General features: G+C 60.9%; 52 protein-coding genes and 1 pseudogene (1 of these 53 running past the window's edge). 25 read left to right on the forward strand and 28 right to left on the reverse strand.

What is annotated here, in order from left to right:
• The 3 genes from AC1DWA_RS05190 to AC1DWA_RS05200 form a co-directional block, all read right to left on the reverse strand.
• Positions 1-165 (reverse strand): thiolase family protein (locus AC1DWA_RS05190; protein WP_477916530.1); only part of this gene is annotated, 165 nt, incomplete at its 3' end.
• Positions 162-824, reverse strand: a complete 663-nt coding sequence (locus tag AC1DWA_RS05195; protein ID WP_020906493.1) for a 3-oxoacid CoA-transferase subunit B — start codon at positions 822-824, stop codon at positions 162-164. The genes AC1DWA_RS05190 and AC1DWA_RS05195, both read right to left, overlap by 4 nt.
• Positions 821-1,588, reverse strand: coding sequence for a CoA transferase subunit A (locus AC1DWA_RS05200; protein ID WP_153211317.1), 768 nt, complete (start codon positions 1,586-1,588; stop codon positions 821-823). The genes AC1DWA_RS05195 and AC1DWA_RS05200 overlap by 4 nt, the downstream gene beginning before the upstream one ends.
• A gap of 167 nt (positions 1,589-1,755) precedes the next feature.
• Between AC1DWA_RS05200 and AC1DWA_RS05205 the strand changes: the two genes are divergently transcribed.
• Positions 1,756-2,535 (forward strand): IclR family transcriptional regulator, encoded by a 780-nt coding sequence (locus tag AC1DWA_RS05205; RefSeq protein WP_030535888.1) that lies wholly within the window; start codon positions 1,756-1,758, stop codon positions 2,533-2,535.
• Here AC1DWA_RS05205 and AC1DWA_RS05210 read toward each other — a convergent pair.
• Entirely contained in the window at positions 2,532-3,134 is a 603-nt protein-coding gene (locus AC1DWA_RS05210) for a helix-turn-helix domain-containing protein (RefSeq protein WP_030535889.1), read from the reverse strand. The genes AC1DWA_RS05205 and AC1DWA_RS05210 overlap by 4 nt on opposite strands.
• Before the next feature lie 110 nt (positions 3,135-3,244).
• On the opposite strand from AC1DWA_RS05210, the gene AC1DWA_RS05215 reads away from it, so the two are divergent.
• From AC1DWA_RS05215 to AC1DWA_RS05260, 10 genes are all read left to right on the forward strand, one after another.
• Complete coding sequence (locus tag AC1DWA_RS05215) at positions 3,245-4,651, forward strand: MFS transporter (RefSeq protein WP_069146271.1); 1,407 nt, start codon at positions 3,245-3,247, stop codon at positions 4,649-4,651.
• Positions 4,652-4,747: 96 nt separating this feature from the next.
• Positions 4,748-6,655: an alkyl/aryl-sulfatase gene (locus AC1DWA_RS05220; RefSeq protein WP_046378066.1), complete on the forward strand. Its 1,908-nt coding sequence runs from the start codon at positions 4,748-4,750 to the stop codon at positions 6,653-6,655.
• 17 nt (positions 6,656-6,672) lie between these two features.
• Positions 6,673-7,653, forward strand: coding sequence for a linear amide C-N hydrolase (locus tag AC1DWA_RS05225; RefSeq protein WP_019747534.1), 981 nt, complete (start codon positions 6,673-6,675; stop codon positions 7,651-7,653).
• A gap of 104 nt (positions 7,654-7,757) precedes the next feature.
• Complete coding sequence (locus tag AC1DWA_RS05230) at positions 7,758-9,089, forward strand: MFS transporter (protein ID WP_029254645.1); 1,332 nt, start codon at positions 7,758-7,760, stop codon at positions 9,087-9,089.
• 46 nt (positions 9,090-9,135) lie between these two features.
• The gene (locus AC1DWA_RS05235; protein WP_477845714.1) at positions 9,136-10,329 is read left to right on the forward strand and encodes an anhydro-N-acetylmuramic acid kinase; all 1,194 of its coding nucleotides are present in this window, start codon (positions 9,136-9,138) and stop codon (positions 10,327-10,329) included.
• Positions 10,326-11,201 (forward strand): MurR/RpiR family transcriptional regulator, encoded by an 876-nt coding sequence (locus AC1DWA_RS05240; RefSeq protein WP_042950990.1) that lies wholly within the window; start codon positions 10,326-10,328, stop codon positions 11,199-11,201. The genes AC1DWA_RS05235 and AC1DWA_RS05240 overlap by 4 nt, the downstream gene beginning before the upstream one ends.
• Positions 11,202-11,272: 71 nt before the next feature.
• On the forward strand, positions 11,273-12,190 hold the full coding sequence (gene murQ, locus AC1DWA_RS05245; RefSeq protein ID WP_070797291.1) for an N-acetylmuramic acid 6-phosphate etherase: 918 nt from the start codon (positions 11,273-11,275) through the stop codon (positions 12,188-12,190).
• Positions 12,191-12,970, forward strand: a complete 780-nt coding sequence (nagB, locus tag AC1DWA_RS05250; RefSeq protein ID WP_172933202.1) for a glucosamine-6-phosphate deaminase — start codon at positions 12,191-12,193, stop codon at positions 12,968-12,970.
• A 76-nt stretch (positions 12,971-13,046) separates the two neighbouring features.
• Positions 13,047-14,462 carry an FAD-dependent oxidoreductase gene (locus tag AC1DWA_RS05255; RefSeq protein WP_477845715.1) on the forward strand — a complete coding sequence of 472 codons (1,416 nt, stop codon included), beginning with the start codon at positions 13,047-13,049 and terminating at the stop codon, positions 14,460-14,462.
• A gap of 86 nt (positions 14,463-14,548) precedes the next feature.
• Entirely contained in the window at positions 14,549-16,846 is a 2,298-nt protein-coding gene (locus AC1DWA_RS05260) for a serine/threonine-protein kinase (RefSeq protein ID WP_477845716.1), read from the forward strand.
• A gap of 27 nt (positions 16,847-16,873) precedes the next feature.
• Here the strand turns inward: AC1DWA_RS05260 and AC1DWA_RS05265 are convergent, their stop codons facing one another.
• The 3 genes from AC1DWA_RS05265 to AC1DWA_RS05275 form a co-directional block, all read right to left on the reverse strand.
• Positions 16,874-17,182 carry an amphi-Trp domain-containing protein gene (locus AC1DWA_RS05265; RefSeq protein WP_095971946.1) on the reverse strand — a complete coding sequence of 103 codons (309 nt, stop codon included), beginning with the start codon at positions 17,180-17,182 and terminating at the stop codon, positions 16,874-16,876.
• A 119-nt stretch (positions 17,183-17,301) separates the two neighbouring features.
• A complete protein-coding gene (locus AC1DWA_RS05270; RefSeq protein ID WP_477845717.1) occupies positions 17,302-18,057 on the reverse strand; it encodes an alpha/beta fold hydrolase in 756 nt (251 codons plus the stop codon).
• A 266-nt stretch (positions 18,058-18,323) separates the two neighbouring features.
• Positions 18,324-18,971 (reverse strand): TetR/AcrR family transcriptional regulator, encoded by a 648-nt coding sequence (locus AC1DWA_RS05275; RefSeq protein ID WP_232253148.1) that lies wholly within the window; start codon positions 18,969-18,971, stop codon positions 18,324-18,326.
• A gap of 111 nt (positions 18,972-19,082) precedes the next feature.
• Between AC1DWA_RS05275 and AC1DWA_RS05280 the strand changes: the two genes are divergently transcribed.
• From AC1DWA_RS05280 to AC1DWA_RS05315, 8 genes are all read left to right on the forward strand, one after another.
• Complete coding sequence (locus tag AC1DWA_RS05280) at positions 19,083-20,459, forward strand: flavin-containing monooxygenase (protein ID WP_477845718.1); 1,377 nt, start codon at positions 19,083-19,085, stop codon at positions 20,457-20,459.
• A 34-nt stretch (positions 20,460-20,493) separates the two neighbouring features.
• Complete coding sequence (locus AC1DWA_RS05285; RefSeq protein WP_197941422.1) at positions 20,494-21,732, forward strand: NADH:flavin oxidoreductase/NADH oxidase family protein; 1,239 nt, start codon at positions 20,494-20,496, stop codon at positions 21,730-21,732.
• 17 nt (positions 21,733-21,749) lie between these two features.
• Complete coding sequence (locus AC1DWA_RS05290) at positions 21,750-22,550, forward strand: SDR family NAD(P)-dependent oxidoreductase (RefSeq protein ID WP_197941423.1); 801 nt, start codon at positions 21,750-21,752, stop codon at positions 22,548-22,550.
• Between the two features lie 28 nt (positions 22,551-22,578).
• Positions 22,579-23,331, forward strand: coding sequence for an acetoacetate decarboxylase family protein (locus AC1DWA_RS05295; RefSeq protein ID WP_477916500.1), 753 nt, complete (start codon positions 22,579-22,581; stop codon positions 23,329-23,331).
• An 89-nt stretch (positions 23,332-23,420) separates the two neighbouring features.
• Complete coding sequence (locus AC1DWA_RS05300) at positions 23,421-23,855, forward strand: nitroreductase/quinone reductase family protein (RefSeq protein ID WP_166812289.1); 435 nt, start codon at positions 23,421-23,423, stop codon at positions 23,853-23,855.
• A 237-nt stretch (positions 23,856-24,092) separates the two neighbouring features.
• The gene (locus AC1DWA_RS05305) at positions 24,093-24,536 is read left to right on the forward strand and encodes a Fur family transcriptional regulator (protein ID WP_197941424.1); all 444 of its coding nucleotides are present in this window, start codon (positions 24,093-24,095) and stop codon (positions 24,534-24,536) included.
• 36 nt (positions 24,537-24,572) lie between these two features.
• Positions 24,573-26,795: a catalase/peroxidase HPI gene (gene katG / locus AC1DWA_RS05310; protein ID WP_477845719.1), complete on the forward strand. Its 2,223-nt coding sequence runs from the start codon at positions 24,573-24,575 to the stop codon at positions 26,793-26,795.
• Between the two features lie 54 nt (positions 26,796-26,849).
• Positions 26,850-27,284, forward strand: a complete 435-nt coding sequence (locus AC1DWA_RS05315; RefSeq protein WP_202023098.1) for an NUDIX domain-containing protein — start codon at positions 26,850-26,852, stop codon at positions 27,282-27,284.
• A 17-nt stretch (positions 27,285-27,301) separates the two neighbouring features.
• Here the strand turns inward: AC1DWA_RS05315 and AC1DWA_RS05320 are convergent, their stop codons facing one another.
• Together AC1DWA_RS05320 and ctaD are read right to left on the reverse strand one after the other, a co-directional pair.
• Entirely contained in the window at positions 27,302-28,153 is an 852-nt protein-coding gene (locus AC1DWA_RS05320) for a universal stress protein (protein ID WP_021343144.1), read from the reverse strand.
• Positions 28,154-28,395: 242 nt separating this feature from the next.
• Positions 28,396-30,129 carry an aa3-type cytochrome oxidase subunit I gene (gene ctaD, locus AC1DWA_RS05325; protein WP_477845720.1) on the reverse strand — a complete coding sequence of 578 codons (1,734 nt, stop codon included), beginning with the start codon at positions 30,127-30,129 and terminating at the stop codon, positions 28,396-28,398.
• A 198-nt stretch (positions 30,130-30,327) separates the two neighbouring features.
• Here ctaD and AC1DWA_RS05330 point away from each other — a divergent pair, with 198 nt between their 5' ends.
• Positions 30,328-30,708, forward strand: a complete 381-nt coding sequence (locus AC1DWA_RS05330) for a VOC family protein (protein WP_020906510.1) — start codon at positions 30,328-30,330, stop codon at positions 30,706-30,708.
• 3 nt (positions 30,709-30,711) lie between these two features.
• On the opposite strand, the gene AC1DWA_RS05335 is transcribed toward AC1DWA_RS05330, so the two are convergent.
• The 3 genes from AC1DWA_RS05335 to AC1DWA_RS05345 form a co-directional block, all read right to left on the reverse strand.
• Entirely contained in the window at positions 30,712-32,412 is a 1,701-nt protein-coding gene (locus AC1DWA_RS05335; protein WP_021343146.1) for a sensor histidine kinase, read from the reverse strand.
• Positions 32,402-33,133: a response regulator transcription factor gene (locus AC1DWA_RS05340; protein ID WP_477916502.1), complete on the reverse strand. Its 732-nt coding sequence runs from the start codon at positions 33,131-33,133 to the stop codon at positions 32,402-32,404. The genes AC1DWA_RS05335 and AC1DWA_RS05340 overlap by 11 nt, the downstream gene beginning before the upstream one ends.
• A 234-nt stretch (positions 33,134-33,367) precedes the next feature.
• Positions 33,368-33,712 carry a PNPOx family protein gene (locus tag AC1DWA_RS05345; protein ID WP_070797288.1) on the reverse strand — a complete coding sequence of 115 codons (345 nt, stop codon included), beginning with the start codon at positions 33,710-33,712 and terminating at the stop codon, positions 33,368-33,370.
• 238 nt (positions 33,713-33,950) lie between these two features.
• On the opposite strand from AC1DWA_RS05345, the gene AC1DWA_RS05350 reads away from it, so the two are divergent.
• Both AC1DWA_RS05350 and AC1DWA_RS05355 read left to right on the forward strand, forming a co-directional pair.
• A complete protein-coding gene (locus tag AC1DWA_RS05350; RefSeq protein WP_019747515.1) occupies positions 33,951-34,172 on the forward strand; it encodes an RGCVC family protein in 222 nt (73 codons plus the stop codon).
• A 122-nt stretch (positions 34,173-34,294) separates the two neighbouring features.
• A complete protein-coding gene (locus AC1DWA_RS05355; protein WP_080910216.1) occupies positions 34,295-35,908 on the forward strand; it encodes an amidohydrolase in 1,614 nt (537 codons plus the stop codon).
• Positions 35,909-35,931: 23 nt separating this feature from the next.
• Here AC1DWA_RS05355 and AC1DWA_RS05360 read toward each other — a convergent pair whose 3' ends face one another.
• Entirely contained in the window at positions 35,932-36,552 is a 621-nt protein-coding gene (locus tag AC1DWA_RS05360) for a TetR/AcrR family transcriptional regulator (RefSeq protein ID WP_020968683.1), read from the reverse strand.
• Positions 36,553-36,709: 157 nt separating this feature from the next.
• On the opposite strand from AC1DWA_RS05360, the gene AC1DWA_RS05365 reads away from it, so the two are divergent.
• Positions 36,710-38,161 (forward strand): APC family permease, encoded by a 1,452-nt coding sequence (locus AC1DWA_RS05365; RefSeq protein ID WP_046378074.1) that lies wholly within the window; start codon positions 36,710-36,712, stop codon positions 38,159-38,161.
• Positions 38,162-38,191: 30 nt separating this feature from the next.
• On the opposite strand, the gene AC1DWA_RS05370 is transcribed toward AC1DWA_RS05365, so the two are convergent.
• From AC1DWA_RS05370 to AC1DWA_RS05415, 10 genes are all read right to left on the reverse strand, one after another.
• A complete protein-coding gene (locus tag AC1DWA_RS05370; protein WP_020968685.1) occupies positions 38,192-39,169 on the reverse strand; it encodes an ABC transporter substrate-binding protein in 978 nt (325 codons plus the stop codon).
• 59 nt (positions 39,170-39,228) lie between these two features.
• Positions 39,229-40,839 (reverse strand): ABC transporter substrate-binding protein, encoded by a 1,611-nt coding sequence (locus AC1DWA_RS05375; protein WP_477845721.1) that lies wholly within the window; start codon positions 40,837-40,839, stop codon positions 39,229-39,231.
• Between the two features lie 14 nt (positions 40,840-40,853).
• Entirely contained in the window at positions 40,854-42,158 is a 1,305-nt protein-coding gene (locus AC1DWA_RS05380; RefSeq protein ID WP_029254658.1) for an NtaA/DmoA family FMN-dependent monooxygenase, read from the reverse strand.
• Positions 42,155-42,985: a sulfurtransferase gene (locus AC1DWA_RS05385; RefSeq protein ID WP_477845722.1), complete on the reverse strand. Its 831-nt coding sequence runs from the start codon at positions 42,983-42,985 to the stop codon at positions 42,155-42,157. Before AC1DWA_RS05385 ends, AC1DWA_RS05380 begins: the two co-directional genes overlap by 4 nt.
• Before the next feature lie 61 nt (positions 42,986-43,046).
• Positions 43,047-45,014: an acetyl/propionyl/methylcrotonyl-CoA carboxylase subunit alpha gene (locus AC1DWA_RS05390; RefSeq protein WP_060938290.1), complete on the reverse strand. Its 1,968-nt coding sequence runs from the start codon at positions 45,012-45,014 to the stop codon at positions 43,047-43,049.
• 4 nt (positions 45,015-45,018) lie between these two features.
• Entirely contained in the window at positions 45,019-46,620 is a 1,602-nt protein-coding gene (locus AC1DWA_RS05395; protein WP_080910135.1) for a carboxyl transferase domain-containing protein, read from the reverse strand.
• A complete protein-coding gene (locus AC1DWA_RS05400) occupies positions 46,607-47,806 on the reverse strand; it encodes an MFS transporter (RefSeq protein WP_477916504.1) in 1,200 nt (399 codons plus the stop codon). Before AC1DWA_RS05400 ends, AC1DWA_RS05395 begins: the two co-directional genes overlap by 14 nt.
• Complete coding sequence (locus AC1DWA_RS05405; RefSeq protein ID WP_477916506.1) at positions 47,803-49,029, reverse strand: aminotransferase class I/II-fold pyridoxal phosphate-dependent enzyme; 1,227 nt, start codon at positions 49,027-49,029, stop codon at positions 47,803-47,805. Before AC1DWA_RS05405 ends, AC1DWA_RS05400 begins: the two co-directional genes overlap by 4 nt.
• Positions 49,030-49,530: 501 nt before the next feature.
• Positions 49,531-50,133, reverse strand: coding sequence for a hypothetical protein (locus AC1DWA_RS05410; protein ID WP_020968693.1), 603 nt, complete (start codon positions 50,131-50,133; stop codon positions 49,531-49,533).
• A 23-nt stretch (positions 50,134-50,156) separates the two neighbouring features.
• Positions 50,157-50,606, reverse strand: coding sequence for a winged helix-turn-helix transcriptional regulator (locus AC1DWA_RS05415; protein ID WP_020968694.1), 450 nt, complete (start codon positions 50,604-50,606; stop codon positions 50,157-50,159).
• A gap of 127 nt (positions 50,607-50,733) precedes the next feature.
• Between AC1DWA_RS05415 and AC1DWA_RS05420 the strand changes: the two are divergent.
• Positions 50,734-51,837 (forward strand): annotated as a pseudogene (locus tag AC1DWA_RS05420) (MFS transporter); the annotation flags it as partial.
• A gap of 60 nt (positions 51,838-51,897) precedes the next feature.
• Here AC1DWA_RS05420 and AC1DWA_RS05425 read toward each other — a convergent pair.
• The 5 genes from AC1DWA_RS05425 to AC1DWA_RS05445 form a co-directional block, all read right to left on the reverse strand.
• Positions 51,898-53,148: an amidohydrolase gene (locus AC1DWA_RS05425; protein WP_019747511.1), complete on the reverse strand. Its 1,251-nt coding sequence runs from the start codon at positions 53,146-53,148 to the stop codon at positions 51,898-51,900.
• 98 nt (positions 53,149-53,246) lie between these two features.
• Complete coding sequence (locus tag AC1DWA_RS05430; protein ID WP_029537826.1) at positions 53,247-53,669, reverse strand: hypothetical protein; 423 nt, start codon at positions 53,667-53,669, stop codon at positions 53,247-53,249.
• A gap of 164 nt (positions 53,670-53,833) precedes the next feature.
• The gene (locus AC1DWA_RS05435; RefSeq protein ID WP_279163182.1) at positions 53,834-55,228 is read right to left on the reverse strand and encodes an FAD-binding oxidoreductase; all 1,395 of its coding nucleotides are present in this window, start codon (positions 55,226-55,228) and stop codon (positions 53,834-53,836) included.
• A gap of 122 nt (positions 55,229-55,350) precedes the next feature.
• A complete protein-coding gene (locus AC1DWA_RS05440) occupies positions 55,351-55,899 on the reverse strand; it encodes a hypothetical protein (protein ID WP_069146112.1) in 549 nt (182 codons plus the stop codon).
• Positions 55,900-55,914: 15 nt separating this feature from the next.
• The gene (locus tag AC1DWA_RS05445) at positions 55,915-56,127 is read right to left on the reverse strand and encodes a hypothetical protein (protein WP_020906520.1); all 213 of its coding nucleotides are present in this window, start codon (positions 56,125-56,127) and stop codon (positions 55,915-55,917) included.
• Positions 56,128-56,360: 233 nt separating this feature from the next.
• Between AC1DWA_RS05445 and AC1DWA_RS05450 the strand changes: the two genes are divergently transcribed.
• Positions 56,361-57,671 carry the 5' portion of a 3-ketosteroid-delta-1-dehydrogenase gene (locus AC1DWA_RS05450; protein ID WP_279163183.1) on the forward strand. 387 nt of this gene lie beyond the right edge of the window, so 1,311 of the gene's 1,698 nt are visible here — the first part of the coding sequence; its start codon is at positions 56,361-56,363; its stop codon lies beyond the right edge, outside the window.

Here is a 57,671-nt window from a genome sequence, read left to right on the forward strand (position 1 = left end):
CATGATGACGTAGTCGACTTGTTCGGGGGCGACTCCGGACTTGTCGAGGGCGCCTTTGATGGCGATGCCGCCGAGGTCGGACCCGGAGAGGTCTTTCAACGATCCGAGGAGTCGACCCATCGGGGTACGAGCTCCCGCAACAATCACAGTGGTCGTGTCGGTCATGCCAGTTCAACTTTCAGTTCGGTGCCGGTCGCGGCGACAACGTCTTCGACGCTGACATCGGGGGCGAGTTCACGCAGGACGAGTGGGCCTTCGTCGCTCACATCGATGACGGCGAGGTTGGTGATGATCCGATTCACCACGCCCTGGCCGGTCAGGGGCAGGGTGCATGCGTCGACGATCTTGGGGTTGCCGTCGCGGTCGTTGTGCTCCATGACGACGATGACACGCCGGGCACCGTGGACGAGGTCCATTGCGCCGCCCATGCCCTTGACCATCTTGCCGGGGACCATCCAGTTTGCGAGGTCACCCGTCTTCGACACCTGCATGCCGCCGAGAACGGCGGTGTCGATGTGGCCGCCGCGGATCATCCCGAACGAGAGGGCCGAATCAAAATATGCCGCACCGGGATTGACGGTCACGGTCTCCTTGCCGGCGTTGATGAGGTCAGGATCGACGTTGTCCTCGGTGGGATACGGTCCGGTGCCGAGAATTCCGTTCTCCGAGTGCAGGACCACACGAACGTCCGAGCCCAGGTATCCGGGAATCAGTGTGGGAAGACCGATTCCGAGATTGACGTACTCGCCGTCGATCATCTCTGCAGCCGCCCGCGCTGCCATCTGCTGGCGCGTCCAACCCGTCACTGTCACTGGTGCGGTCATCGTGAGGTTCCTTCCGAAGCGCTGACGGTTCGCTTTTCGATTCGCTTGTTCTGAGGGCCGGTGTGCACAATTCTCTGCACGAAGACTCCGGGCAGGTGTACCGATGCCGGGTCGATTTCACCGGGCTCGACCAGACGTTCCACCTGAGCAATGGTGACCCGTCCCGCCATCGCGGCGAGCGGGTTGAAGTTCATCGCGGTCTTGTCGAACACGAGGTTGCCGTCGGTGTCGCCGAGAACAGCGTGCACGAGTGCGTAGTCGGCGTTGATCGCCTCTTCCATCACGTAACGCTTGGTTCCGAAGACGCGAGTCTCCTTCGGAGGCGACGCAATAGCGATCGAGCCGTCGGCGTCGTAGCGCCAGGGCATTCCGCCGTCGGAGATGGGGCTACCCACTCCGGCCGGTGTGAAGAATGCGGGGATTCCGGTTCCGCCGGCGCGCAGACGCTCGGCGAGCGTGCCCTGCGGCGTCAGTTCCACTTCGAGTTCGCCGGCCAGGTACTGCCGGGCGAACTCCTTGTTCTCACCGACGTACGACGCGGTCACCCGTCGGATACGTCCGGCGCTCAGCAAGATTCCGAGACCGTGATCGTCGACGCCGCAGTTGTTGGAGAACACCTCGAGGTCGGTTGCACTCGTTGCTGCGATCGCGTCGATCAATACGTCGGGGATGCCGCACAAACCGAATCCGCCGACGGCCAGCGTTGCTCCGTCGACGATGTCGGCGACCGCGTCCGCCGCGGACTCGTACACCTTTGCTGTCATGTTTTCTCCCTGCCAAGCGTTCATTGAGTAGACACTCACTCACTTCGCTATCCAGTGAACTATCTCCAGTTCACAGGTTCAAGGGATCTTGAATATCAAGACAGAACTGATCGACTGCTGACCATCTGAAGAAAATTCGTTCACTGAATGGACGCTAGGATGAACTCATGCCTACTCACGAGCAATCACCGGCCATGGTCGCGCGGGTGGCGGCACTTCTGCGAGCCCTCGGCGCCTCTGAGCCAACGGGCATTTCCACCACTGAATTGGGCAAGGTCACCGGCCTCGCTCGGCCCACCGCGCACCGACTGCTCACGTCTTTGGCTGCCGAAGGACTGGTCGACCGTGACGCACGAACCGGTCGGTGGTCTCTCGGCCCGGAGTTGTACCTCCTGGGCGCCGCGGCCGGAAATCGGTACGACATCACCGACCGCGCTCGCGACATCATCGACGACCTCGCCCGGGTCACGGGGGAGAGTGCATTCCTCTCGGCACGTCGCGGCGACGAGACCGTCTGCATCTTGAGTCAGGAAGGCAGTTTTCCGCTGCGATCTCACGTGCTGCACGAGGGGAAGCGATTCCCGTTGGGGGTCGCGTCGGCGGGGCTTGCCATCTTGAGTCACCTACCGACGCGGGACGTCGACGACTATTTCGCCCGAGTGAATCTGGAGTCGGAATGGGGTGAGATCCACAGTGAGGCATCAATCCGCGAGCGAATCGAGTCGACGCGTGTCACCGGCTATGCCGTCAATCCAGCCCTCATCGTCGAGGGAAGCTGGGGGATGGGTGCCGCGGTGTTCGACCGCAACGGGCGCCCGGACTGGGCGCTGAGCCTGACCGGAGTGGAAACTCGCTTTCGGCCCACGCGTCATGCCGAGTTGGGAACGCTACTTCTCGAGTACGCTCATACACTGTCGAACCGACTGAAAACGCATGCAGTGGTCTAACTTTCGGGAACTGCGTCATGCGCAGCAGCAGTTCTTGCCTTCGTTCGCACGTGCGCCTTTTCGCCCTGCGGGCCGAACAGATGCAAGATCTCCACGACCTGTTCATCGGCGGGCCCGAACCAATGGGGCTCGGCGGTGTCGAACTCCGCGACCTCACCGGGGTGCAGGACAACCTCGTTCGTACCCAGAATGAGACGCAGATCCCCAGCGAGGACGTAGAGCCATTCGTAGCCGGCGTGGGTGACGAGCTTCGGTGGACGTGGACCGATCACCTGTTTGAAGACCTGCACCCGGCCCGGATAGCGCGTCAACGGAACGACGGCACTGCCGTTCTTGCGTCGACTCGGGGTGAGATGGACCCGAGGATCGCCCGTGGCGGGAGCGCCGACGAGTTGGTCCAGCGCGACCCGGTGAGCACGCGCGAGCGGTAACAGCAGATCGAGGGTGGGACGACGCTTACCCGATTCGAGTCGCGACAGTGCGCTGACGGAGATGCCGGTGGCGTCGGACAGGGCCTCGAGGGTCAAATCGCGATCCCGACGAAGCGTTCGCAGTCTCGGCCCGATATCGGTAAGCAACTGCTCGAGTTCGGCGTCCATGCGCTCATCTTTGCAGTTTCTGCAAATTTCTTACCGGCTTTGCAGGCTGGGTTGCGACGATCCTTTCGACTGGCGAGCACGGCAGAACACTTCGAGAGATGGAGTCCGAGATGAAACCTTCGAGCGGGATCGACGAACCGCAAGTGATCGGACTTGACGCACGCCGCCGGTGGGGCATTCTGGCCATCTGCTGCACGAGCTTGTTCGTCGTCGGGTTGGACACGACCATCGTCAACGTCGCTCTCCCCGCGATCGGGGAGGGATTCGGCGTCGGAACCGTTGGTCTCGAATGGATCGTCAACGCGTACACACTCGTCTTGGCGAGCTTGCTGATCTCGTCCGGCGCCCTGGCCGACAGGTTCGGTAGAAGGCGGATCTTCCAGATCGGACTGGTCGTTTTCGGGGTGGCGTCGATCGTCTGCGCGCTGGCCCCGTCGGTGGGAGTTCTGATTGCGGCGAGGATCGCGCAGGGAGTCGGTGGGTCGATGCTCAGTCCGGTGGCCCTGGCGATCGTCGTCAACGTGATGACCGACCCGAAGGAGCGAGCCAAGGCGATCGGCGTGTGGGCTGCGGTCTTCGGTCTGAGCATGGCAGCAGGACCGATAGTCGGCGGAGTCCTCATCGAGAGCTTCGGTTGGAGATCCGTTTTCTGGATCAACGTGCCCGTCATCGCAGTCGTTCTTGTGCTGACCGCGGTGTTCGTACCGCAGTCCCGGGCTGAACAACCTCGACGTCTCGACTTACCGGGGCAGGTGCTTCTGATGGTCGTCGTGGGCGGATCCGTGGCGCTGCTCATCGAAGGCCCACGAATCGGGTGGCTGGCCTCCGGTGCAATCGCGGGTTACGTCGCCGTCGCTGCCGCGCTGGCAGCGTTCGTCCGCGTCGAATCGCGAAAGAGCGAGCCGCTCATGGACCCCTCGCTGTTTCGGCACCGGCCGTTCACCGCGGCAGTCCTCGGCGCGATCGTGGTGTTCGTGGCTCTCAACGCGACGCTGCTTCTGGGCACCTTCTACCTTCAACAGGCGCGTGAAATGACTCCCGCCGCCGCGGGCGCGATGACACTACCGATGGCAGTCGCGGCAACCATCTGTGCGCCGTTGTCGGGGATTCTCGTCGGGCGCTTCGGTGCACGATTGCCGTTGCTGATCGCCGGAAGCTTCACCGCGCTCGGCGGACTGTGCCTGGTCTCTCTCGACAACAGCACAGGCACTGCGACGTTGCTAATTGCGTACCTGTTCCTCGGTATCGGCTTCGGTTTCTCGAATGCTCCGATCACCAACACCGCCGTCAACGGACTACCGAGAGCGCAGGCAGGCCTTGCCGGCGGGATCACCTCCAGTGCAAGGCAGTTCGGCGCTGCTCTCGGTGTGGCGCTGGCCGGCGGCATGATCGCAGGCAGCGCACAATCAGACATCGCCGAGGCATCGAGAGCGGGTTGGATCCTTGTTGTCGCCTGTGGGCTCGTGGTTCTTGTCATCGCCCTGGCGTCGGGAGGTTCCGAGAAGACGAAGGGGTGAGGAGCGTGAGTTCACCCTGCGCGGGTGATTCCAACGCCGCTGCCGCCGGATAGAGATTATGGGGTATCTGATCGTCGTATCCGAGCGGGGAGAGCCATGTGCCAGACACCTAAGGACGCAACACCGGCCACCGTGGCGGTGAACCGCGAAGCGGTCACGCGGTACGCCATGGATGACCGGCAAGATTTTGTCGACGCGGATCGTGGCTTGATCGCACCGTTGCCTGGCAATGTTCTCGGCGACGACGGGCATGTGGTCTTCGACCCCGAGGCATTGGCGTACATCGGTGACGACGTTCCGGCGCCGGACACCGTCAATCCCAGTTTGTGGCGCCAGAGTCAGGTCATTCGCCGGGGTGGGCTCTACCAGGTGACGGATCGCCTCTACCAGGTGAGAAACAACGACATCGCAAACCTGACGGTCGTCGAGGGTGACGAAGGCCTGATCATCATCGACTGCATGGCGGGAGTCGAATCAGCGCGCCAGGGCATGAAGATGATTCGCGAGCACGTCAGCGACAAGCCGGTTGCAGCGATCATCTACACGCACACCCATATCGACCACTACGGCGGAGTCAAAGGCATTATCGACGTCGAGGACGTTGCATCGGGAAAGGTGCCGATCATCGCGCCGGGCACGATCGCATCGTTCGACAAGTTCGCAATCGGCGAGAATGTTGTCGCCGGCAATGCCATGGCGAGGCGGTCGTTCTATGCCTTCGGCGGATTGCTCGACCTCGGTCCGAAAGGGGCGGTCTCGTGCGGGATCGGCGTGCTCAGCACCAAAGGCCCTCAGATCTCGTATATTTCCCCCACCGACGGCATCACCGAAACCGGAACGAAGCGAGAAATCGCGGGTCTGGAGTTCGAATTCCTCTATGCACCCGATACCGAGGCTCCGGAGGAGATGCACATCTGGATCCCCGAACTCGCCGCACTGACGTGTGCGGAGAACGCAAATCATTCACTCCACAACATCCAGACCCTGCGCGGTGCGCGTACCCGCGATGCCCGTAATTTCGCGCGATACCTGGACGAGACTTTGGAACGGTGGGGCGACGACGCGGCGGTTCACTACGGACCGCACACCTGGCCGGTGTGGGGCAACGAGAACCTCGTTGGCTTCATCGAATCACAAAGGGATACCTACAAATACATTCACGACCAGGCGCTCCGGCTGGCGAACAAGGGATACACGCCGCTCGAAGCTGCCGAGGTGATCGAGCTACCCGAGGAACTCGGCCGCAAGTGGCACAACCGCGGTTACCACGGAACTTTGCATCATGACGTGCGTGCCGTGTACACCAAGGAATTGGGAATGTGGGACGGCGATCCGGTGACGCTTCATCCACATCCACCGGTCGAGTCGGCGAAGAGGTTCGTCGATCTCCTTGGGGCGCAGAAGATCCTGGATGAGGGTAAGCGAGCATTCGACGCCGCAGACTACCGGTGGGCGGCAGAGATCCTGCACAAGTTGGTGTTCGCTCAACCGGAGAACACCGAGGCGAAGAACCTTCAGGCTGACGTCTACGAGCAGATGGGGTATCAAGCCGAGGGACCTCAGTGGCGAGGTATCTACCTTTCGGCAGCGTTGGAATTGCGTGAGGGCTCGCAACCCCCGCCGTACATCACTGCGAGCGAAGACAGCGTCCTCGCGATGCCCATCGATATCTTGTTCGACTTCGTAGCAGTGCATCTCATCGGAGACAAGGCAACTGACGTCGACCTCCACATCGATTTCGTGTTCACCGATCACGACGACGAGACCTGGACGGCCTGGGTCAGGCGCGGCGTCCTCAATGCCCGCCGGGGAGCGGCGTCGAACACGCAACTGACGGTGTCCGGGCCGAAAGCTGCACTGATCGGCGCACTTCTGCAACCGGGCGCGGCTGCGGAACTTGCCAAAGCCGGGAAGATTTCGCTCACCGGAGACGAATCGGCGCTGGAGACATTGGGAGGGCTGCTGGATACCTTCGATCCCAGTTTCAATATCGTCACGCCGTGAGGAAGGGATAGTTTTCGATGTGTACACGCTTGGTCTACTTGGGGCCCAACGACACTGTGATCACTGCTCGATCGATGGATTGGAAGGTCGATCTCGGAACCAATCTCTGGGCATTTCCGCGGGGCATGACGCGCGAGGGTTGCGCGGGTCCGAACTCGATTCAGTGGACGTCGAAATACGGAAGTGTTGTCGCAACGGCCTACGACATGTGCACAACCGATGGGGTCAACGAGGCAGGACTGTCTGCAAATCTCTTGTGGTTGGTCGAGTCCGAGTACCCGGCATACGACGGCTCGACTCCGGGTCTGTCCATCGCAGCGTGGGCGCAGTATGTTCTGGATTGTTTTGCGACAGTTCAGGAAGCAGTCGAGGTGTTGGCAGCGGAACCGTTCACCGTCGTGACTGCTGCTGTTCCCGGTGAAGACCGTCTCGCTACCCTTCACATGTCACTCTCGGATGCTAGGGGAGACAGTGCGATCATCGAATACGTCGGTGGACGCGCGACTATTCATCACAGCCGTGAGTACCAGGTGATGACAAATTCTCCGATCTTCGATCAGCAACTCGCGGTCAACGAGTACTGGAAGCAGATCAACGGGACTGTGATGCTGCCCGGAACGAACCGTGCCGCTGACAGATTCGCCCGCGCGTCGTTCTACGTGGATGCGATACCGCAGACGGACGATCCGCGGTCCGCGTTGGCGTCGACGTTCAGTGTCATTCGCAATGTCTCGGTGCCGCTGGGTATTTCGACTCCAGACGAGCCCAACATCTCGTCGACCCGCTGGCGTACGGTGGTCGATCACAAACGCGCGCTCTATTTCTTCGAGTCCGCGATGACCCCGAATACGTTCTGGGTGGATGTGGCGTCGATGGATCTCGGGGAGGGGACGCCCGTCCGCAAGCTCGGGCTGGGCCCGAACGAGAGCACGGTCTACTCCGGAGACTCCACCGACCAGTTCGAACGGGCGGAGGCATTCACGTTCGCAGGAGCGTAGGGATTCGGGGACCCACGAAAACCCAATTGTGAAACTTCTTGACATTTCTACTCCGTTCAGATGAAACTTTGTTGCATATTCGGGTTTCGTCAACGGAGGACGGCATGGGCATCACAGTGCAGACACGGAACGATGGTGCGCAGCTCAAACGGCGCAGGGCGCTCGTCGCCGGCTCCGTCGGAAATTTCATCGAGTGGTACGAGTTCGGTGTGTACGGGTTCTTCGCGACGATCATCGCGTCGAACTTCTTCAGCGCCGACGGCTCCGGCGACCTCGAAAGCCTGATCAAGACCTACGCGTCGTTTGCGCTGGCCTTCTTCTTCCGCCCAGTGGGGGCCGCACTCTTCGGTCGACTCGGTGACCGCATCGGCCGACGCCCCACCTTGGTGATCGTTCTTCTGCTGATGTCGGGTGCGACGACCCTGATCGGTGTGCTCCCCACCTACGAGAGTGTCGGAATTCTGGCACCGCTGCTCTTGACGGTCCTTCGGATCCTCCAGGGATTGTCGGCCGGAGGCGAGTTCGGCGGCGCGGTGTCGGTGATGACCGAGTTTGCGCCCCCGGGACGACGCGGACTGTACGGGTCGTGGCAATCGTTCACGGTCGCGCTCGGATTGCTCGCCGGTGCCGGAATCGCGGCGCTCCTCGCGACAGTTCTCGACTCCGGTCAGCTCAACGACTGGGGCTGGCGCATCCCGTTCCTCCTTGCACTTCCGATGGGCCTGGTTGCCCTGTGGCTCAGGCTCCGACTCGAAGAAACGCCGTCGTTCGAGCGTGCCCGCGCAGTCCAGTCCGAACCGACAGTTGATGCGGCGACGCCGGTAGCGCAGCCGACCGTCGGCGAGACCGCCAGGGCGATCCTGCTCGGCATCGGTCGGTTGATGGGCTGGTCTGCGGCGGGTTACACGTTCCTCGTCGTGATGCCGACTTATCTTCAGAGTTCACTCAACGCGACATTCCATCAGGCACTGGTTGCTTCGGTACTTGCCAATGCCGGCTTCGCGGTGACGATTCCGCTTGCGGGCGGGCTCAGTGATCGCATCGGGAGACGCGCGGTCATGCTCACCGGCACCGTTTTGATCTTGGTCCTTGCGTTGCCGCTGCTCAACGTCCTGCAGAATGAGCAGACGTCTCTGACCGCCAAGGGATTTGCAGTGTTTGCCGCCGGCGCCGCAGTGGGACTTGTCGCCGGACCCGGACCCGCCATGCTCTCCGAGATGTTCCCCACCTCGGTCCGGTACACCGGATTAGGACTCGCATACTCCCTGTCCAACGCGGTCTTTTCGGGCTGCGCCGGTCTGATAATCACATGGCTGATCAAGGAAACTTCCAATCTCGATATTCCGGCCTACTTCGTGATGGCAACGTGCGCCGTCAGCGCGATCGCTTTGAGTACCTTGCGAGGAAATGCCCACAAGCGGGCACTCGTCGACTGACCGCAGCTTGCCCGAATGCCGAAACGATCCGAGTAAGGGAAATTTCATGAGAGTCATCGGCCTGATGTCCGGTACTTCGTACGACGCTATCGATGCTGCCGCAGCAGATATCCGGATCGACGGGGACACTCTTGTGCTGACCCCACTGGGGATGGTCAGCGAACCATATTCCGGTGAGTTGCGGGCAGCGGTGGCCGCTGCGGTACCGCCTGCGTCCACCACTGTCGGTCAGATCTGCCAACTCGACACCGAGATCGGGCAGGCATTCGCGGCCGTGGCTGCGCGGGCGAACGCGGAACTGTGTGGCGGCAGTGCGGAATTGATCTCCTCACATGGGCAGACGATGTTCCACTGGGTCGAAGGAGCGCAAGTAAGGGGCACTCTCCAACTCGGGCAGCCGGCCTGGATAGCCGAGAAGACCGGATGCACCGTCGTGTCGGACCTGCGCTCTCGCGACGTGGCGACGGGTGGTCAGGGCGCACCACTTGTCAGCGCGTTCGACGTATTGTGGCTCAACGGAAGAACTTCGGGTTCCGTCGCGCTCAATCTCGGTGGCATCGCGAACGTCACTGCTCCGGGTGGCGGCGGTACGACGGCAGATGGTCCCGCAGTACCGATTGCCTTCGACACCGGCCCGGCAAATGCGCTGATCGACGCGGCGGTAAGCGAATTCACTGCGGGGGAGCAGTGGTTCGACCTCGGTGGCGCGCTGGGTGCAGCCGGCACGCCGAACGTCGATCTGCTCGCACATCTACTGAGCGAACCGTATTACACGCAGCCCGCTCCCAAGAGCACGGGCAAAGAATTGTTTCATCGGGACTATCTGCTCGCCGCTCTGCGGGGCTACGAGTCGTTGTCTCTGGCAGACATCGTCGCGACTCTGACTGCACTTACGGCCCGGACCGTCGCCGATTCCGTCAAAGCACTCGCGGCCACCGAAGTGGTGGTGTCAGGTGGTGGCACCAAGAATCCGACGTTGATGGCGATGCTCCGTGACGAACTGGGCGACATCGCGCTTGTCTCTTCGGACGAACTCGGAGTCACCTCCGACATCAAGGAAGCATTGGCTTTCGCGGTTCTCGGCTTCCTCACCGCACACGGATTGCCCGGCAGTATTGCGTCGTGCACCGGTGCGCGTCACGCCAGTGTGCTCGGATCTTTGACGCCAGGAAGCCGTGGGCTGCCTAGAATCACATCGGTGCCGTCAGCTCCGAAAACGATGCGAATCGAGGCGTTATGACTTTGGACCGGAGTGCTCCGGCGTCCGTCGACCTGCTTGCTCGTATTCGCGCATCACTGAGCAGCCTCTCACCTGCCGAGCTGCGGATCGCCGAAATCATCGAAGCCGACCCCAGCCTGGCGTCCACACTGACGGTCAACGATCTTGCCGAACGAGCGTCGACAAGCACGGCGACAGTGGTCCGCACAGCCAAAAGGCTCGGTTTCGAGGGGTATCCCCAGCTTCGTCTGGCATTGGCGGCCATCAGCGGTTCCGCGTCAAGTGATTCGATTCCACTCGGTGTGGACATCGTTGCCGCCGACTCTGCCAGTGAAGTCATGGCCAAACTCGCCGAGTTCGAGTCCGAACAACTCAAGGGCACAGCACAATTGACTGACCCTGTTGCACTCGAAGAAGTGGTGTCGCGGATTCGATCCGCCCGCCGGGTCGAGGTGTACGGCATCGGCGCGTCAGGCATCGTCGCGCAAGACCTCACGTTGAAGCTCTCGCGTATCGACGTCAACTGCCGGGTTCATCTCGACCGAGACGCAGCGATGGTCAGCGCCAGTTTGCTCGGACCGGACGACATAGCAGTGGGAATCTCGCATTCCGGCGAGACTTCTGATGTGGTCGAACCGCTTGCCCTTGCCCGTCGTACCGGGGCGTCGACGGCCGCGATCACCGGCGGGGCGCGGTCGACGCTCGCTGTGCAGTCACACCACGTTCTACTCACTGCCGGTAGAGAATTCGGTTTCCGGTCGGCAGCAATGGCAAGCCGCACCGGCCAGCTATTGGTAGTCGACACAATTTTTGCGATGGTCGCGCACTCGCTGCCGAGCGCCCTGTCTGCGCTGCAACGCAGTCATGATGCCATTGCTTCGAAGCGTCACTGACGAGGAGTCGTCGCTGTGATTACTGACGAGGAGTCGTCGTAGTGAAATTTGATCGAGGAGGACTCGCCACAATGCAATTGGACATGCTGTCTACCGAGAGACCGAACCCTCTCACCCGCGATCTCGACGTCATGTCGGTGTCGGATCTGCTGACGGTGATGAACCAGCAGGACGCAATCGTGGCCGACGCGGTCGCGGCGGTGTTACCGGCCATCGAAGCCGCAGTCGATTCGATCGTCACCGCTCGGGCACAAGGTGGTCGGCTGATCTACCTGGGAGCTGGGACCAGTGGGCGTCTGGGAGTGCTCGACGCGGTGGAATGCCCTCCGACTTTCGGGACCGATCCAGGCGAGGTGATCGGAATCATCGCCGGTGGCCCGGGAGCGTTTCTGAACGCCGTCGAGGGAGCAGAGGACGATCCGCGAGCGGCTGGGGCCGACCTCGACGCAATCTCGTTGAACGCCACGGACGTCGTGGTGGGTCTGGCGGCGAGTGGTCGTACTCCCTATGTCATCGGGGGACTTGATCATGCCCGCGCACTCGGCGCCGCAACAGTGGCAGTCTCGTGCAACCGAAATGCGGCAATGAGTTCGCACGCCGGAGTGGCCATCGAAGTGGAGACCGGCCCCGAGATCCTCACCGGATCGACGAGGCTCAAGGCCGGGACTGCACAGAAGATGGTGTGCAACATGCTTTCGACGGCAAGCATGGTCCGTTCCGGCAAGGCGTTTCACAACCTGATGGTCGACCTTCGGCCTACCAACGCCAAACTGGTCGATCGTGCAAACCGGATCGTCGCGGCAGCCACCGGAGTGGATACCGAGATCGCTTCGGAGACCATCGAGAATGCCGACGGTCATGTGAAGGCAGCGGTCGTCATGTTGTTGGCCGAATGCGACTTCGCCGAAGCATCCGAATTGTTGGATCGCGCTTCGGGTTCCGTACGCGAAGCCATCGTCGGAGCCGGCAAGAGCAGAGAGGAAGCCTGAATGGAAATCGTCATAGTTCCCAGTCCGGAAGACGGCGGGCGACTCGCTGCCGACATCGTTTGCGGCGCAATCGAAAACGGAGCCCGGACGCTCGGCCTCGCGACGGGATCGTCACCGCTGCACACGTATCGGGAGCTGATCAAGCGGCATCGAGAATCGGGAGTGTCGTTCGCGGCGATGAGCGCGTATCTTCTCGACGAGTACGTAGGTCTCACGCCCGATCAGCCGCAGTCCTACGCGCACACCATCCGCACGGAACTCGTCGATCACCTCGACATCGACAATGCGCGAGTGTTCAGCCCCGATGGGGGAGCCGCCGATCCCAGTGAAGCTGCACGGCGTTACGACGCTGCCATCGTCGACAACGGTCCCATCGACGTGCAGATTCTCGGCATCGGTCTCAACGGGCACATCGGCTTCAACGAGCCGTCCTCCTCACTCACATCGCGTACCCGAGTGAAGACCTTGACCGAGAGGACCCGCGCCGACAACGCGCGGTTCTTCGCAGACCCAGCCGATGTGCCGCATCACGTGATCACGCAGGGTCTCGGAACCATCAGTGATGCAAAGCATCTTGTGCTGATTGCGGAGGGGGCGCGCAAAGCCCCCGCGGTCCGGGCTGCGATTGAAGGTCCGGTGTCGGCGTTCTGCCCGGCATCGGTACTTCAGTTGCATCCGCACGTAACAGTCGTCGTCGACGAGGCAGCGGCCGGTGAACTCCAACTAGCGGACTTCTACCGCTACACAACCGAGCACAAGCCGGCCGAGCAGGGTTACTGAAAAGCGGGTTACTGAAAAGCGGGTTTTTGAAAAGCGGACTTGATCTCCAGCGCAGTTGAGGTCCTAGCCTCGGGGCATGATCAACGCTAGAGGTTCAGCGGTATCCCCGCCGGCGGCGCCCCGGATTTTCTCACCACCGCTCAGGGTCGCGATCGTCGGAGCGGGGCCGGCGGGAATCCACGCTGCCGGCGCTCTCGCTGAACTGGCTCCTGGCACCAAGATAGACATGTTCGAGCGTCTACCGACGCCGTACGGACTCGTGCGCTACGGTCTCGCCCCAGGGCACGCCGAGTCCGAAAAGTTCGTCGATTCTCTGCACACCGTGCTGGTCGCCAGTGACTTCCGGCTGTTCTGCAACGTAGAGATCGGAAAGGACCTTTCCGTCGAGGACCTACGCTCTTCCTACGACGCGGTGATCATTGCAACCGGTGCGCCGCGGGATGCACTACTCGACATTCCAGGCGTCGAGCTTCCCGGTTCATTCGGGGCCGCCGATTTTGTCGGTTGGTACAACGATCACCCGGACAGTTCGCTGCAGTGGCCGCTGAACGCCGAATCGGTTGCGGTGATCGGAGGTGGCAACGTCGCACTCGATGTCACCCGAATGCTTCTCGCCGAGGCGAAATCGCTGCAGGCCACGGACGTATCGGCCGAAGTTCGGGAAGGGATGGCAGGCAGTCGTGTTCGCGAAGTGCACATCTTTGTCCGGCGCGGACCAGCCGACGCTCGCTTCTCCCCGAACGAGTTGCGCGCTCTCGGTGAACTGCCAGGCGTCGATGTCGTCGTCGACGCTGCCGATGTCGCACCGGACCGGCATATCGAGCGGATGGCAAAGCAGTCGGTGCACGCCCGACTGGCAGTCGAGACACTCCGTGGTTTCGCGGACACTGCACCTGCCGACCGAACTGCCCAGCGTCGAGTTCACCTGCACTTCTACCGACAGCCCGTGGAGATTCTCGGCAGTGGGAAAGTCGAAGCACTCCGCGTCGAGCGGACAGTCCCGGACGGCTACGGTCACGTCACCGCTTCGGACACCTGTACCGACTATCCGGTTCACGCTGTGTACCGGGCAATCGGATTCCTCGGAACGCCACTTGTCGGGGTGCCTTTCGATCACGGGCGCGGCACCGTTGCGCATCGGGGCGGCGCTGTGGTCGACGAGAGCGGCTCACCGGTTGCGGGCTTGTTCGTGACCGGGTGGATGAAGCGAGGTGCCGCCGGGCTGATCGGCGCGGCGCGGCCTGATGCTCGCCAGACCGTCGAAACGATGCTGCACCAGCTGGATTCGGTAGGCGAGCGGCGAGCAGACCGAAGCGGGATCGCGAGGCTCCTCGGGGCCGGCAACGTCGTGTCCGTCGATTGGGACGGATGGCTTCGCATCGATGCCGCCGAACGTGATCTCGGTGTGAAGTATGGGCGTGATCGCGTCAAGATCAAAGATCGCGAAGTACTTGTCGGTATCGGCACGAATCTGCCGGTTCACCCCCAATAGTTTCGCTGGGGTCTGGGGTACCGCCGGGGTTACGCTGAAGTGAGTCACCCCGATTCATCGTGATCGAGGTGCGGAACAGAAGTGTCATGAATGAACGTGGTGCGCAGGCCGTTGACGCGACAATCGCGAGCGGGCCCCTGACCGAACGGGGCACCGTCACCGAGTTGCGCCCGTCCGCACCGCCGGTGGTGCGTGACCGACAGAACGGTGCCGACGGCCTCGGGCGACTTGTCGGGGATTGGGAGGAGGGACGAACCCCGTCCGACCTGAGCGACTATCTGCCCGATCCGGCCAAGATTCGTCGGGCGGCGTTGATCGAATTGGTCGGGATCGACATGGAGTATCGCTGGCTGAAAAATGATCGCCCGAAACGACTCACGGACTACTGTGCCGAGTATCCCGAACTACTCGAAGAACCACTTCCGGCCGAGCTCCTGTACGAGGAGTTCCGGCTGCGGAAGCAGAGTGGGGAGAACGTCGTAGCAGCCGACTATCTCAGCGAGTTCCCCTTGCAGGCAGAGAGTTTCGAGCGGTTGTTCGACCGTGATTCGATGGCCGGACGCGAAGATGTCATGATGTTGGGGCTCTCGGGTTTCGACGAGTTCGAGATCGGGCAGCACCTCGACGATTTCGAACTGGTGTTGGAACTCGGGCACGGAGCGTTTGCCCGAGTGTTCCTTGCTCGGCAACTTTCGATGCAGCGGTGGGTCGCATTGAAGATCTCGCGCAACGTCGGGGTCGAACCGCAGACTCTCGCCCAACTCGACCATCCCAACATCGTTCGTGTCTTCGACCAACGGCTGCTCGAGGAACGCGCACTGCGAGTTCTGTTCATGGAATACGTGCCAGGCGGGACCCTGCTCGACGTGGTCAAACTTGTCCGCGTGACACCGCAGGCTCAGCGGTCCGGACAACTACTTCTCGACGCCATCGATCACACCCTGGCGAAGAAGGGAGAGATGAAACCGAGCGAGACGAGCCTACGGAGCGAGATCGCAGCGATGTCGTGGCCGGAGACCGTGGCCTGGATGGGAATGAGACTGGCCGACGCCCTCGAATACGCGCGTGAGCACGGCGTACTACATCGGGACATCAAGCCGGCGAACGTACTTCTCAGTGTCGAAGGCATTCCCAAACTCGCCGACTTCAACGTCAGTTCGAGCGAGGAGGTTTCGACCGAGGATGCAGCATGTTTTGTCGGAGGCTCGCTTGCCTACATGTCTCCAGAGCAGTTGGAGGCCTGTGCCGTGGGGTCTCCCGGCACACTCGACACCCGTAGCGACATCTATGCACTCGGCGTGATGCTGTGGGAACTCCTCACCGGGAGTAGGCTTTTCACGGACGACGGCACGGGGGAGAACCCACCGTCGCCCAAGAAGGCGCTCGAGGCACGTCGGCGTGGGGTGGATCCCGCGGCCGAGGCCCGGTTACCGGACGACTGTCCGCCGGCGCTGCGCCGAGTGCTGGTGAAGTCTCTTTCGCCCGAGAGGGACGGAAGGTGGTCTGGCGGACGAAAGCTTGCCCGTCAGTTCGCACTGTGCCTGGACCGGTCTGCCCGGAACCTGGTGGACCCGCCGGAAGGGAGCCCGCGTTCGACGTTGTGGAAGTGGGCACTGCCGATTCTTCTGGCCGCGATCGGAATTCCGAATCTCCTGGCGGCAGGCTACAACTACTACTACAACAAGATGCTGATCATCTCGGGACTCTCGCCCCAGGCTCAGCAGCACCTCGAGCAGGTTCATCTGGTCATCGGGGTGGCCGCGTTCTCACTCGGTGCCGCGGCGATCCTGTATTGGTGCCGGCTTGCGCTCACTGTGCCTCACGGACTGCGTCACGGTCAGACGTACAGCGCGGAGGTCTTGAACAAAGCCCGTACCGCGACGCTGAACGTCGGACACCGCGCGGTGGTGATCGCATTCGGTCTGTGGGTCCTGGCCGGTATCGCATATCCAGTTGCGTTGCAGATTGCCGCCGGAGGTATTCCGCAACGAGCATACGTGCACCTGATGTCGTCGCTGGCAGTGTGCGGCGCCGTCGCAGTCGCGTATCCGTTCTTCATCCTGACGTACTACTCGGTTCGATGTCTGTATCCGATCTTGTTGTCACACGGCGAGTTACGAAGCGACGACGGACGCGATATTCGCTCGTTGGGTCGGAGCAGCACGCGTTACCTCGCAGTCGCGGCGTCGGTTCCACTGGTGGGAATCGCGGGACTCAGTTTTGTCGGTTCCGGGGCCGGGGAGGAACTCAACGCAACCGTCCGTGCGCTGTGTCTGGGCGGGATCGCCGGATTCATCGTTGTGTATCAACTGTTTCGACGGATCGAAAGTGATCTCCGAGCACTGCTGCGCGTTGTGTCTCTCGAGGTGTCGGCGTCTCCGTAACCACCTGACAACCGTGTTCGCGACGAGTTACTTCGCAGTGCTCTTGCGCGGTCGGCTGCGACGAACTGCTTTGGCGGGCGTCGGAGACTTCACTTCTGATTCTTCCTGAGGGTCGTCGCGCCAGTGAATCTCGATTTCTATCTCGACTTCGTTGCCGTCGACTTCGATCTCGAGTTCCCACCGAACCTGTTCCGGAACACTGATTTCGATCGAGTCCCCACCCGACCCCAGCTCCACTTCGGATCCGCTGGCGAGGGCTTGGCCGAGGGCGATGAGTCGGTCGGCGACTTCCTGCCGTGAGAGTTCTGACTTCCTCTTGATCTCCAGTTTGGGCACGATCACTCCTGACCTCGGCGGATTCTCTCTTTCACGGTAGTTGGACGAAGGGGAGATTGTCGGAGTTTGTGGAACCGCGAGGTGGCAACAGGCTTCAACGCAACGCTGATCTCGAATGTTCAGGACTCTTGCGTGCCATCGACGAGGCGGTGTATTTCCTGGGCGATGATTTCCGGATCTGTGATGGGGACATAGTGGCCGGAGCGCTCGGCGATGACGTGGCGGCCCTGTGGAGATTGTTCGGCCCGGTACTCGTGGGAAGCATTCGCGGCCGCCCTCACTGTGGCATTCATGCCGGATCCTGTTCGCGCGCCGGAGATGACAGTGACCGGAATCCCGCCGAGCGCGGGTGGGTCAGCTCTGAACTTGTACAAGTCGTCGATGAAGGTTTCGGTTTGCGAGGCATGCGTGCGGACCATCGTGACGGTAAATCCCTCCAACTCCATATCTCTGCGCGCGTCGTCCGGCAAAGCGTCGGTCATCGTCTTGTACAGTCGCGGCATCAGTTTGGTTCGTGCCAAGACCATGTTCGCTGCGATGGCCACCCGCTCCATCAGACGGAACATCCGGCTGAACAGCAGGTCTGCAGCCTCGCCAGTCGGATCGACAAGCACGATGCCCGCAATCCGTTCGGGGTGAGCGGCCGCTGCAGCCCGGACGATGGGTCCGCCGGCGCTGTGGCCGACCAAGACGAACGGGCCCGGGCCGAAGTGATCGAGTACGTTGCCCAGATCGTCAGCCATCCGCCGTAGCGTGCGCGGGTGCGCATCGACGGCACTGCGTCCCAGTCCGGAACGGTCGTAGACGACGGCGCGAGTCCATTTTGCCGACTGCTGGTTGAACCAAAGCCCACCCGGATCGGCTTGCCGCCGCACCGGCTTCGAAGACGACGGTCACGGACCGCTTGCGGGGCCCTGGCAGCACCATCGTGTGCAGGTATCGGCCGTCGCGGGTGCGTACTAACTCGGAATTCCCCTGGCAATGATTCTCGCGTCGTTCGTCCGGTTCGGTACTGCTGAACTCCACTTGTCGCGCTCCCCTGAGTTGACCGTTCAATCTGCCGGAACGTAACACGCCTGAAGACGCTACGGGGACGTCCGAGGGCCAGGAGGCAGCGTTCGATCGGAGTTCTCGCGCTTCCTCATGCAGATCGTTCAGGGGTCCTGTTCGGTTCGTGGAATGCGGGCAGTGCAGGAATGAGGAGGTCGGCATAATCGCGAATGCGCTGTGGTGGAAAGGATTTCGGTTCCGCCAAAACCAAGCGACCGGCTTCCCAGAAAAGTGCATACATGGTGCGGGCGGTGAGGTCGACATCGACGGCGGGAAGTCGATCCGGAGGTGTTGCCGCTCGTACGAAGTCCGTCAGTGCTGCGATGAGCGCCTGGCGGCCGTTCTCGAGGCGTCTACGAAAGGTTGGCGTGCTCGAGTCGGCGAGCTGGAAGACCGCCCGCCACCGGTTGGGTGCGGCCAAGACGGCTGTAAGGAAAACTTCGAGGCTTTCTGTCATCGCGTGGATCGGGTCCTGCGTGCGAAGAGGCACCACGTTGGCGAGTTGCGTCAGTGCTGCGTTCTCCTCGCGGTCGAGGCAAGCGCGCAGCAGTTGGTCGGAGTCGTCGAAGTGGCCGTAGACGACGGGGCGACTGACGCCCGCTTCCTTCGCCACGGTGTCGATGGACACCTTGTGGACGCCTTGTTCGACGATCACCCGCAGGACTGCGTCCAGTAGCTGTTCCCGACGTTGTTCAGGAGCCATTCGCGGTGCATACGCCCGGTTCCGTCGTTCGGTCATGATCGTTTGCCGCCTCTCCGTCACGGCGTTGCTTGACATGCAACAACGCCTGGGCAAATACTACACTGACTGTAGCTACACAGACTGTAGCTTTAAGGGAAGGTTGCAACCGTGACTCGGTACTGCATTATCGGAGCTGGATACACCGGGCTGGCGGTGGCAAAGGCCTACGCGGATCTCGGCTTGGACTACGACCACGTCGAGGCCGCCGTTGCGATCGGCGGAAACTGGTCGCACGGGGTGTACGACTCCACGCATCTGATCAGTTCGAAGGACGTCACCGGGTATCCGGACTATCCGATGCCCGACGACTACCCGGACTTTCCCAGCGCCGCACAGATGTGCGAGTACCTGCGCGCCTTCGCTGCCGAGTTCGGCCTGGATCACCGGATCGAATTCAACACGCTGGTTGCCGATGTGGCGCCACTCGATACTTCGGGAAGAGCCGGGTGGCGGGTGGAATTCGGAGACGGCACGGTGCGCGAGTATGTCGGCGTCGTGATCGCCAACGGTCACTACTGGGATGTCAACATTCCCGCGTACCCGGGCGAATTCACCGGCAAACAAATCCATTCCAAGAACTACAAGCGCCCTGCTGACCTCGACGGCTCGTGCACGTTGGTGGTGGGTGCGGGAAACTCCGGTTGTGACCTGGCGGTAGAAGCCGCGCTGACCTTCGGCACCGCGGAGATTTCACTGCGCCGTAGCTACTGGTTCATTCCGAAGTACGTCCTCGGTGTCCCTAGCAGCAAGTTCGACGTGGGCTCGATTCCCGTTCCAAAAGTGTTGCAGGAGATAGTCTTCCGAATGATCGTTGCTGTCGGAATGGGAAGTTTTCGCAGTTTCGGGCTGGAAAAGCCGAAGCACCGTATCTTCGATCAAGATCTGGTAGTCAACCAGCAACTGCCTTACTTCCTCAAACACGGCCGCATTGCAGTCAGGCAGGAAATATCCCGGTTCGACGGACGTACAGTGCATTTCACCGACGGCACTAGCGGCGAATACGACACCATCGTCTGGGCTACCGGCTTCAAGACCACCTTCCCCTTCCTGCGCGACGGACTGCTCACATGGGATAACGGGCAACCGCGCCTGGTGTCACACACCTTCGCCCCGGGGCTGGCCAATTTGTATTTCGCGGGACTGGTCGCCCCGCGCTCGGGTGCAGGGATGCTGCTGATGAACAGTTCACGCCTGCTCGCCGAGGCCGCGATACTGCAGCAACAACTGCATACACCAGTCGGTGATCTCTACTCGTATCTGTCCAAGCCATCCGGAGAAATCCTCGCCGGTGGCCCCGAATTGCGCTGGGAAATGCGGCGCGGCCGGTGGTCGGTCCGGATCATGACCCAACTGGTCACACTCCGCTCGAAGCTTCTCGGTGCCCTCGCCGACCCACCGACTACGCCGACAATTCCCGACCCGCAGCCTGTTTTTCCCGGCAGCATCCGGCGACCGATCCTCGCTGCCGCGCACCGCAACGCCTGACCTTCAATTCTCCACCACAACAACAGGAGTAACCATGCCACCCAAGAAGCACGCACCCTGCACCGCTGCCAGTTCACTCACGCTGCCATGCGGCGTTACCCTGCCCAACCGCATCGCCAAGGCCGCGATGAGTGAACAACTCGCCGCGATCGACGGCTCACCCAGCCAGAACCTGACCCGCCTCTACAGCGCCTGGGGACGAGGCGGTGCAGGCCTGCTCATCACCGGCAACGTCATGATCGACCGTCGCGCCTACGTCGAGCCACGCAACGTGACCCTCGAAGACGACCGCCACCTCGAAGCCGTCGGCAACTGGGCCCGGGCAGGATCCCGAGAGGGTGCGGTGATGGTCATGCAGATCAACCACCCCGGACGAGTCGCCGTGGGACCACTGCATCGACGCCCGGTCGGCCCGTCGGCACTGCGGCCGCAGGCGCTCGGATTCAATTTGCGCAAACCCCGGGAACTCTCGCTCGGCGACATCGCCTTCCTACGTCGCCGCTACGCCCGAACCGCGGAACTGGCCGTGGCAGCCGGATTTTCGGGAGTGCAGGTCCATGCCGCGCACGGATACCTCCTGTCGCAGTTCCTCTCACCTGTCGCGAACAAGCGCACCGACAGCTACGGCGGAAGCCCGGAGAACCGGAGTCGCCTGTTGCTCGAGGTGATCGCTGACGTTCGCGCAGCCATCGGCCCGGAGTCCGTTGTGTCGGTCAAGCTCAACTCAGCAGACTTCCAGCACGGCGGGTTGGAGGAGTACGAGTCGCTCGATGTCGCGCTCGCTTTGGAAAAGGCCGGCATCGACCTGCTCGAGATCTCCGGCGGCAACTACGAGGCTCCAGCCATGACCGGCGTCGTGCAGGACAGCACCCGAGCCCGGGAGGCTTACTTCCTGCGCTACGCCGAAAGCCTGCGCGCTCGTACTGCTATGCCGCTCATGTTGACCGGCGGTGTACGCACCCGCGACTTCATCCGCGACGTGCTCGCTCAGGGCGTCGTGGATGTGATCGGGCTCGGCCGACCATTCGCCGTGCGGCCGACAATCGCGGCCGACCTGCTGTCCGGGACCAGTGAGCCGCAGGTGCTTCCGACTGCGCCACGCGTTCCGCTGCCCGGCGCCACACCAATCAATTCCTATCTCCAACTCGCCTGGCATGCGGCGAATTTCCGCCGGATTGCGGCAGGTGCGGAGCAGGTACGTCAACCGGGTGCAGTTCGCACTCTGATCGCTGCTGGTACCGCCGTGACTGCCCGCGCGCTCACCCAATTCTGATCACCCAGGAGCGAACCATGAGCCTTACCCCACCCACCTCAACCACGCGAGCTGTCGTCACCGGTGCGTCCTCCGGCATCGGTCTCGCCCTCGCCGAAGGCCTGGCGCGGCGCGGATACTCGTTGATCCTGGTAGCCCGTCGCGAGGATCGATTGCGTGAGCTGGCCGCGCGGTTGGCCCAGCGTTACGGCATCGAGGTCGAGATCCGAAGCGTCGATCTGTCCGACCGTGCCGAGCGCGCGAAGCTCTGTGACGAGCTCGCGACCAGAGATGTCGCAATACTGTGCAACAACGCCGGATTCGCCACCTACGGGGAGCTCACGACCGCGAACCCGGAGCGAGAACGCCAACAGGTCGAACTGAATTCCGTTGCTGTGCACGACCTCATCCTCGCTGTACTGTCACCCATGCTGGCGCGCGGCGTGGGCGCGATTCTGATCACCGGATCTACCGCCGGCAACCAACCCGGACCGAACAACGCTACTTACGCGGCGAGCAAGGCATTCGCTAACACCCTCGCCGAATCGCTGCACAGTGAGCTCGTCGGCACCGGAGTGCAATGCACGCTACTCGCGCCAGGCCCAGTACGTACGGAGTACGCCGAGGTAGCAGAGGTCCCGAAGCTCGACGGCCTGTTGCCGGGCCCGCTGTGGGTCAGTGCCGAACAAGCCGCAACGGCAGCAATCGTCGGGCTGGCGGCCGGTCGCCGCCGCGTGGTCCCCGGCGCGTTCGCCAAACTGCAGACCGTCGGTGGCCAATACACCCCGCGAGGGCTGATCGGGCCGATTCTGCGTACCGTCTACCGAAGGGTCAAATGAGATGGGCTGGGAACCTGCCGTCAGGACTGTGGGTCRCTCACTCCGGACGGACCTGCGCCGCACACTGACACTCGGCGATCCGCGGCGCAGCCTCTACCGCGACGCTCACTACTTCAGCGCCACCGTCGAAATCGACCCCGACATCATGAAGCAATGGCTTCCTGCGGGGGTACGGCTGGCCGAACCGGCGCGCGCCGACCTGTTCACCGCCTGTTTCCCGGACAACAATTTCGAGTCACCCGGCTATCACGAGGCCGGACTGTTCGTTCACATCAAGACAGTGCAGGGCACCGGAATTCACTGCCCGTGGATGATTCTCGACGACGACGTAGCCCTGATCATCGGCCGTGAACTTCTTGGCTACCCGAAGAAACTGGGTGAGATCGAGTGGACGGTCACCGATACCGAAATCCGCACAGCAGCAACCCGGCGTGGGCACAAGCTGCTCACCATGAGCGGCCGCGTGGGCGACGTCATCACCGACCCACCGCCGATCCTCGCCCGACCGCACCGCAATGTCGTCGGCGTCGCGGGCATGCTGCCGCCTTGGTTGGTCGCCTTCACTCCACGTGAGAGCGTGCTCGAGGTACGGCGCATCGACGAATTCGCGCTGGAAGTGTTTGGTTCAGAAAGAGACCCACTGGACCAGATGGGAATCGGCCGGGTGGTCGAAGCTCGGCTGCACCGCGTCGACCTGCCGGGCGTGTGGGTGCCGCCTGTCCCGGTACGCCCACTTACTCCGTTGTTCACGACCAGCCGTCTACGGCCGCGGGTCCTGTGACCCTCACATGCTCGAGCGCAACCGCGGGAAATCAACGTGAGCTGCCGCCACCGACAGAATCCCTCTGCGAGAGAAACTTCAGGACCGTCATGAGCGATATCTATCATCACATCTTGCGTGCCCACAAATGGATCTACATGCGTACCGGTGGGCTGGTCGGGCACCGTCTCCTCTTCGGCAACCCCACCCTTCTGATACGCACCCTCGGTCGCAAATCCGGTCTGCCGAGAGTTTCGGCATTGACCTACGCACGCGATGGCGGAACCTATCTGGTGGTCGCCTCCGCCGGAGGAGCAGCCAAGCCACCTGACTGGCTTGCCAACCTCACCGCACAACCCGTGTGCGAGATGCAGATCGGCTTACGCAGTACACGAGTTCGCGCGCGCGTCACCCTGCCGACCGATCCGGATTACGCGCGACGGTGGTCGACACTCGACGCCGTGAACAAGGGGCGTTACACCGCCTACCAGAACAAGACATCTCGCACGATCCCGATCGTAGAACTGGTCCCGATGAAGTCTTGAACACCGCAGTCGTTGCGCTGAATGCGTCGAAGTCACGAAAATGAACGGAGTCGCCCGACCACCGCCGCATTTAGGTTCTGGTGTCGGACGATAACTCGGGGCTCGCGGGCGAGCCTGCGTTGTACTTGTTGCGGTGACGGGTGACCGGACGGATTGTTCGCAGGGCCATTAGCTCGATCGGGCAAGAATTTCGCGAAAGTCTGGGTTCAGTCCAGAAGATTGCGCAATAGTGGAAAGGTGCCTTCGACGCCGGATTATGCAGCCCAACTGCGTAACGCTGAGCTTCGCGTGACTCGTCCCAGAGTCACGGTGCTCGAGGTTGTGCATGCACGCCCACATGCAGCCACCGAGACGATTTTAGATGCTGTGCGGGCAGTTTTGCCGGGGGTATCTCGGCAGGCGGTCTACGACGTGTTGCACGCTCTCACCGACGCCGGGCTGATACGGCGGATCCAACCGTCCGGATCGGTGGCGCTGTACGAGTCCCGCGTCGGCGACAACCACCATCACGTCGTCTGCCGGTCCTGCGGGGTCGTTGCCGATGTCGACTGCGCAGTCGGAGAGGCACCGTGTTTGACGCCGTCGGCGCGCAACGGCTTCGTCCTCGATGAAGCCGAGGTCATTTACTGGGGCCTGTGTGCCGACTGTTCGACAACTCAGAGTTTGCGATCACACCCGTGATCGAAGTCCGTTCTACTCGCTCATGGAGGGATTACCGTGTCCGATAGTTGCCCGGTTGCTCACGATGGAAACACCGAGAGCACCAGCGAAAGTGAAAACCCCGCAATCCCGTCTCCGACACCTACCGGGAATCGTCCGAGAACGAACAGCGACTGGTGGCCGAATCAGCCGGATCTCTCTGTCCTGCATTCGCATTCGTCGAAATCCAATCCCATGGGTGCCGACTTCGATTACGCCCAGGAATTCGCCAAACTCGATGTCGAGGCACTCAAGCGCGACGTCATCGCGTTGATGACGGCGTCGCAGGATTGGTGGCCGGCCGACTACGGACACTACGGCGGACTCTTCGTGCGTATGAGCTGGCATGCTGCCGGCACCTATCGCATCGCAGACGGCCGCGGCGGTGGCGGTCAGGGCGCTCAGCGTTTCGCCCCGCTCAACAGTTGGCCGGACAACGCCAGCCTCGACAAGGCACGTCGCCTGCTCTGGCCGGTCAAGCAGAAGTATGGAAAGCAGGTTTCCTGGGCCGACCTGCTGGTGTTCGCAGGCAACTGCGCTCTGGAGTCGATGGGGTTCAAGACCTTCGGCTTCGGCTTCGGCCGAGAAGACATCTGGGAGCCCGAGGAGATCTACTGGGGTCCTGAGGACACCTGGCTCGGCGACGAGCGCTACAGCGGAGACCGTGAGCTGTCCGGACCGCTCGGCGCAGTTCAGATGGGCCTGATCTACGTCAATCCCGAAGGACCCAACGGACAACCGGACCCGGTAGCGGCCGCCCGCGACATCCGAGAAACCTTCGCTCGCATGGCGATGAACGACGTGGAAACGGCCGCGCTGATCGCCGGCGGCCACACCTTCGGCAAGACACACGGTGCCGGTCCGGCCGACCTCGTCGGACCCGAACCGGAAGGCGCACCCGTCGAGCAACAGGGACTGGGCTGGAAGAGCGCCTTCGGTACGGGCGTGGGTAAGGACGCGATCACCAGTGGTCTCGAGGTCGTGTGGACTCCCACTCCGACGAAGTGGGACAACACTTTCCTGGAGATTCTGTACGGATACGACTGGGAGCTGACCAAGAGCCCGGCGGGTGCCTGGCAGTGGATCCCGAAGGATGGCGCGGGGGCCGGCACGATCCCGGATCCGTTCGATTCGTCGGCCGGACGTACTCCGACGATGCTGACCACCGACCTCTCCCTACGCCTGGATCCGACGTACGAGAAAATCACACGGCGTTGGCTCGATCATCCCGAAGAATTCGCTGAAGAGTTCGCCAAGGCTTGGTACAAGCTCCTGCATCGCGACATGGGACCGGTCACGCGCTACCTTGGACCGTGGGTTCCCGAACCGCAGTTGTGGCAGGACCCCGTTCCCTCGGCCGATGATCAACTGATCGGGGACGCGGACATCGCGATCCTCAAGAGTCGACTTCTCGATTCCGGGCTGTCCGTCTCACAGTTGGTGTCGACCGCGTGGGCGTCGGCCGCGAGCTTCCGCAGCACTGACATGCGCGGCGGCGCCAACGGTGCTCGAATTCGCCTGGAGCCGCAGAAGAACTGGGAAGTCAACGAGCCCGCAGCCCTCTCCGCGGTGCTTCAGACCCTCGAGCGAGTTCAGCAGGAATTCAACCAGGCTGGTGGAGCCAAGGTTTCACTTGCCGACCTGATCGTTCTGGGTGGTACAGCGGCAGTCGAGCAGGCCGCGAAGAACGCCGGACAAGACATCACGGTCTCGTTCACGCCGGGACGTACGGATGCGACTCAGGAGCAGACAGACGTCGACTCGTTCGAGGTACTCGAACCCCGGGCCGACGGATTCCGGAACTACCTCAAGGGAGGGGAGAAGATTCCGGCAGAGATTCTGTTGGTCGACCGCGCGTACATGCTGTCGCTGACCCCGCCCGAGGTGACAGTTCTGGTCGGCGGACTTCGCGCGCTGAACGCGAACTTCGGCAAGACCGGCCACGGGGTGTTCACCGACCGTCCCGAGACGTTGACCAACGATTTCTTCGTCAACCTTCTCGACATGGGTACCGAGTGGAAGCCGTCGAAGACGGATGAGAACGTCTACGACGGGGTTGATCGGGCGACTGGAGCTCCGAAGTACACGGCAACTGCGGTCGACCTTGTTTTCGGATCGAATTCGCAACTGCGCGCACTCTCCGAGGTGTACGCCAGCGAAGACGCGAAGCAGAAGTTCGCCGAGGACTTCGCTGCCGCCTGGACCAAGGTGATGGACCTCGACAGGTTCGACGTCAACTGATTCAGCAGATTAGCCGTCGGCGCCCCGCGAGCTTTGTTCTCGCGGGTGTACGTGATGTTTCGTCGAAGCAACCCGGCGCAACGGCCGGAGGTGCTGTTGCAGTTGCGTGAGGGCACCGGTTTCATGGACGGATACTGGGCTCACGCTGCTGCGGGACACGTCGAACTGGGGGAGTCGGCACTCGATGCGGCTGTCAGGGAGGCCGCGGAAGAACTTGGCGTGGAGCTGCTTTCCTCGGAACTGAAGCCACTCACCGTGTTGCATCGCCGACATGCGGAAGGGGTCGACCCGGTGGATCATCGAGTGGACTTCTTCTACGAATGCCGCACGTGGTCGGGTGAACCACGCCGGATGGAGCCGTTGAAATCTGCAGATCTGCGGTGGTGGCCGGTTGACGAACTCCCGGAGAAGTTGGTCGACCACGAGCGTTTCGTGATCGAAGCCCACCACGCCGGTCAGCTCGCACCCATCCACAGTTACGGCTTCTGACCGAGCGAGGATCCAATTCAGGCTTCGCTCGCAACGATGACCGGGCAGTGAGCTTTTCGAATCATTGCACTGCTCGTGGTGCCGAGAGCGGTGTCGTCGAACGAACCTCGGCCGCGCCGGCCCACGACGAGAAGCCGTGCCTCGGTGGAGAGTTGTTCCAGAATGGCAACCGAAGGGCCGTCGTACTCGATCTGTCGGATGGTGACGCCGGGGTAGAGCGTGGCCCAACCTGAAAGTTGCCACGTCAGCGGCGTCGAATGCTGGGGCGCGTGCCCGGCTTCGAAGTTTCGACTCAGCTCGGCCTCCGGCGGGACAGCGTGCACGACGACCAGTTCGGTGTTCGCGGCCTCGGCTTCCTTGAATGCAATGGCCAGAGCGCTTTCGCTGTAGGCGCTTCCGTCCAAACCGACGACAACGGGAAGATCAGCCGTAGCCTGGCTTTCACACGAAGTTCCGACTGTTGCGAATGAACATGCCGGGGCGGGTGCAGTGAGATCGTCCTGTTGAGTGACGATCAAGGGGTTGACGATCAAGGCGGCCTCGGACGTCAACGCGGTGAGGATTGCGGTGTTCTCCCCGGAGATCAGATCGGTCCGGATCCGAAGATCTGGCGACACCGACTCTGCGATCTGAATGGCTTCCATGAACAGGCCGGTCGGTGATGCCGAGGTATTCGGATCGCCGGTGTTCGGATCTGCGGTGTTCGGAGCTACGAAAACTATTCGCATCCAGAGACTGTGGCGATGCGCGAACTCGGCCGCCCACGTGATCACGTCGGTGCGCAGCGGGGATCCATCGATGCACACGACGACCGCTCCGTCTGCGGACCACTCCGAGGTGAAGACGTCAGTCGAAAGTTGGGAGGTCATTCCGAGCTCCTCGCGTTATGTCTGTCGAAGGTTCTGTTGAATGCGAACTGGCTTGCAGGACAGTGCCGAACAGCAATCCTGCAACCACTATCGAGCAAGCGGCAGTTGTCAGGGGCAACCACACGAGCGTCGTGACTGCGAACATGAGGACGAGCAACGGCATCAGGAGATGGCCGGGTTTCGCTCGGCGTTCAACCTGCTGACTTTCTGCCCAAGCTCGATACTTCGTGCCGTCATTCATGTCATTTCACCTCTGTGCTTACCGTGGAAACCGGCTTGTGACCAAGCAGTCCGACGTGCGCCTCGTCGCGCATCCTCTCGACCATGTGGGGGTAGTGCAGTTCGAATGCCGGCCGCTCACTGCGGATTCGGGGGAGTTCGGTGAAGTTGTGTCGTGGTGGAGGGCAGGACGTCGCCCATTCGAGTGAGTTTCCGAATCCCCAGGGATCGTCGACCGTCACGATCCGTCCGTACCGATAGCTCTTGAAAACGTTCCAGATGAACGGAATCGTCGAGGCTCCGAGCACAAACGCGCCGACGGTCGAGATCGTGTTGAGAAGAGTGAAATTGTCCGACGGCAGGTAATCCGCGTACCGCCGAGGCATACCCTGAGCGCCGAGCCAATGCTGGACGAGAAATGTCGCGTGAAAGCCGATCAGAGTCAACCAGAAATGGATCTTGGCGAGCCTCTCGTCCAACATCCGGCCGGTCATTTTCGGGAACCAGAAATAAATTCCGGCGTATGTCGCGAACGCGATTGTTCCGAAGAGGACGTAGTGGAAATGCGCGACAACAAAGTACGAGTCGGTGACATGAAAGTCCAGGGGCGGGCTTGCGAGAATTACGCCGGAGAGTCCGCCGAACAGGAATGTGACCAGGAAGCCGACGGAGAACAGCATCGGCGACTCGAAAGTCAACTGCCCCTTCCACATCGTGCCGATCCAGTTGAAGAACTTGACTCCGGTGGGAACTGCGATCAAGAAGGTCATGAACGAGAAGTAGGGGAGGAGAACGGCGCCGGTTGCGTACATGTGGTGCGCCCACACAGCGATCGACAGAGCTGCAATTCCCAGTGTTGCGTAGACCAATCCGGTGTATCCGAAGATCGGCTTGCGGCTGAAGACAGGGAAGATCTCGGAGACTATGCCAAAGAACGGAAGCGCCAGAATGTAGACCTCGGGATGGCCGAAGAACCAGAACAGGTGCTGCCACAACATGACTCCACCTGTCGCGGGGTCGAACAAATGCGCTCCCAGGTGCCGGTCTACCCAGAGCCCGATCAAGGCAGCAGCGAGCAGCGGAAAAACGAGGAGGATCAGCATGCTGGCGACCAGCGCATTCCACGTGAAGATCGGCATGCGGAACATCGTCATCCCGGGGGCCCGCAGGCAGACGATCGTCGAAACGATGTTGACTGCGCCGAGGATGGTGCCGACGCCGCCGAGAGTAAGCCCGATGATCCACAGGTCGGCACCCATACCGGGGGAGTGGAGTTCGCTGGTGAGTGGCACGTAAGCGGTCCAGCCGAAATCTGCTGCACCACCGGGTGTTACGAACCCGGCGGAGGCGATCAGGCCGCCGAAGAGATACAACCAGTAGCTGAACGCATTGAGCCGCGGGAAACACACGTCCGGCGAGCCGATCTGCAGCGGCATGAGGTAGTTGGCGAATCCGAAGAAGACCGGGGTCGCGTACAGCAAGAGCATGATCGTGCCGTGCATGGTGAACAACTGGTTGTACTGCTCGTTTGACAGGAATTGCATTCCCGGGACAGTCAATTCCATGCGCATGAGCAGCGCCATCAGTCCGCCGATCAGGAAGAAGGCAAACGATGTCACGATGTACATCAGCCCGATCATCTTGTGATCGGTGGTCCTCAGGATCTCGACCAGTTTCGAACCCTTCGGAGCGGTCCGGGGAGTTGCGCCGACGTGGATATCGACCTCGTCGACCGGCCGGGGCGCGAGATCAACCACGACGGCCGCCTGTGCGCATCGACGTGACGAAATACCGAGAATTCCTGGGACTGTGGAACATAAACGCAATGATCTCGGCGGCCACGACCTCGGACGAGGGGAAAAGGTCCCGAGGATCGGACAGGGCGGCATGGCGTAGATCACGTGGTCCGGTACGGTCGAAAGACAATTGTCCTTGCGGATGGAAAGCGAGTTGTCATGGCATGTCGTATCAGTGAATTGGTGCTCGGTTGCCGGGATCCTGAGGTTCTGGGGCGGTTCTGGTGCGAGGTCCTGGACTTCGTCGTGCTCGATCGAATGCACGACGGTTCTCTGGAGATCGGCCCGCGCGAAGGGTTCGGCGGTCCGCAGCCGACGATCATCCTCAGTCGCAGAGACGAACCGGAGAAGGGTAAGCCCCGCCTGCATATCGACGTCAACGCCACCGACCGCGATCAGGAAGCCGAACTGGAACGCCTATTGGGTCTTGGTGCGCGGCCGGCCGACATCGGCCAGACGGGGCAGGAACAATGGCATGTCCTGGCCGATCCAGAAGGTAACGAGTTCTGCCTGCTCAAGGCCCAACTGGATCCGCTCTGACGCTCAACGGTGCTGGATTGACAACGGACTTCGCCTGGGGCTCAGCGGAACTCGCCACACCAATTCGGTGACGCCGTTCTCGCTGGTGATGTTGCTTGAGCCGCCGCACTGACGAGCGCGGGTCGCCAGGTTGTCGAGACCGTGGATTCTGGTTGCCTGGTCGATTCCCACACCGTCGTCGACGATGCTGATGACAAGATCTTCCGTTGCCCGGATGGTGACGTCGATGGCGTTGGCATGGGCGTGCCGCAGAGCATTGCTCAACCCTTCGCGCACAACGGCTTCGGCGTGCGGGGCGAGTCGAGCCGGGACGGAACTGTCGATGGTCCCCTCGAAAGTGACGCTGGGAGTGATCGACGAGTGACCGGACAGACCGTTGACGGCGTCGAGTAATCGGCGTCGCAGGCTTGTGGGAGTCGACATCTCACTCGTGTGGAGGTCGAAGACTGCGGTGCGGATTTCGCGGACCGTTCGATCGAGTTGATCAACGGAGTTGTCCAACACCGTGCGAATGGTTTCCTCGTCGCCGGGACGTTGCAATGCCCCCTGCAAACTCAATCCGGTGGCGAACAACTGCTGAATGACGTGGTCGTGAAGATCACGCGCGATTCGGTCTCGATCTTCGAGGACGTCGACCAGTCGCTCTTTTCGTTGCTGTTCGGCGAATTCGACAGTGACAGCGGCGATGTCGGCCATTGCCGTCAGCTGCTCGATCTCATCGACGCCCCACGGACGATCGCTGCGGCGTGATGCGAAGAGGACGCCGCCGCCGAACGAGGTTCCCGACAATGGGAGTGCGACGACGGATTCCTCGCTGGAAACATGCAGTGCCGGAACAGCACTGGCGCTGGGGGCGGAAATCGTTCGCCGGCTGCGGGCAGCTTCGTCGATCACGGTTCCGGAAAGATCGAGAACTGTGCCGTCCGAGACGGTCATCCCGCGAGTCCGGGATTCTGCGACGTGAACACCCGGCCCTTCGCCGAGGTCGTAGCGAACTATGCACACCAGATTGCCGTCGGTCAGACGGCGCGTCGTGCGAACCAGTTCGGCCAGTGTCTCGTCGCGAGATCCTCCACTGAGCAGGCGTGCGTTTACGGCGGCGACGGCCTTGAGCCACGCTTCCCGCGTTTGGGATTCCTCGAACAGACGCGCATTGTCGATGGCGATGCTCGCAGCGTTTGCCAGAATCTGGAGTACGGCCTCGTCACGGTCGTCGAATGCAGTCCGTTCCGAGCTGTCCGCGAGGTAGATGCTGCCGAACACCTCGCCCCTGACGAAGATCGGAACACCGAGAAACGTGTCCATCGGTGGGTGATTGGTTGGAAACCCCGCCGAGGACGGGTGTGAGGCGATTCGGTCGGTTCGAACCGGACAAGGTTCTTGAACGACCAGGCCCAGCAGTCCGTGACCTTCGGGAAGATGCCCGATCTTGGCAACCTGCCCCTGATTCAAACCGGAATGGATGAAGCGGGACAAGCGGCCGTCGGGAGACTTCACGCCGAGCGCACCGTAGTCCGCTTCGAGCACATGTCTTGCGACATCGACTATCTGTTGCAGCGTTTCGTCGAGTTGGAGGGTGGACCCGACAGTCAATACGGCACTGAGCAGCTTGGGAATTGCAGTCGGGTTGAGGGCAGTCAGCTCTGCGCTTCCGGCGATGTCGCCGAAAAGGCTGAGCATGAGCGCGTCGCGGCTACCTGGCATGGTGTGTGCCTGTAGTGGCGGAGAATGGTGAACCGGACGGCGTCAGTAGGTGTGTGGTCGCCTGTCCCGATGGATCCGGGTAAGCAGTGCCCGCACGAATCTTGGTCGCCAGAACTGCAGCCTGCGTTCGACGTTCGAGACCCAGTTTTTCGAGGATGCGTGAGACGTAGTTCTTGACTGTTTTCTCCGAGAGTTCCGCGTGCGTGCTGATCTCTCGATTGCTCAGCCCCTTGCCGATCAACTCGAAGATCAACAGTTCCTGATCGGTCAACAGTGCTGCCGCAGTGCCCGACTCCTGCTCGGATCGGATGCGCCGGACCAAACCGACCACCGCCTGAGTGTTCAACAGCGATTTGCCGGTGGCGACCGTATGGATCGCGGATACCAGGTCGTGGCCGCGGATGTTCTTGAGGACGAATCCGCGTGCGCCGGCGATCAGGGCGTCGAGTAGGGCGTCGTCGTCGGAGTACGACGTGAGCATCAACGTGGCCGCTTCCGGACAGGTCGACGCCAGTTCCCGGCACAGTTCCACACCGTTGCCGTCGGGAAGTCTGACGTCCATGACGACCACGTCGGGTCGGCATTCGGGTATTCCGTCCGAAGCTTYGCGAACACCGGACGCCTCGCCCACAACGTTGAATCCCGATACCTGATTCAACAGGTCTGCCAATCCACGACGGACGATCTCGTGGTCGTCGACCAGATAGATGCCGATCGTCACGGTGGTCACCTCTTCCAGCTCGCGCCTGCCATCGATGTTACCGGACGGTAATGTACTGGCAAGGACGGGTTGTTCGTCAAACGGTCGACAAAAAACCCGCGTCGAACGGTGCGAGACCGAGTGTCGATTGCACAGAGTCAAAGGTCCCGATCGCGACGAGATATGGATCACCGAGGTACGGCTCGGCGATCAGTGTGGAGTGAATGTTATTGCGCCGGTGCCGTTTCGATCGTTTCAGTCCGTAGGCGCGAGTTCGACCGAAACGTAAACTCCCTTGCCTTTTCGATGTGCGAGGGCTTCGCCAGGACGATCGATACCGTCCAGTTGGAGAACGATGGGGCCTTGTTCCGGATAGAAATTGCGCCACCAGCTTTTCTTGTCCGGCATGGCAACTCCGATCGTCACATGGTCGCCTTTTCTTTTGTAGGACACGGGCGCGCTGAAGGTACGTCCCGATTTGCGGCCGACGTAGGTGATGACGGTCATTGAACGGCCGAGTAATTTGCCCACGATCGGAGCGCCGATCAGTGGTTGGACCACTATGTTGACGGCGGCGGATACACGTTGGAAAGTGTTCACAAGAAGCCCTTTCGCTTCGGATGCTGCACGGATTCGAACGCTGCACGGAAATGGTGCGTGCTGTAGTTCTATCCTGCTCGACGGTGATTGTCGCGTGGCAGAAATTGGTACAAACCGGTGCGCCGAAGCGAGTAGCGTGGGGGTACGTCGAGGGTCATTCGTATATGCGCGGTCAAGCCATGTCGTCCTCGACGCCAACCCGGTCTGTGGTCGAACGGCCGAGAACTGGAGCGCCTGTATGGCGTCGAACCCGTCCGATGTGTCGAATGCACCAGGGCAAGCCGAGTCGACAGACGCGGATCAGAAAACGCCGTCCATCTGCCCTGCGTGTCAGCACAGTATGGAATCCCACGATCCGCTCGGCGTCCGGTTCTGCGCAGTGACAGCCGACCGCGGTCTCGATCGAAAGTGCATCTGCGCTGCCGATCGTGAGGAGATGCAGCACTATTCGCGATACTGAGCTTTCGGGCTGAACAGCGCCCGAGATCCTTCAATTCGCAACGCCTGAACCGCTATTGACGGCGGTACAAACGCGGTCTAGATTAATCGAATCAAATTCGATTAATTGCGGAGGTGCTGGAAGTGGAGGCCGAACTTCTGTTCGTCGGAGGCACGATTCGTACGGGGGACTCGGCCCGCCGTGTCAGTGACGCATTGGCCGTTGCAGGCGGCAGAGTTGTTGCTTTGGGGGATGCGGCCAGGGCGTTGGAGTCGGCCCGTACGGAAGTTGTCGACTTGGCAGGGGGAGCGCTTCTACCGTCGTTCGGCGACGGCCATGTTCACCCGTTGATGGCTGGCCTGGAAATGCGCGGCGCCAAGATTCGTGATTGCGACAGCATCGACGAGGTAGTGCGGGAAGTGCGTCGCTGGGCGGACGCGAATCCGGGCGCCGAGTGCATCTTCGGAGAGGGCGTCTCTCCCACTCTGGCTCCGGGCGGACTGTTCGACGCCCACTGGCTCGACGATGTAGTGCGGGACAGGCCCGTCGTCTTGCGCACGATGGACTATCACACCGCGTGGGTCAACAGCGCCGCGCTTCGGAGCGCCGGTCTGACGCGCGATACCCCGGATCCGGTCGGCGGGGAAATTGTGCGAACAGCTGACGGCGAGTTGCTGGGGACACTGCGTGAATGGGGAGCGATCAACCCGGTACTGGCTCTTCTTCCCGAAGTGACACTTCACGACGGAGTCGATTCGCTTGCTGCAGCATCGAAAATGCTTGCGGCAGCGGGTATCACTTGGGTTCAGGATGCATGGACCGAGTTGGACGATGTCGAGATCTGGCTGGCCACCGCTGAAAGCGGGCGCCTGTCGACGCGAGTGAATCTTGCCTTCCGAGCAACACCTGAGAGCTGGAGAGCAGACCTACCGGCGTTTGTCGAGGCTCGGCAGAAAGTTGCAGAACGGGGCGGTGACACAGTCAGAGCCGAAACGGTGAAATTCTTCGCCGACGGTGTCATCGAGGCCGGCACGGCAGCGCTCCTTGCGCCGTACTCGGACTGTCCGCATTCGCACGGAATCAGTAACTGGACGACGGATGAACTCGGTCGGGTTGCAGCTGAAGTGGACCGGTTGGGCTTTCAGATCCATATCCATGCCATCGGTGATGCAGGTGTACGCATGGCGCTCGATGCGATCGAATACGTCGATCGATGTAATGGCCCGCGTGATCGGCGCGCCACGATCGCGCATCTGCAATTGGTTGACGGCGACGACCTTGACCGGTTCGAATCATTGGGCGTGATTGCCAATTTCCAGCCGCTCTGGGCTCAGCTCGATCCTCTGATGACGGAACTGACCATTCCGCGTATCGGCGTCGACCGCGGTGAGCTGCAATATCGCATCGGAAGTCTCGCCGAGCGAGGCGCGCGAGTGGCATTCGGCAGCGATTGGCCTATCACGGCCCACGAACCGATCAAGGGAATTGCCACCGCAATTCACCGCCAGACGTCTGCAGGAGTTCCGAGCGAAGGATGGCTGCCTCGTGAACGCGTCGGCCTCGACTGGGCCCTCGCGACATATTCGGCCGGTATCGCCTATCAAGGGTTCGAAGAGAACTCGTGGGGTCGCCTCCTTCCGGGCATGCGAGCCGACATGATCCAGCTGCCTGTCGATCCCCGCCACCTTGCTTCGTCCAAGGAACTCAGTGACCTGGTCGTGTCCCGAACCTGGTTGGCGGGTAAGCGCGTTCATTGACCGCCCGGCCGGATTCGCGACGGCTACTCGTGCACCTCATGCAAGAGGCGTCGAAAACCTGAAAGCAATGCCGTCCAGCCGAGTTCGAAGGCTTGCTCGGCCCTGGCCGGTCCCCTCGGTGCCGCGGCAAGTGCCCGAGTCAGGGCGTCGTCGGGTGTTGTCGCGTCCGCTTCGATCATGACCTCCGGTGCGGCCGCATCCAGTGCCGCTCCGAGCAGAAAATTCTCCGATGCAGTGATGACGGCCAAGATGTGGTCGTCCGGGAATCCCGCCTCGCACAGACCCGCAGCGGGAGCGCGGTACACCGACAGTGACGTGGGGTCGCGTACCGTCTCCGTGGCGAGGAGGCGGATGGAAGTGGGGTGGCGACTGAACGCGGCTCGATACGACCTCGCCCACTCGGAGAACGCTTCGTCCCATGGCAAGCGCTCGAACGCCGACCCGTCGATTTCGCGTACGACGCGATCACGAACCAGGTCTACGACCGCGGCGCGGCCCTTGGCGTGGTGATAGATCGACGAGACTTGAACATTCAGGTGTTTCGCCAGGTCAGGCATCGTGAAGTCGCCGTCGCGGTCGACTAGTTCCAGTGCAGCCTTTGCGATCCGTTCGCGGTCCAGGCGTGCGATACGAGGTCTACCCACGGTCCCACCTCTCTAATCGAAGTTGATTCGATTATGCCCTTGTGGCGCCGGTCACAAGGATCTATCATAATCGAAACTGATTCGATTAATCCGGTCGGTGATTCCCGTTCCTGTTTTCTCCTCGTCATGCCCCCTTCCTTCACTGGAGAAGTGCCTCATGAAGAAATCTGAAACCTCGCCCACCGTGCAGTTGCAAGGAGGCGTCCTGGGCACTGCCGGGATCGTTTTCTTCGTCGTGGCCGCCGCGGCTCCATTGCTGGTGATGGCAGGGGTCGCGCCGCTGGCCTTGAACATTGCAGGCATCGGGGCTCCGGGCGGATACATCTTGGCGGGGCTCGCGTTGGGAGTGTTCGCAATCGGTTTCACTGCGATGAGCAAGTACATCCACAATGCAGGCGCCTTCTACGCCTACATTTCAGTTGGACTCGGGCCTCGCTGGGGGCTCGCCGCAGCAGTACTCGCGTTGGTGTCCTACAACGCTCTCGAGATCGGAATCTTCGGGGCTCTAGGATATTTCGCCCAAACCACTATGGCGGACCTGGTCGGGGTAGATCTGCCGTGGGGATTGTGGTCGCTGTTGGGTGTTGGATTGGTGTGGTTTCTCGGATCTCGATCGGTACACCTCGGGGCGCGATTTTTGATCCTTTTGCTGACCGCGGAGACAGGGATTCTGGTTCTGCTCGCAGGAGCGGTCCTCTTTCAAGGCGGAGCCGTCGGAATCGATGTCGAATCCTTTGCTCCTTCCAATGTTTTCAGTCCAGGCCTCGGCGGGGTGTTGACTCTGGCCTTCGCTGCGTTCATCGGATTCGAAGCCACCGCCCTGTATCGGGAGGAAGCAAAAGATCCCGCTCGGACGGTTCCGCGGGCAACGTACATTGCCGTCGCGTTCCTCGGACTCTTCTACGCATTCATGGTGTGGATCATCATTCAGGCGTACGGCCCGGATCAGGCTCTCGCGCTTGCTGCTTCCGATCCCGCCGGCATGTACTTCAACGCGATCGAGCAGTACGTCGGCGGTTGGGCGAGCACCTTGATGGAACTGTTGATCATCACGAGCATTCTCGCCAGTCTGCTCGCGTTCCACAACGCGATCACCCGCTACGTCTTTGCGCTCTCGCGTGAACGCGTGCTGCCCCGAGCGTTGGGCAAACTACATCCGGTCTACAAGTCGCCCTACGTTGCCAGCGCAGTCCAGAGTTTCCTCGCGATGGTGGTGATCGTCGTGTTCGTGATCATCGGCGCAGACCCGTACCTCGAACTCCTGCTGTGGGTGAACTCGCCAGGCATTGTCGGCATCGTCGTGCTTCAGGTCATGGCGGCCGCGGCTGTCATCGCTTTCTTCTGGAAAGATCGCCGTGGGCATTCGGTGTGGAGAGTCTTGATCGCGCCCGCATCCGCTCTCCTGATGTTGGTCTACGCAACGTATTTGATCGTTGATCAGATGGAGCTGATCACTGCCGCCGGCACGGCAGTGAACGTGGTGCTCGTTGCCGTCACACCGGTCAGCTTGGCTGTCGGCTGGCTACTCGGCTCCCGACTCGAACGACGTGACCCGGCGCAGTTCGCCCGGCTGGGAACTACCGACGTCGACGCCGGTCCTTCGGCCTGACTCGGCTTTTACTCCACCAGTGGTGTTCTCCTATTTGTTCGTTTTCGGGAGGCCAGGGGGATTGACCAGCGACTTGTCGACTGCCTCGTTGGTGATCTTCCATCGCTCGAGAACTTGCTCGTATGTGCCGTTTTCGATGAGATGATCTATCGCTTCGCTGATCGGTTGTACCAAGCCGTTGTCTTTCTTGACCAGTACACCGATCTGGCCCAACGCGGCCTCACCGGCCCCGGAGAACTGGCCGATCACTTCGTTCTCGCCAGTCTGTGCAGCGTGAAACTGCGATGACGGGTTGGGGCCGAAGTAAGCATCGATTCGACCGGAAGACAGCGGCAGGTAGTAGTCAGTGGTCTTCTGGTACACGGTGATTTCAGCGGGAGCACGCCCGGCCGCGACGTTGTCCTCGTTCCACTTCACAAGCAATGCCTCCTGATTGGTGGCAGCGCCGACTCCGATCTTCAGTCCGGCGATGTCTTCCGGCTTCTCGAGTGAGAGATTCTTGTCCTTTCTGACTTCGAATGCGAGAGTGTCGAGGCGGTACGTCGCGAAGTCGTACTTCTCTTTACGCTCTTCGGTGACCGTCACGTTGGAGATGAACGCATCTGCATCTCCCGAATCGATCCGCACTGAATTCTGCGCCCAATCCGCGACCTGAAGGTCGATTTTCAACCCGAGCACCTCTGCGATCAAATACGCGAAGTCGGTCTCGGAACCGATGACCGTCTTGTCGTCGTCGGCATAGAAGCGCAACGGCGGCGCGGTTCCAGCGTTGCCGGTGATTCGGATCGTGCCCCGGTCGCGGAACTCCTGAGGGACCTTCGCTGCAATCGAATCAACCTTGTCGGTACTGATGCGGTTCTGCTCGGCCGACAAGTTGATACCGGATGTTGTTGCACCGGAGTGTTGCTCGGTCGATTCTTCATCTGGGCTTCCGCAAGCGGTACCAAGGAGGGCAACTGTGGCCAGGGCAGAGATCAGAAGCGTCGCGGTGCGAGGACGGGTGAACATCGGGTTCCTTCCGAGAAAAGGGTTTGTCGAAGCAGGTTGTCGAGCTGAGGAAGTGTGAACTAGCTCTTCCACGCATCCACGAAGTCCACCGAGTAGAGATCGGCTTGGATGCGCAGGTCGTGAACCGCGGGAGTCGTCGCGTAGATCAACGAAGAGGCGTGCAACGGGATCGCCAGTGCCTGATCGGCAATCAGCTCCTGAATCTCCTTCAACACTTCGTTTCTCGCATCGATGTCAACGGTCTGAGATTGTTTGACCAGCAACGTATTCAGCTCAGGAGTCGAGGCGATGCCTTTGGTCGAGCCGAGAGTGGGACTGAACACCAGCAGTACGTCACCGTCGGCGCGCAAGCTCTGGAAGTAGATCGATTCCCACGTGCCGTCGGTTCTCGCGGCGTTGTCCTCGGCAGTCGAGCGAGGTTGCAAGTTCACCGCGACTCCGATGTCGCGCAGCTGAGATTGGATCAGTTCGAACTGCGATTGTGGGAGGTGGTTGCGGTATGCCAATTCCACGGTCAGTTTCTCACCATCCTTGGTTCGGAATCCGTCACCGCCGACTGTCCATCCACTGGCGTCCAGCAGTGACTTCGCACCCGACGGATCATAGGTGTACTCGGACGAGAGATCGGTGTAGCCGGGCGCTTTCACAGACAGGATGCTCCGTGCTTTCTCGTCACTCGGTGTGTAGGTGGTATCGATGATCTGTTGGGTATCGATGCCCTTCACCAAGGCGCGCCGCACGTTCAGGTCCGCAAGTACCGGCGCGAACGTGGGGTTGAGCAAGAGCGAGTCGTTGATGCCGGCAGCAATGGACGGGATGACAGTGAGTCCGGCGCTTTGTGCGCGGTCGACGTCTGTGCTCGGAATGTCGATCGCGGCGTCCAGTTGTCCTGACGTCAAACCGCCGATTCGCACCGAGGATTCGGGGACCACCAAAAAGGTGATCGAATCCAGATATGCCTCTCCCTTGTTCTTGTTGAGTGAGGATCCCCAGTGGTACCCGTCCCGACGGGCGAGTACGACCTTCGCGTTGGTCTCCAGTTCTTTCTGTACGAATGGACCTGAAGCGATAACGCCCTGGGCGCAGCGTTCTTCGGGCGTCTTCTTCAAGGATTCCGGTGCGATGATGGCGAGCGTGTCGGAGCGGGCGGCTTGAAGGAATCCTGCCGATGGTTCCGAGAAATCGAGTGCGACGGTCGAGGGGGCGAGTACCTCGGCCCCGATGAAGGTCGCGAGATGAGATTTCGCAGTGGTTGCGAAACCGCTGTCTCCCAGTCTTTTCTGGCTCTCGAAGTTATCTGCCACGACCTGTGCATCCAGACGTTCGCCGTTGCTGAAGGTAACTCCGTCCTGGAGAGTGAAGACGAATCGTCGACCGTCGTTCTGGACCTCCCAGGACGTCGCCAACCAAGGAACGATCTCCCCGGTGTCGAGATTCTGGTCGACGAGTTTGTCGTAGAGGGGATGGAACGCTGTAGCGGTTTGACCGTTCAGGGTCTTGTCGATGCACGGTGGAAACGTATTGATGGCAAAGGTCAGATCGCCCCCGGACGCGGGCTCGAAGTCCGCGCTGGCAGATGGTGTTGCAGTGCTGCAACCAGCCGCAACTGCAAGCGTCGACGCCAGGATGGCGACTCGGATCGGTGTGGATGAAAGCCGCGACGTCGTCATGGACTGAGTTCCGTTCATCGTGTGGAAGTGCGAGTGGAATCGAAGATGTTGGACCGCAAGGTCGTTCCGGTGTATTCGCGCCGGAACACGCCCCGATCTTGCAGAAGTGGCACAACGGAACTGGCGAAGTCGTCGAGCCCCCTGGGGAAGTGGGTAGCCGTCAGGATGAAACCGTCAGTTGCTCCCGATTCGAAGAGATGTGTCAACTCGTCCGCTACCTCTTGCGGCGAGCCGACAATCTCGGGAGTGAGATCGTTACGCGCGAACAACTGTGCGGCTTCGGCGATAGTAAGATCCTGGGCGTCGATCAGCCGCGCCAGACGACGCGACGGACCTTTTCCCTGATCGACGACGTCGTTGATCGGAGTTGTCGGGTCGAACTGCGACAGATCGAGTCCGGCGGAGTGGGAGACCCACTCGATTGCTGCATCCGGATGGATCAGGGATCGCAGATACTCCTGCCGTTCCTTCGCGATGCTCGTCGTCTCGCCGACTATCGGTTGCACGGCGGCGACGAGGCGCACCGAATCAGGGTCGCGTCCAGCCTCTTCCGCGTAGCCGCGAATTGCCTGGCGCTTCGCTCGAAGATCTTCCTCCAACGGGTCGATCGCAAAGACCAGATCTGCCCACCGCCCACCGAACTCGCGCCCTCGCGCCGATTCACCTGCCTGGATGAAGACCGGGCGGCCCTGAGGTGATTGTGGCAAGGTGAGTGGACCCTGCACCGACAAGTATTTGCCCTTGTAGTCGGCCGCGTGAATCTTGCTTGTGTCTGCGTATATTCCGCTGTCGCGATCGGCCAATACGGCGTCGCCGTCCCACGATGACCAGAGTGCGGTGGTCGCTTCGAGAACCTCGTCGCCGCGCTCGTACAGTTCTTCTCTCGGAAGCCGATCGACTTCGGGAAAGTTGTCGTTTGCCGGACCGGGCGCCGTCATCACGATGTTCCAGGCCGCGCGCCCACCGCTGAGTATGTCGAGGCTGCCCAGAGTTCGCGCCAGGTTGTACGGGCTGTTGAAGCTTGCCGAAAGGGTTACGCCGAGACCGATACGATTTGTTACGCTGGCTACCACTGCAGCCAACTGCGTCGGATCATGTTGAAAGCCGGTCAGCAGACCGTATTTGGTGTGGCCGTCGACGTAGTGCACACGCTCAGGTATCAGTATCAGGTCGAATTTCGCTCGTTCCGCGGCTTGCGCGTATCGCTCGTAGAGCACTCTGTCCTCGAAGGCATTCTCCGAGTACGAATGTCGCCACATTCCCGCACTGTGCATACTCGGAAACACCATGTAGGCGCCGAGGATCATCTGTCGTGTCATCGCTGGTCCGGATTCCTTGGTGTGTGATGGATGTCAGTGGAGACGGGTCGTTCGGGGTCGGCGCTCCACCCCGACCACGACGCGACGTAGACCGCGGAGCTGATGCCGACCGCTGCAAGCGCCAGTGCGTTGTGCGACGCGGCAACTCCGCCGCCGCAATAGGACACGACGGTGCCACCACGCTCTATTCCGAACTGGTGGAAGTATTCTCGTAACTCGCGGTCGGGAAGTAGGAAGCCGTTGTCGTCGAGTAGGTCAGTTGCCGGCGCTGAGATAGATCCGGGGATGTGGCCGGCGCGGAAACTGCTCGATCCTCGGGCGTCGAGCAATCTGCCGGCCGATGCCGCGCGCAGGGCGCCTTCTGCGTCGGCGAGTGTCGTGCTAGCGGTGGAAGGTGGTACGGGCATCGAATCGTTTGTCGATATGGGTTTTCGGGATGAAGCCCATGCGGACGATCCGCCGTCCAAGTACCGCACTGAACGTCCCGCCCAGCGAAGCGTGAACCACGCGCGGGCCGCAAGCAGGGGGCTGTCCGAACTGTAGACCACGATGTGAGCATCGGCGGGTACTTTCAGATCGTTCAGTGTTCTTCCGAATGCGTCGAGATCTGGCAGCGGTCGATTCCCTTCAGTCCCGCCGCCACTGCTTTGAAAGTTGTTGATCGACAATGTGATGGACTGCGGCGCAGTAATGATTCCGGCTCCGCCCTCGCTGTTGTCTCGTACCACGTTGACGACGACGAGCGTCCGATCGGAACGAATGAGTTCGCAGAGTTCGGTTGCGGAAACAATGACTGCGCGACGCTCGATTCCCCCTGCTTCTGACATGAAAGATATTGTGTAACAATTGCTTCAGTCAAGAAAGAGATAAGATCGTGGCAATCTTTACTCATGGCGCCACGGCTGCCAGCACTTGTCCGGCATCGATGACATCTCCCACCGTTACTGTCACCGCCGAGACGATTCCGGGTGAGGAAGCACGAAGGGCAGTCTCCATCTTCATTGCTTCTACGACCGCGACGACATCACCTTCCGACACCCGCGTTCCAGTCTGCAGCACTGCCAGCACGGTTCCCGGCATCTTCGATGTGATCTCTCCGTCACTGAGATCGGAATCCTTTGCTGTATAGACTTTCTCGATTACCTTCACGGTCCAGCCACCAACGCACACCCATGTACCGGTGCCGACTCCGAGGCGTCCAGCGGTGGTTGTCAAACCATCGGCGACCAGGCTGAGTGTCACTTCGTCGGTTCCGCCCCTGACGACCACCGAAATGTTCCGGCCGTCGGCGGCGACAATCCAGTGGTTGCTTCGTTGTGAGATGACCGTGGTCGGCACGACGCGGCCGTCGGCAATGAGTTCGCGTCCGATCGGGTCGGATCCCACCTTGCGCAGTGTCTCTCGATGTAGTCCGTGGGGGCCGGTCCATGACGACCCGGTGACCGGCGATTGTTCCTCGACGGAAGTCCACACCATCGCAACAGCAGCGGCGGTGGCCTGGAGCTCTGCAGAATCCGGGATCAACCGAGGGAGGTGCTCGTCGACGAAGGAAGTGTGAATGTCATCCGCGCGCACAGCCGGTGTCGCCAAGAGAAGTCGGAGGAAACCGATATTCGAGGTTCCACCGAAGTAACTGGAGTCGGCCAAAGCTCGGTCCAGTGATTCCAGTGCGGTTGACCGCGTCGGACCGCTTGCTATGACCTTTGCGATCATCGGATCGTAGAACGGCGGAATGCTGCCGGCACCCTCGAAAGCACTGTCGATGCGAACCGTCGACGGCCAGGCTACGTCCACAGAATGTGAAGGTGCGGGCCGAAATCCGTTCGACGGATCCTCTGCGTAGATTCTGGCTTGCACCGCGAAACCCCGCAGCGCGATATCGCGCTGCTGTAACGGCAAACGGGCGCCGAGGGCGATGTCGAGTTGCAGTTCGACGAGATCGACGCCGGTCACTTCCTCGGTGACCGTGTGTTCGACTTGCAGGCGCGTGTTGACTTCGAGGAAGTAGTAGCGGTTTTCGGCGTCAACCAGAAATTCGACGGTTGCTGCATTCACGTAGCCGACGCCTCCGAGTAGTCGCAGAGCGTCGTGCTGCATGGCTCCCAGGACCGATTCGGGGACAGAACTTGCCGGTGCCTGCTCGATGATCTTCTGGTTGCGACGCTGTAGGGAGCATTCACGGGTGAAGAAGTGAACTCCTGTACCGAAGGAATCGAAGAGGACCTGAACTTCGATGTGACGCGGACGCTCCACCAGCGTTTCGATCATCAGGTCGCCGCGGCCGAAGTTCCTTCCGTTCAAACCGATTGCAGAGGTGATGACCTCTCGTGCGTCATCACCCGGATGTAGTCGAACCATCCCCTTGCCGCCGCCCCCGAACACCGGTTTCAGCAGCACCGGCACGTCGAGAGATCGAACGTGACCGAGGACGGTATCGGGATCGGCGCTTGCCTCGCCCCACGCGGTGAGAGTCGGGATGCCGGCGTCAGCGGCGGCCTTCTTCGCTCTTGCCTTGTCTCCGAGTAGAGCGATGGATTCAGCGGCCGGACCGACGAATGTCAGACCTGCAGCGACGACGGCTTCAGCGAAATCGGAGTCTTCGGAGAGAAATCCGTAACCCGGGTGCACGGCGTCGCAATCCGCGGCCAGCGCGGCCGCAATGATTTGATCCGAATTGGTGTAGGACTCCGAGGGGATGTCTCCGTCCAGAAGCACGGTGTGATCGGCGAGGCGATGCCACTGTGCGTGTGAATCGACGGGGGAGGAGATCGTCACTACCGACATGCCGAGACGACGGGCCGTGCGCGCGATGCGCGTGACGATTTCGCCCCGATTGGCGATGAGAAGTCGAGTCATGTTCTCACATCCTGAAGACGCCGAAGCGCGTAGTTCCGTGATTGCGGGGAAGCATGGACAGCGCGAGTGAAACCCAGGATCGCGTGTCGACCGGGTCGACGATCGCGTCCACCCAGAGCCTGGATGCGACGTACACCGACTCGCCCTGCCGGTCGTAACCTTCGCGTATCGGCCGTTTGATTTCCTCGATTTCCTCTTCCGTGAGCGGAGTTCCGCGTGTGCGCGCAGATTCGATCTTCATCAATGCCATCACCGACGCTGCTTGCTCGGAACCGACCACGGTGGTCTTCGCGTTCGGCCACACGGCCATGAAGTCAGGACCTATCGAGCGTCCGCACATCGCGAGGTTTCCCGCCCCGTAGCTTCCGCCGATGACGATGCTGAGCTTGGGAACCCTGGCGCAGGCAACGGCATTGACCAGTTTCGCTCCGTGTTTGGCGATACCTTCCGCTTCGTACTGCTTCCCGACCATGAATCCGTTGACGTTGTGCAGGAACAACAATGGGATGTCTCGTTGTGAGCACAGTTCGACGAAGTTCGCGGCCTTGAGGGAGTCCTCCGAAAAGAGCACACCGTCGTTCATGATGACCCCGACGGTGTACCCCTCGATGTGGCCGGTCCCGCAGACGATGGTTCGGCCGTAATTCGCTCGGTACTCGACTAATTCGCTGGCATCGAGCAGGTGGGCCAGAACGTCGCGCGCGACGATCGGGGTTTTCGAGGAAGCCGGGATCACCGTGTCGAGCGATTCGGGGGAGTGAAGAGGTGGTCGCGGAGATCGTGACGGCGCCCGTACCTCCCGTCGATCACCGCGGGCGACGATGTCGGCGATCATGCTCAGAGCCTCGATGTCGTCGTTGGCGATGTGATCGACGACGCCGCTGATCACCCCGTGCACGTCGGCGCCGCCGAGCTCTTGCGGTTCGACGTCGACACCGGTTGCAGCCTTGACCAACTGAGGGCCGCCCAGATAGACGGTGCCGGTACCGCGGACGATGACGGTCTCGTCGCACATCGCTGGGATGTATGCACCTCCAGCCGTGCAGGAACCCATGACCGCTGCGATCTGAACGATGCCGTCCGCCGACATTTCGGCGATGTTCTTGAACATCTCGCCGAAATGGTGCTCGTCGGGGAAGATCTCGTCCTGCATCGGAAGGAAAACACCTCCGGAATCGACGAGATAGACACACGGCAGCCTCAGCCGACGAGCGACGGATTGCAATCGCAGTTGCTTCTTGACGGTCAGCGGGTAGTAGGTGCCGCCCTTGACGGTGGCGTCGTTCGCGAAGATGGCGCAGAGTGAGCCGCGGATGAGCCCTACGCCCGTGACCAGACCAGCCGACGGGAGTTGCTCGTCGTACACCTCGAATCCGGCCAGTTGTCCGATCTCGAAGAACGGGGACTGCACGTCGAGAAGAGCATCGATGCGTTCGCGAGCGGGCAATTTGCCGCGAGCCCGGTGCTTGGCGACCGACCGCTCGGGTGCCCCGTGAACGGACAAGTGTTGCGCGTCCGCAACTCGATCGCGAATTTGCTTGTATGCCAGTAAGTTCTGCTCGCGGGTACCGGGGTCGAGTTGTGCGGTGCGTTCAATGACGGGCATGGGACGTACCTACTGTCGGTTCGGAGGAAGCTGTGCGGAGGGAGAATACGAGCGCAGTCGCTGCTGCAGTGATCAGTGCGACGATTGCCGACCACACGCGTTCATCGGATGCGAGAGGTCCGACTACAGAGGCGATGCCGGCAATCCCCTGCTGTACGAGTCCGCAGTACGCGACGGCGATGGCTCCGCCTTCAGCAAAATGCGTCACTGCTGATGCTGCCGAGTTCGGGAAGAGAAGTGATTGCCCAAATGTCAGTGCGATGTATCCGAGCAGGAAGACCGCGAGCAACGGCGTGGAACCGAGTGGGGGATACCAGCAGAGCATGAGGACGAGGCCGGCAAGCAGCATGCACAGCGCACCTCGGCGCATCAACTTCTCTGAACCGACGGTTGTGGCCCTTCGATTGACGTAAAGCGCGCCGCTGAAGTAGGMGGTTCCGTAGAGGATTCCGAAGGCTCCGAATGCCCACGGTTGCAAGTCGAATCGATCGCTGAACAGGAAGGGGCTCGATTGCTGCACCAGGACTATCGCGCCGAAACCCAGGCCCCCCGCAATGGCCGGTTTGTAGAACTGGGGTGTCAGGACTATGGCATTCCACCGAACAACGCGTTCGTTGTTGTCGCGGACTGTGGTGTTCTCGGTCCTCAGTGCCACCGCAGCGAGTGCTGCTCCGAGTACTCCGAGCACGCCGAAGCCGGTTCGCCACGAGGTGAACGACGCGAGAGCGCCGCCGATCAGTTGGCCACCGCCCAGTGCCACCACAAATGCCATCGACAACAGCGACAATCGACTAGCCAACTCCGAACCGGTGAACTTGTCCTTCACCATCATTCGCACGATGATGGCCGCACCCCCTGCTCCGATGCCTTGAACGATCCGGCCGATCAGTAGTACGGCGGCACTCTGGACCAAAGTCAATGCAACGCAGGCGATCACGAACAATACCAAGCTGGACAACAGTGCCGTCCTGCGTCCGAGTCGATCTGCCAACCGCCCCCACACGACCACCGGAAGTGCGGCACTGATCACGAAGAGTGTCACAGACCACTTCACCACGGAATCTTCGATGCCCAGATCGGTCGCGATCTTCGGCAGTGAAGGGAGGTAGATGGTCGTGGCCATTTGTGCTGTCAACACGACGGCACAAGCCAGAGGTGTCACTGCGACAGTGCGGTCGTCGCTCATTCCGTGACTCTTCGTAGGACGTCGGCGAAACGCTCGATCGTTGCATGTGGAAGGTCCGCCCGAAGCATCAGTCTCAGCCCGGCTTTGCCCCGGCCGATGACAGGGAAGAAGACCGCCGATGTGTAGAAACCGCTAGCCAGCAGTTTCTGTGCTGCGGTGATGGTTTGTTCTTCCTCGTGGAGCGTGACGAAGCGGATCGGGAGTCCATCGCCCGATGCCGGCGTGTCGACGAGCGAATCGAACAGTTCGACAACCGTGCGGAGTTGCCGCTGCCGCTTGTYGACCTCTCCGCTGCGGTGGAGCTCCACGGACGCCGCAATAGCACCCAGCCCGGCTACGTTCACACGCTGCGACCACGTCAACGGGCCGCCGTAGCGAAGTGCGAGATCACGATTTCGACTGCCCCCGTTCCGACCGAGTGCGATCGCGCCGCCGGAAGCACCGAATCCCTTGTTCAGTGATGTCAGCAAGAATGTTCGATCATTGAGGCTGCCGATGAGATCCAGGACCGCGCCACGCCCGTTGTGTCCGATGACCGAGGTGCTGTGCGCCTCGTCGAGAACGAGAATCAGTCCGTATTTGGCCTGTAATGCAAACAGTTCGTTCAGGGGCGCCTTCCCGCCTGTGCTGTAGACGGTGTCCGCCACGTATGCCACCTGAGAATTTGTTCGGCAAAGACTTTCGAGTTCATCGACGTCGTCGTGCCGAATGGTCACGATCGTCGTTTCGTCGGCGACGCTCGCCTTCATGGCATTGAGGCAGAAGTGTGCGTTCTTGTCGAACACCATGAGGGGAGGTTCACCGCCGGTGAGCAACCCGGACGCAACGAGGGGGAGCAAACTCCACGCAGCGTTTGCGGCGGATCCGAGGGTGAGCACATGTGCGTCAAGCAGTTCGCTCAACGCGGCCTCTGTGTCGTCGAGAAGGCTGGAGTGGACTCTCATCCGCGAGATGGAACTGTTCAACGTTCGTTCGCGCTCGAGAGCGGCGATCGCACCCGAACGAATTCGGTAGTCGGTGTCGAGCCCCAGATACGAGTACGTGGAGAAGTTCTCGAATTCGTATCCTTGGATCGTCCGGTGTTCGAAACCTGCGACGCGATCGGCGGTGATATCGGCCAGACCCTCACTGACTGCGCGATCCCAGAATGGGTTGCTCAAATCAGCAGCACGCCTGAGGTTGGAGTACAGATTCCTATCTTTCAAGCTCTCGGCAACCGTCATTTCGCGGCTGGTCCCTTCACTGGATTCGATAGCGGAATTACTGCGTTGATGCACTGAGATGCATCATCGTCAGTTGACATCGCTCATTGAGAACGAAAGACAATTCGATGTCAAGCATTACGGATTCGAGACGCCGAGAAAAAGGAAGAAACCCCAGGGTTTGGAACTAGTTGAATCTGTAACTTAAGGTGTTTTTGCAGTTCAGTGACGGTGATGATTTATCACGATTTCCCGTGATAAATCGGATAATGTCGTGAGTCACAGGCTTGTGTGCGCTTCCATGTGATGTCCGAAGAATATTATGATCCGCATGCGTCAAAGGGTTGGCATGGAAGCGATAAGGCTTCTGTCTCATATTTTTCGAGGATCTCGTGGAGGTTCGGCAATCAGGCAATTAGGCGATCGTGTATCTGGAATCGATTTTCTTCTTAATGAATTTCAAAACGGGTTAGGTCCGCTTATCGAATTCTTTACTCGTTGGATGGATGATCCGGCAATGATTCATCCTCGTCGCGACCACTTGCCGCGCAGAAGCATCAGTGCGGTAAGGGTGAGGCCCCATCCGATCGTGGACAGTGCGACGCCCACGCCTGCCTGTCCGGTGACATCAGTACTGGCGTCGATACTGAATGCTGTGGTGAATCCCGCAGCCGTGCCGGCAGCTGCAGTCAGGCCGCCTGCCTTCATCCATCGCGACCGATGCGCGGAAACGAAACACGCGAGGATCACCGTTAATCCGCAGGCAAACACCTGCCAGGGAGGAAACTGCGTCGGGGCAGGCAGGCCGGGGCCGCGGAATCCGCCTTTGTAGTCGGCTGACCAGCTGAGCCAGCCCACACAAGACAGAAAGCCCAGCGCAAAGGCCAACAGACCGGTGCGCCACAGTCCGAGTGGGCCCGATCCCGTGCGCCCGGCGTCGAGGGCGGTCGTGGAGTGCTCCACGCCAGTTCGTTCCGAACGCCGGATTGTCCAGATGATGCTTGCGCCGATAGTTGTGGGTACGCCGACGAAGATGAATGCAATCCAGAGAAACTGCGGCCAGGAAAACTCGAGATCGACAGTCATGATCGGAGTATGCGCGAACTTCGAATCCTGTGCGCCCATCTACCGATCTGGCGAGTTGCGGGTCAACCTTCCTCGACCTTCTCCACATGTGTACTTGCCGGGTCCAGGTCGATATTCCGTGCGTTGATCAGTCGAAGCCTGGGCACCGGATCGCCCGTGGTGTCGTCGATCAAGATCGAGTGTGGCTCACCGTCATCGAAGGCGTGGCGCTCTCCCCATTGCCGCAGGCTCGTGATCACGATGAACAGATCCATACCGCGTCCGGTCAAGACGTACTCGTTGCGGGTCCCTTGTTCGTTCGGTCGGACTTCGAAAATTCCTTGCTCGACAAGGGTTTTCAGCCTGTCCGTCAAGATATTCTTTGCGATGCCCAGGTTTCGCTGAAACTGACTGAACCTCGACGACCCGTCGAAGGCGTCTCGCACGATCAACAGCGACCATCTGTCGCCGATGATGTCGGCCGCTCGGGCCGTCGGGCAGTGTGGGTCCGTCCATTGCGTGCGATCAGGCATCGGGTTCCTCATTGGTTGCGTTTTGAAACTGTATTGACATAGTCTTCAAATGGTATCAAAACGCAACCAAATTGAGGTGGAAGTGACTGCACGTCAATCTGTCGAGAACGCACGGGACAAGTTCAAAATGCCGCGTGGACTTCGCCTGTTGCTCGCGGTGCTCTGCGGTGTCTCGGTAGCCAATATCTACTACGCACAGCCGCTCCTCGGGCAAATCGGTTCAGATCTTTCCATCCCTCCGGCCGGCCTCGGCTTCGTAGTCGCGCTCGCCCAAATGGGTTACGTGGTGGGGTTGATCGTGTTGGTGCCACTGAGCGATCTCGTGAATCGCAAAAAATTGATCGAAATCCAGATCGTCTCTGCTGCAACAGGAACGATGCTTGTTGCTGTGGCCGCCACGAATCTGCAACTGCTGATCGGGATGGCCGTCGCAGGCACCTTCTCGGTCGTCGTTCAAGTCGTAGTCGCCTACGCTGCGGCAATCAGCGACCCAGATGAGCGCGGCGCAAACATCGGTGTGATCACCAGCGGCGTTGTCGTCGGCATCATCCTCGCTCGAACTGTCGCCGGCGCAGTTGCGGATCTGGCAGGCTGGCGGGCGGTCTACGCCGGATCCACCTTGATTTCGGTCCTCATCGCGGCTCTCGCGTTGACGATGCTGCCGAAAGACCGTCGTTCGCAATCGGATCGGGGTTCGTATGCGCGTGCCATGGGATCGGTCGTGACATTGACTCTTACGAACCGACTATTTCGCACGAGGGCTCTGATCACCCTGTTCCTGTTCGCGTCCTTCGGTGCGCTCTGGAGCGGTATGGCATTACCACTGAGCGAGGAGCCATGGCGATTGTCGACCACACAGATCGGGCTCTTCGGAATCGCCGGATTGGTCGGAGCATTGGGCGCGGTCGGTGCCGGACGTTGGGCCGATCAAGGCAAAGCCCAACGCGTCACCGGGGCGTCGTTGGTCGTTCTCTTGCTGTCGTGGGTTTTCAACGCGCAGGCGACGCACTCGCTGGTGTTACTCGTAGTCGGTGTTGTTGCGTTGGACTTCGCTGTGCAGGCTGTTCATGTCTCGAGCCAGAACCTGATCGTCGCGGATGAACCGGAATCGGCCGGGCGGACCATCGGTAGTTACATGGTGTTCTATTCGTTGGGCAGCGCGGCTGGGGCGGTTTCCACCACTATGGTTTTCGACGCGGCAGGGTGGGGCGCTGCAAGTATTCTCGGCGGCGCCTACGCGTTTGCAGCCTTGATCGTATGGACGGTCGATCGATTGCGGACCCGCAACACCCTAGGGAGTTGGGAGCCACGTCCTGGCCGCGACGACCAAGGCGTTCACACCGATGGTCAGGGTCGGCTCGATCACGGGAGCGTAGTGCGGGGAGTGGTTCGACGGCACGGTTCGCAAAGCCGGATCGGTCATGTCACCTGTCGTGAACAGTGAAGGGTCGGTACCGCCCAACAACCAGTACGACAGTGGCGCACCGGCACTGGTCGCGAGAATGCCGACGTCTTCACTACCTGCTCCTGCGCCGGGATCGAGAATCTTGTTCGTCCCCAACCATTCGGCGAAGGCATCGAGTGTCTTGTCCAGCGCCGCCGGGTCATTGACGACGATCGGAAAGTGCTCCGTCTCGGTGATGGTCGGTGGGGTGGGAGCGCCGGCGGTGGCCGCTTCGCCCTGGACGATGCGGTCGACGCTATCCAGGATGCGCTGACGCACAACTGCGTCGTAGCTGCGGATGTTGAGTTGCAGTTCTGCTTCGCCGGGAATGACGTTGGCGGCATCTCCAGCATGGATGGAGCCGACGGTGAGGACAGCTGTTGCAGTACTCGGGACCTCGCGTGAGATGACAGTTTGCAAACGCAACACGGTTTCGGCCGCCATGACCACGGGATCGACCGAGTTCTCCGGCATAGATCCGTGGGCGCCCTTTCCGACCAGTCTCACACGAAGTGAGTCCGATCCCGCATACGAGGGGCCGGCGTGCCCGGCGATCGTGCCTGCCGGTAGCGGCGATACGTGTTGGCCGAGAACGATGTCGGGCTTCGGGAATCGCTCGAACAGTCCGTCGTCGACCATGGCTTGCGCACCCGCACCAAGTTCCTCCGCCGGTTGGAAGACGAGGACAAGAGTGCCGGACCAGGTCGTCGTGTCCTGCGAGAGGATCCGGGCTGCACCGAGTAAGCAGGTCGTATGCAGGTCATGGCCGCACGCGTGGCTGACCGAGACGGTCTTACCCTGATCGTCGGTCGTTGTCACGGTGCTGGCGTAGTCCAATCCGGTTTCTTCCCGAACCGGGAGGGCGTCCATGTCCGCACGCAGCAGCGCTGTGGGGCCCGCTCCGTTCTTCAGGACTCCGACGACTCCGGTTGTCCCGACGCCGGTAGTCGTGTCGAATCCCAGTGCTGTCAAATGTCCTTCCACCAGACTGGATGTTCGATGCTCGTGAAATCCAAGTTCCGGGTTGCCGTGGAGGTCTTTGTACAGGTCGATCAAATCCAGATCCACTGCGATCGTTTCGTGCACTGACGAGGTCATGAGAGTCCTCTCGGTAGCGTCTTTTCAGGCTAACCGGGATGACGGGTCGGTAAACAGGACCTTAGGCCCCACCGCGTCCGCGAAGCGGAGTTCTGGTGCTACGGCACGTAGAACGATGCGACACCTGGGGTGATGATGGATCCGGCCACAGACGTCACGGCGACAGCGACTTGACCGGTCCCGGTCTGCACGATCGCCCCTGCCGGGACGCCGTTCAGACCGTCCGAGAGACGAGCGGAGCCGGAGACCCCGGTCGAAAGGTTCAGCCAGCGCACTTCGGACGAGAGCAGGCATCCCCAGCGGTCTTCCTTGCCCCCGGTGATCGTCACCGTGCCGGGTAGTTCGCCGACTACAGCTACGCAGCGGACCGCCGGCGCGTCGAAGCTGCCGTTCGGGTTGCCGTACGGCGCAGGGTTGATCTGGAATGGAATGGTCACCGCAGCGGATGCGAGCGCTACCGACGTCAGAGCCGACGTGATCACGACGGATGTGCAGACGCTCAGTCGGCGAACGAGATTCATCACGGAGGCCTCCAGCCATATCCAGGCGATTTGCTTATTCCCCGACATAACGTCTTGGTCGTAACTTCCCTTCTTGCACCGCCGCATTGAAGACGACAGCCTCACCATATCCGGTTGCACAGGAGAATTCAGGTACTCGTCGCTATTCGATACCTGTAGCGGCCTCAGATGCCGTCCGTCGAACCGCTCGAGGGGATCAGAACGCGCGGATTCAAGATGTTGTTGGGGTCGACAGCGTTCTTGATGGTCCTGTTCAGTTTGCTGACGACGGGATCGAGCGAGTTCGACAAGCGATCTCGTTTATCTTGTCCTACACCATATTCTGTTGCTGCGAATCCGCCCAGAGTGCTCACGAGTTGATAGATTTCTTGTCGCGCCGCGGAGGCGGATTCAGCGGCGGCCACGTCTCCGACGGGGTAGTTGAGGACTGGGTGCGTGAGCTCGTCGGCGGCGTGGGTGTAGCTGACGATGGTGGTGCTGTAGCGCTTCGCGATGTCGGCTATACCGTCGGTGAGCTCGGGGAGTCTGTCGATGGGTACCGCGACGTCGTCGCCGATGACCACCCCTTTCTGCTCGAAGGCTTCGTAAACGGCATAGCGGGGGCGGATGAACAGTTCGCCTTCGTGAGGGTCGTCGGTAGCGTATGTAGCTGTGGCTCGATGCTTTTCGCAGAGAGTGCTCATCAAATTCATCTCTGTCTCTGCGCCGTTACCGGCGTCGGATCGCCCGATCAGGAGTGCTCCGGCATCGGTGTCCAGTTCCATGTTGAGGAATTCTTCCGCCACCTTGATGGCTGCGTTGTCGAGGATTTCGAGTTCTGAAGGGCGTATAGAACTTGTGATATCTCGGGCAGCGGCAACTGCGTCGGCCATGAGTGGAAAGAAGGCCACCAATGTGTGGGGAGTCGGAGGCTGAGGGATGAGTCGCAGCGTCAGTTCGGTTATCACACCGAGCGTTCCTTCACTGCCGACGAATAGCTTGGTCAACGCAAGCCCTGGGGTGTCTTTGATCCGTTTTCCGCCCAGTTCGGCGACGGATCCATCAGGCAGCACAACCGTCATACCCAGGATGTAATCACTGGTGACGCCGTATTTTATGCAGCACGGTCCGCCTGCGTTGGTGGCGGCATTACCGCCGATGGAACAGATTTCATAAGACGACGGGTCTGGTGGATAGTACAAACCTTCGCGCGCGGCAACAGCCTTGACGTCATTGGTGATTGCCCCTGATTCGACGATCGCGGTTCGTGACGAGACGTCCACTCGAATAGATTTCATTCGCTCGAGGCTGAGGGTGATAGCGCCGTCGACGGCGGTGGATCCGCCGACGACGCTCGTGCCGGCGCCCCGTGGAATGACCGGGACATTGTTACTGTTGGCGAAGCGCAAGGTCTCCTGGACATCTGCCGTCGTCGAAGCACGTACGACGGCGATCGGAGTGCCGGCTGCGGGATCGAAACTCCAGTCCTGCCGATAGGACTGGAGTAGATCTGGATCTGTGATCATCGCACCCGGCGACAATCGTCGGGCGAGCGTGTTCAAAGCGTCGACATTGACCATGATCTGGCTTCAGCCTTCCGATCCGAGATGTGAAACTCATTGTGTCCAAGGGATGTCCGTGGACCTAAGAGTTGAAAGTTAGTATCTCGAGTGCGGTTGAGATCCACCGAATGTGGCGTACGTCATATGTTGCTGAGGTCGGTCAGTACCTGATCGAAGGCACCGGTACGTCCAGGTGTCACTACCTTCTGAAACAGAGTCAGGACACATTCGTCAAGGGTGTCCGTTGCCGTGAGGGTTCTTCTGGTGACGATACTTCTACCGGACCATCGCCCACGTTCCATGTGAGCCAATGCGATTCCGTCACGTCGGGCTGTTGCCTTTCGGCCCGATGAATGAACGAAGAGGTATCTTCTGCCCGCGATATCGACTTCGCACAGCTTGTTCTTGCGGCGCATGGCCTTGGGTCTCTGGTCGATCAGAGTCCCGATCGTTCCGTCGGACAATCGAAGTGATGCAGGTCGGCCTTTGCGGAATGCGAGCCTTGGTCGATCCTGCTCGGCTGTTGACGATTTCCTCTTCCGCCCGCCGGAAACGCTCTCCAATTCGTCGTCGGGTGCGGGAATCAGTTCGCCTTGGACGCTCCCCGACGGATCGAATATCGATACGGTCGAACCACCTTCGGCAAGGTTCACGAACCAGCCGGTCTCAGTAGGGGTGTTCCATTTCATGCAGATGATTATTCTTCATCGGTGCCGAGGAACGTCAGCAGATAGTCCGAGACGAGGATCGCAGTTGTCGGGAAAGACCTCGACGGACTCGAGCACCAAATCGCGCAGTGCATCGATCACTTCGCCTCGTGACGGAGCTTCTTCGCTGAATTCGTTGACAATCGCTTCGACGGCCAGACGATGAAGAGCCTGGTGCTGGTCGACGACGTGGCGTAGGCGGGGAAGCATGCCGCGTACGGTGTCAGGCTCGAACGATGCCGGAGTCTGTCGTCACGAGAGCAGCCTAAAGGTCGACGAGGGCAAGGCGTAGTTCTGCTGAGACGGCCACAACGTCCGAACCGTGGCAGGAGCTGTTTTTCGCCAATCCACTCGCAATGTCCCGCTGACTGGGCATCCGGAACCTTCTGCGCCGCGACTGCCTTAGCGTTCTACGTCGATAACCACGTGAAGGGATTTGTTCAATGGCTAAGAATCAGGCACCCCCCGCGACACAAGCCAAGGACATCGTTGTCGATCTATTGGTGATCGGGTCCGGTACCGGCATGGCTGCCGCCCTCACCGCGAACGAACTCGGCTTGTCCACGCTGATCGTGGAGAAGACGCAGTACGTCGGCGGTTCGACGGCGCGGTCCGGTGGGGCGTTCTGGATGCCTGCCAACCCGATCTTGGCGAAAGCCGGTGCGGGCGACACCGTTGAGCGTGCGAAGACATACGTGCGTTCGGTGGTCGGTGATACTGCCCCTGCCCAACGAGGAGAAGCATTCGTCGACAACGGTGCGGCCACTGTCGACATGCTCTACCGCACGACGCCCATGAAGTTCTTCTGGGCCAAGGAATACTCCGATTACCACCCCGAACTGCCGGGCGGTAGCGCCGCCGGACGTACCTGCGAGTGCCTGCCGTTCGACGCGTCGGTACTGGGAGCGGAACGCGGTCGCCTGCGCCCAGGTTTGATGGAAGCCGGACTGCCGATGCCGGTGACGGGTGCGGATTACAAGTGGATGAACCTGATGGTGAAGAAGCCGAGCAAGGCTTTTCCCCGCATCATCCGCCGCCTGGCGCAAGGCGTTTACGGCAAGTACGTCCTCAAACGTGAATACATCGCGGGCGGTCAGGCGCTCGCCGCCGGACTGTTCGCCGGTGTGGTCCAGGCCGGTATCCCGGTGTGGACGGAAACGTCGTTGGTTCGGCTCATCACCGAAGACGGCCGCGTAACGGGTGCAGTTGTGGTGCAAGACGGACGTGAAGTGACGGTGACCGCTCGGCGCGGTGTCGTCCTGGCAGCCGGCGGGTTCGACCACAACATGGAGTGGCGCCACAAGTACCAGTCGGAGAGCCTCGGTGAGCATGAGAGCCTGGGCGCAGAGGGCAACACCGGCGAAGCGATCGAGGCAGCACAAGAGCTCGGTGCAGGTATCGGATCGATGGATCAGTCCTGGTGGTTCCCCGCGGTGGCAAGCATCAAGGGCCGCCCGCCGATGGTGATGCTCGCAGAGCGTGCGCTGCCCGGCTCTTTCATCGTCGACCAGACCGGTCGTCGATTCGTGAACGAGGCGACGGACTACATGTCGTTCGGCCAGCGCGTGCTCGAACGGGAAAAGGCTGGCGATCCGGCCGAGTCGATGTGGTTTGTTTTCGACCAGGAGTACCGCAACAGCTACGTGTTCGCAGGCGGTATCTTCCCCCGCCAGCCGCTTCCGCAGGCGTTCTTCGAGTCGGGCATCGCGCACCAGGCGAGCAGTCCGGCCGAACTCGCCCGAAAGGTCGGTCTC

This window comes from Rhodococcus sp. P4_F3_2 (assembly GCF_056401335.1).

What these genes read in the sequence shown, in the direction of transcription:
- AC1DWA_RS05425 (WP_019747511.1), bottom strand. Translation starts at nt 53,148, where the DNA reads ATGACCTCGTCAGTGCACGAAACGATCGCAGTGGATCTGGATTTGATC.
- AC1DWA_RS05320 (WP_021343144.1), bottom strand. Translation starts at nt 28,153, where the DNA reads ATGACCTCCCAACTTTCGACTGACGTCTTCACCTCGGAGTGGTCCGCA.
- AC1DWA_RS05410 (WP_020968693.1), bottom strand. Translation starts at nt 50,133, where the DNA reads ATGGGCGCACAGGATTCGAAGTTCGCGCATACTCCGATCATGACTGTC.
- AC1DWA_RS05370 (WP_020968685.1), bottom strand. Translation starts at nt 39,169, where the DNA reads ATGTTCACCCGTCCTCGCACCGCGACGCTTCTGATCTCTGCCCTGGCC.
- AC1DWA_RS05220 (WP_046378066.1), top strand. Translation starts at nt 4,748, where the DNA reads ATGTGCCAGACACCTAAGGACGCAACACCGGCCACCGTGGCGGTGAAC.
- AC1DWA_RS05255 (WP_477845715.1), top strand. Translation starts at nt 13,047, where the DNA reads ATGATCAACGCTAGAGGTTCAGCGGTATCCCCGCCGGCGGCGCCCCGG.
- AC1DWA_RS05335 (WP_021343146.1), bottom strand. Translation starts at nt 32,412, where the DNA reads ATGCCAGGTAGCCGCGACGCGCTCATGCTCAGCCTTTTCGGCGACATC.
- nagB (WP_172933202.1), top strand. Translation starts at nt 12,191, where the DNA reads ATGGAAATCGTCATAGTTCCCAGTCCGGAAGACGGCGGGCGACTCGCT.
- AC1DWA_RS05205 (WP_030535888.1), top strand. Translation starts at nt 1,756, where the DNA reads ATGCCTACTCACGAGCAATCACCGGCCATGGTCGCGCGGGTGGCGGCA.
- AC1DWA_RS05350 (WP_019747515.1), top strand. Translation starts at nt 33,951, where the DNA reads ATGGCGTCGAACCCGTCCGATGTGTCGAATGCACCAGGGCAAGCCGAG.
- AC1DWA_RS05440 (WP_069146112.1), bottom strand. Translation starts at nt 55,899, where the DNA reads ATGAAATGGAACACCCCTACTGAGACCGGCTGGTTCGTGAACCTTGCC.
- AC1DWA_RS05365 (WP_046378074.1), top strand. Translation starts at nt 36,710, where the DNA reads ATGAAGAAATCTGAAACCTCGCCCACCGTGCAGTTGCAAGGAGGCGTC.
- AC1DWA_RS05315 (WP_202023098.1), top strand. Translation starts at nt 26,850, where the DNA reads ATGTTTCGTCGAAGCAACCCGGCGCAACGGCCGGAGGTGCTGTTGCAG.
- AC1DWA_RS05300 (WP_166812289.1), top strand. Translation starts at nt 23,421, where the DNA reads ATGAGCGATATCTATCATCACATCTTGCGTGCCCACAAATGGATCTAC.
- AC1DWA_RS05215 (WP_069146271.1), top strand. Translation starts at nt 3,245, where the DNA reads ATGAAACCTTCGAGCGGGATCGACGAACCGCAAGTGATCGGACTTGAC.
- AC1DWA_RS05210 (WP_030535889.1), bottom strand. Translation starts at nt 3,134, where the DNA reads ATGGACGCCGAACTCGAGCAGTTGCTTACCGATATCGGGCCGAGACTG.
- AC1DWA_RS05285 (WP_197941422.1), top strand. Translation starts at nt 20,494, where the DNA reads ATGCCACCCAAGAAGCACGCACCCTGCACCGCTGCCAGTTCACTCACG.
- AC1DWA_RS05330 (WP_020906510.1), top strand. Translation starts at nt 30,328, where the DNA reads ATGGCATGTCGTATCAGTGAATTGGTGCTCGGTTGCCGGGATCCTGAG.
- AC1DWA_RS05395 (WP_080910135.1), bottom strand. Translation starts at nt 46,620, where the DNA reads ATGCCCGTCATTGAACGCACCGCACAACTCGACCCCGGTACCCGCGAG.
- AC1DWA_RS05225 (WP_019747534.1), top strand. Translation starts at nt 6,673, where the DNA reads ATGTGTACACGCTTGGTCTACTTGGGGCCCAACGACACTGTGATCACT.
- AC1DWA_RS05230 (WP_029254645.1), top strand. Translation starts at nt 7,758, where the DNA reads ATGGGCATCACAGTGCAGACACGGAACGATGGTGCGCAGCTCAAACGG.
- AC1DWA_RS05195 (WP_020906493.1), bottom strand. Translation starts at nt 824, where the DNA reads ATGACCGCACCAGTGACAGTGACGGGTTGGACGCGCCAGCAGATGGCA.
- AC1DWA_RS05275 (WP_232253148.1), bottom strand. Translation starts at nt 18,971, where the DNA reads ATGACCGAACGACGGAACCGGGCGTATGCACCGCGAATGGCTCCTGAA.
- AC1DWA_RS05290 (WP_197941423.1), top strand. Translation starts at nt 21,750, where the DNA reads ATGAGCCTTACCCCACCCACCTCAACCACGCGAGCTGTCGTCACCGGT.
- AC1DWA_RS05375 (WP_477845721.1), bottom strand. Translation starts at nt 40,839, where the DNA reads ATGACGACGTCGCGGCTTTCATCCACACCGATCCGAGTCGCCATCCTG.
- AC1DWA_RS05385 (WP_477845722.1), bottom strand. Translation starts at nt 42,985, where the DNA reads ATGTCAGAAGCAGGGGGAATCGAGCGTCGCGCAGTCATTGTTTCCGCA.
- murQ (WP_070797291.1), top strand. Translation starts at nt 11,273, where the DNA reads ATGCAATTGGACATGCTGTCTACCGAGAGACCGAACCCTCTCACCCGC.
- AC1DWA_RS05200 (WP_153211317.1), bottom strand. Translation starts at nt 1,588, where the DNA reads ATGACAGCAAAGGTGTACGAGTCCGCGGCGGACGCGGTCGCCGACATC.
- AC1DWA_RS05235 (WP_477845714.1), top strand. Translation starts at nt 9,136, where the DNA reads ATGAGAGTCATCGGCCTGATGTCCGGTACTTCGTACGACGCTATCGAT.
- AC1DWA_RS05415 (WP_020968694.1), bottom strand. Translation starts at nt 50,606, where the DNA reads ATGCCTGATCGCACGCAATGGACGGACCCACACTGCCCGACGGCCCGA.
- AC1DWA_RS05445 (WP_020906520.1), bottom strand. Translation starts at nt 56,127, where the DNA reads ATGCTTCCCCGCCTACGCCACGTCGTCGACCAGCACCAGGCTCTTCAT.
- AC1DWA_RS05380 (WP_029254658.1), bottom strand. Translation starts at nt 42,158, where the DNA reads ATGACACGACAGATGATCCTCGGCGCCTACATGGTGTTTCCGAGTATG.
- AC1DWA_RS05240 (WP_042950990.1), top strand. Translation starts at nt 10,326, where the DNA reads ATGACTTTGGACCGGAGTGCTCCGGCGTCCGTCGACCTGCTTGCTCGT.
- AC1DWA_RS05390 (WP_060938290.1), bottom strand. Translation starts at nt 45,014, where the DNA reads ATGACTCGACTTCTCATCGCCAATCGGGGCGAAATCGTCACGCGCATC.
- AC1DWA_RS05430 (WP_029537826.1), bottom strand. Translation starts at nt 53,669, where the DNA reads ATGAATCTCGTTCGCCGACTGAGCGTCTGCACATCCGTCGTGATCACG.
- AC1DWA_RS05260 (WP_477845716.1), top strand. Translation starts at nt 14,549, where the DNA reads ATGAATGAACGTGGTGCGCAGGCCGTTGACGCGACAATCGCGAGCGGG.
- AC1DWA_RS05435 (WP_279163182.1), bottom strand. Translation starts at nt 55,228, where the DNA reads ATGGTCAATGTCGACGCTTTGAACACGCTCGCCCGACGATTGTCGCCG.